Consider the following 57,671-nt stretch of genomic DNA (forward strand, 5'->3'; position numbering starts at 1 on the left):
TAATTGAATGTAAGTAACAGAGGCACAGATGACACACGCAGATCATTTAGATCAGGCCGCAGACTGGTTTGATCGCTTTGATGAACTGGACGAACAGGGCAAGGTTGAATTGTCGCTGTGGCTTGCTGTGCCTGAACATCAACAAGCTTTCACGCGCATTGCAGCGGCGATTGGCCAGCCTGAGGTGGCAGCGGCAGCAATACAGCTAGCCAGTCGACAGCGCCACGATAAAACAACCACCATTGTGCCTGACGTCGTCGAAATACGCCGTACAGCGCGCCCGTGGTTTGCCATTGCAGCCAGTATGGCGGTGGCGGCAGTACTGGTTATTTGGCTGGGGTTACAACACAACAATACCGTGCAAACAGAGTCGCCAGTGGCCGTTGCTCAGGCTCAGACACTGTCTGTCGAAACACACGCAGGCTCACCTGAATCGGCCGTGTTGCGAGATGGCTCGGTGGTCTATCTGAGCGGCAATACATCATTGCAGGTGAATCACACGCAGGCGTTGCGTGAAGTGAGTCTTACCCGGGGGCAGGCTTATTTCGATATTGCTCACGCTCCGGAGCGCCCCTTCGTCGTTAATGTCGATACCACCAGGGTGCAGGTCGTCGGTACCGCGTTCGATATCGATAAACTGGCGCATCAAACCGTGATCAGAGTGTACGAAGGTGTTGTTCGTGTGTTTGCTGACAAGTCGCTCACGCTGGTGAAAGGTGAGGGAGTAATCCTGGAAGATGGCAACTGGCACCGTACATTCAGAATCGACGACAGCCTGCTGCCTGAATGGCGTAGTGGCTGGCTGGATGTAGATAATCAGCCGCTTGGCATCGTAACCGAGCAATTGTCCCGCTATCTGAATAAGCCGGTGCACGTGGTAGGGAACGGTAACCAACGCATTAGCGGACGGTTTAATCTTAATGAAGCAGCGAAAAGCCTGCGATTGTTGGCGCAGACAGATGGGCTTTCACTGGAGGAAAAGGATGACGCCTACGTCATAACGGTGTCCGACTAGCAGGGCGGGTTGTGAAAGTGTTTAAGCCGTTAACGCTATCTCGCTTCTCGTTCACTGCCATCGCAGTGGCGACAGGTTTGTGCATTGCCTTACCCACCTGCGCAGCGGTTTCTTCATCGTCTCCTGTTCCTGTTTTTATTGCATCCCAACCGCTTAAAGACAGCTTGCGCGCGCTCTCTGAGCGGTTTGGTCAGTCTTTTGTCACTGACGCGGCTGTGGACATGAGCACTAACGCTCCGGCGGTAAATGGCCAGTTTACCTTGCCGCAAGCCTTAGAGGCACTGCTATACCCCGCTGGCTTGCAATACCGCATTACCGCCGATGGCATCGTGATTAGTCCGGCTGATGAACCGCTCCCCCAAGCGCCTATTGAAGAGGTGGCAGTTACCGGATTACGGGCTTCGCTGGATGTCTCCCGTCAGCGTAAGCGTGAGAATCACGTGATTTCCGATGTGATTGCAGCAAACGATATTGCCAGTTATCCAGACCGTAACCTGGCTGAATCGATGCAGCGTATTCCCGGCATGTCGATTACCCGTGAAGCCGGGGAAGGTCGTCAAATCATGCTGCGGGGGCTCAACCCGGATTTCACCCTGGTTACCCTGAACGGCATGATAGTGTTGGCGAACAACGATTCGCCCATGGATAGCAGACTTCAGAAGCAGCGGGACCGTTCTTTCGATCTGAATTTGTTTGCCACTGATTTGTTCAGTGAAATACAAGTGCTGAAAACCTACGATGCTGAATTACCCACAGGGGGAATGGCAGGCATTGTGGCGCTTAAAACCGCGCACCCTTTCGACCACCCCGGTTTACACTGGAACCTGTCTGCCCAAACCGGTGAGAACCAGTTTACCGACGCATTATCGAAGCGGGTATCTGCCATGGTGTCGAATACCCGTGGTCACTGGGGCGCATTGTTCTCTGTGGCCTACGGCACCCGTTCTTATCAGGAAATGGGCGCAAATACCTTTCGGTGGCGCAGTATTCCGCCTGATGGGGCGGATATCTCCGCCTTACCCACAGCGCTTGCCAATGCATGGCAAAATGGCGAGTTAACCATACCTCGGGGGAATCGCTACTCGGTATGGCAGAGTGACATGGACCGCGCCGGAGTGGGAGCCTCCATTGAATATAAAACCGACTTTGCCCACGTTACCCTGGATTGGTTGCACGGACGTTTGGCTGGTGAGCGTTACGAGTATCACTTGTATCCCCGGGGCTTTAATTCGACTCCGGTGATTGAAGGGGAAACCCGTATCGTTGATGCCGCTGTGAACGACCAGAACGAACTGATTTATGCGGCCTATGAACAGGCTCAGGTGGGAACGGAAAGTCGTTATCAACAAGTGGCCACCATTTACAATCAGTGGGTGATGAATGTTGAGCATCGTTGGGCACAGGCGCTAACCGGTAGCGGTGTGATTGGCCGGGAGCACGCCCGTTACGATATGCCCCGCAGCAACAAGGCCTACATGGAAGGGGAAACCGATATCACGGTGGATTATCGCCACGACGCTCGCTTTGCGGACATCACCTATCAGGACGATCTGACACAACCCACTTTCTGGCAAATGAAGGAACTGGACGCCGAAGCCTATTTCGCCGCCACGGATTTTTTCAATGCCCGCTATACATTAGCCTACAAGCCGACGGATAACACGACCTGGAAGACCGGCCTTGAGCTGGTTCATTTTCGCAATCAGACCGATTTCTATGATATTCAGGATCTCCTGTCTGCAGACTGGGCAAGCGGGCAACGAGACAGCACGGTGCCTGAAAGCTACAGCACCCCTCTCACTGCTCATCCAAAGCTGAACTGGCTGACACTCAATACCAACGCGATATTTGGTTATTTCGGATTGCCCTATGAGATAAGTGCACTGAAGGGCACCCATGCTGCCGCTGAAAGTGAGCATAGCACCGAACAAGACGACATCATCGAGCAGCGCCTGGCGCTGTATTCGTCATTCAGCACAGATTGGGGAAACTGGTTGCTGGATGCAGGCTTACGCATTGAAAGCGAGCAAACACGCATCAGTGATTCTGACAGCGAGTTCGCCCGCAACCGCACACTGCGTCACACCCATTGGCTACCTGCGGTGAATCTTCGTTATCGACTGGCCACAGACAACACATTGCGCCTGAGTTTGAGTAAAACGCTGGGCCGCCCGCAGTTAGATGATCTGGCCGCGACTGTACGCTATGACAGCGAAGAAAATACGCTTTATGGCTACAACGACAGCCTGAAACCGTACAGTGCTTACAACATCGATGTGGCCTGGGAGCGATATCTTTCCGACACCAACCGGTTTGCAGTGAGCGCCTTTACAAAGTATCTGGATGACTACATCGTTTATGTAAGTGATAACTTACTCATCAGTGAGCTTCCGGAATACGAGGGCTTGTTTTCGCTATCTGCAAGCGACAATGTGACACTGGTCACTGCACAGAATGCCCGGCAAACCTGGCTTTATGGTGTAGAGGCCAGTGCTCAGCTTGAGACGCCCTGGCCCTGGTCGCCCCAATACCATCTGGGTGTGGTGGGGAGTGTGAGTTATACCAAGGGCAATCTTACTTACCATAATGCCAATACCGGCGAAGCGCTGTCGGTGAAAAGCTTGCCGTTCCTATCCCCCTGGCTGGCGAACATTACTGCTTACTGGGAAAGCTACGATTTAAGTATTCGTCTTTCAGCCACCTATCGCGACGATTATCTCGCAAGGGTCGATAGCCAGACATTGCAGGATGAAGACGAAACCGGCTTCGAAGAAAGTGTGTATGTTGATGCCGTCGTTGCCTGGTATGTGGCGGATAACTGGGAATTGCGCCTGGAAGCCACAAATCTTACCAATCAACGGGAAATTCAGTATTCCGATTCCTCTCACCGCCCTTACAACACTACACTAAGCGGGCGGGATTACTACGTTGGCGTAACGTATCGTTTTTGAATCACTACTAAAATGTGTATCAGGGCTAGATAGGTAAGAACAAAACAGATATAAACAAAAAAAGGGCCGTGAAACCGGCCCTTTTGGGTTGTTCAGTGAGAACTTACATAACGTAAGTCACGCCCAGATATACAGTACGGCCACTTAGTGTGGTGTTGTACAGGCGGTCATCAGAGTCAGAGTACTGCTCTTCACGCTCATCGCTGAGGTTAATGCCTTCCAGGCTCACTTTCAGTTTCTCGTTAATGTTGTAGAACGCAGAGAAGTCATAGTAAGTGGTGCCGTGGAAACCCGCTTCATCCTGATCATCACTGGAAGTTTCTACCTGTGTCAGGTAGTCATCACGATGGGCTGCAGATACGCGGGCACCCCAGGTTTCTGTTTCGTAGTAAACCGTTAAGTTATAGGTGTTTTTCGACAGCCCATAGAACGGACGGGATATCTGTACGTTTTCGCCGTCTACCAGAACATTGTGTACCGACTCGCCATCAGCATAAGTGTAGTTGGCAATGGCGCCTAGCTTATCAAACGGTGCTGGCAGGAAGTCGAAATCGCGCTGGAACGCCACTTCCCAACCGCTGAAATCACTGTCTTCCAGGTTCTGTGGCTGTGACACGTTGTACAGAGTGCTGGCAGACTGCGCCACACCGTTTTCGTCTACCGCGCCTTCAATCAGGGCAGAAGGATAACCGGTTTCACCGTAAGGTGTAGGAATGGTGGTGGTGGCGATAAAGTTGTCGATATCTTTGCGGAAGTAAGACAGCGCTGCGTAACCAACATCATCAAAGTAGTACTCGACGCCAGTTTCCATGTTCAGGGTTTCGAATGGCTGGAGTGACGGGTTACCAGAGCTGATAGACAAGCCGCTTGAACCGGCAAGCGGGTCGGTGTTGATGCTCCCGCCAACGGCCAGGTTATTCAGCGTTGGGCGAGTAAGGTTTTTACCCGCACTGGCGCGCAATACCAGGTTGTCGGTGGCATACCACGCCAGGTTCATTGCTGGCAGGAAGCCGTCGTAGTCACTTTTAATAGTGACGTAATTGGTGTCGTTAACCAGGCCGGTAGACGCTATGTTTGTTTCGTAATAACGCACACCAAAGTTTGCACGCAGTTCGGTATCGCCTAACAGCATGTTCACATCGTAAAGCGCGTACGCTGCTTTGGTTTCTTCTTCCACCTTGTTTGGCGTACGGCTCATGGTGCCATTGCGGTCGATATTGAAGTCGGCAAGCACGGCGTTCACATCAGTACTCAGCCACGACTGACGCTCGTGCCCGTTGTTCACGTACACAGTGGCAGGGTCAACTATGTCAGACACTTCACCCGACTGCCATTCACTGCGCAGCAGGTTATTGGTCTGCAGGTAGTTGTCCATGTGTTTGAAATTCTTATACGACAACCCGAACTTCACGCTGCTGATATCATTCAGGAACAAATCGGCATCGATTTTAGCCACGTCGAAACTGTTCTCTACTTCGTTTTCAAGCAGGTCAATTTCATGGTAGCGGAATTCATCGATGTTAGTCGGATCGTAATCGTTGATATAGGTGTTCTGGCCATAGAAACGGTCTGGGCGGAAATCCAGTGTCATGTCGGCGAAGGACTCAAGATACACTTTAGCGCTGTTGTCTTCATATTCGCTTTTCATGTGACCAGCAAGTGCAGATAGCGATAAATCAGAGTTCACTGTCCAGTCTGCATTGAATACAAACTGGGTGATTTCTGTTTTCGCCGTTTGATCGCGACTTTCCGAGTGCAGTGCCGTATTTTGCCATTCTGAGTACACCACTTCATTGTTACTGTTGTATTCAATGTCGGTCAGTTCAGAACAGTAGTAGCGCGCGCCGTCATCGTAGTCCGGCCCGGTGCAGCCTAACGCCGTTGAGCTGGAACCACGGCTTTGCAGATGAAATTCAGAGCGCTTGTTATCCAGTTTGCCGTAAAGCGCATCTAAGCCGAACGAGAGGTCGCTGGTAGGACGGTATTGCAGGGCAACCGTTGCACCCAGACGGGTTTGGTCGCTGTTAAACAGCGAGTAGCGGCTACCACGGGAGAAGCGCAAATCACCACTGTTTACCGCGTCTTGATCTTCCGCTGATAACGCAGAAATATCAGATCCTTGAGCATCACGAGGACGCCAGCGATAGGTGTTATAGCCCTGTTCGCTGGTATCGCGGTTGCTGTATGCGATGGAGAACAGTGCACCGAACTTGTCCCAGGTATTCGAAACCAGAGCCGCGATGCGCGGACTGGTGTCCCCGGTATTTGAGTTTTGACCCGCTTGTGCACTGATAGCACCTTTAAAGCCGTCATAATCAAAAGGTTTGGCAGTATGCAGACCAACAGTACCGCCGATACCGCCTTCATCCATGTCTGCAGAGTATGATTTCTTCACGTCGATTTGGTTAAACAGTTCTGACGCAAAAATGTTGAAGTCGAAAGAACGTGAGTTGTTTGTGGTACCGCGGCTGTCCATGGGTGAAGAAGACGTGCCCAGCGCTTCCATGCCGTTTAGTTGTACTTGCGTAAAGTCAGCATTTAGACCACGTAATGAAATCTGACGGCCTTCGCCGGCTTCACGGGTAATGGTGACACCCGGTACACGCTGCAGGGATTCTGCCAGGTTCAGGCTGGGGAAGTCGGCAATGTCTTCGGCCAGAATGGTATCTTGTGTGCCCAGCGCATCTTTTTTCAGATCTTTTGCTTTAATGAGTGAGCTACGAAAGCCTGACACTTCAATTTTTTCAATGTCGTCGGCACTGGCTTGTTCTTGCGCCACGGCAGCAGAAGAAACGGAGCCTAATACGCTGATGACGGAAGCCGCCAATACGTGTTTTTTAAACGTGGTTGTCATAGTGTGTTCCTATTTTTTAATGTCGAGTGATGTGAATTATTGGGAAACCGGGTTATTCCGGCGCAGGGCGCCATGGGCAAAACTGACAACGTGGCCGTCACGTTTTGCCTGAGGGGAACCCGGATAAAAATCGGTGGAAATCATTTGCGCGCCACTGGTAAACGCCGCTATTTTTTGCGCTGTTTTTTCTTCATTGCTGGCACTAAAGTCAGCATCGGCACGGGTGCGAACCAGAAACCCCTCTGCCACACGCTGTTTAATTTCAGTGTGTTGCGTGATCGGGTCGTTGATGATCATGAAAGCGGCGCCATCATCGCTTGCTGGTAACGAGGCAAACATCACGCGACCTTTCAGTCCTGCATGGTTTTCCATGAAGCGCGCGTTTTGTTCAAAGTTGCCATCGAACACGAAGATAAATGTGCCGCGCAGGCTGTCAGCGTCGGGCCAGCCGCGTTCAAGCACAGCTTCGCGCAGAGAGCTGAAATCACCACGGATATCGTCAGGGGTGATAACGCGCTCTTTTAATACTGTGCGGATGACGTCATTCAATTGGTCATAAGTGGCGGCGGTGAACGGCGCAGGCGCAGGGCTATTTATAAAAGAAGGCTGGTTCTCTTTGGTGTTCATCAGTACCACGATAGGGAAGTGGTCAGCATGGGCCTCAGACCAGCGTTTTAACTTGTTCAGGCAAGCGGCAAAACCGGTGCAGTGAGATTGCACATCAACGTGAGGTATGTGCAGTACCTTAAAACCCGGTCGTGCCAGCTCGTGTTGAGCCTCATTACTTAGCCAGGTTTCGCCAAGGCGAGTGGCCAGTTCCGGTTTGTCATATTGATTGCCTGTGGGGTCATTCACCACGTCAATTTCTAACTGTCGGAGACCTGAATCCAGCTGTGCTTCAAGAGTGCCATGGCCGTAATTAATTTGTTTGGCAGCTCGCGGATTGTTTTTGGCCAAAAACTGATAAACCGACGCTGGTAAACCTTGCTTATAACTGTTGTGCGAGCCAATCCATTGATAGTCCGTCAGCGCATCTGCAAACGTGGGTTGCGTGGCCGCAATGGATAAAAGCAGGGTAGTTAAAAGTCGCATTGGTTTTCTCTCACAGGTCATGTGTGAGGAAGATGCGAAAAACAAAATTTCGGGGACAACAAAAACTTGCTAACCGATTAATATTCATAAAATTGTCACATTGCAGATGAAGTTTTTGTGACATTGGGTAATATTTGTCCCCGTTTTCTCAAAGTGTGCGTCTATGTGAATTGGGACGCAGTTTTTATGTGTTTTTAACTTTGGTTTATCAGCTTTCAGGACTAAAAATGGGAAGTGCATTGTTGATGAGATGGCTGGCTGGCACGGTTGCCATGTTGTTACTTTCTGGCTGCGACGTAGATGTGGCAAAAACGGAATCGCCGGAAATTAATTATCAGGAGAAAGAACAGGAAGTACAAATTGCCTTTCTTGCAGACATTCACTTGCATGATTTTTTCGCTGCAGCTAAAGATTTGGATGCATCTGAACTGCCACTGATAGCAGATACCCCGATCTCAGGTGACAGCTCGCAGGGAGCACAAACGCCGGTGTTGATGCGAAGCATGCAGGCACAGCTCAACAGTACCCGGCTGTTTAATGAAAACTACTTTGTTTTTCGCGCAGCACTGGATGAGATTGCTGCCAAAGGCATTAAGCTGGTGGCGTTACCCGGAGATTTTTCTGATGACGGCCAGCCCGCCAATGTGAAGGCGCTGGCTGACATTCTGGCTGAATACTCAGGCAAATACGGCATGCGCTTTTTTGCAATTACCGGCAACCACGACCCCGTGCGCCCCTTCTCCCGTGCCGGAGGAAAGAAAGACTTCCTGCATCGCAGCGGTAAAGAAGTGGCGGTGATGAGTCCTGATCACCCCGACTGCCTGAACAAATCGGCATGGCAATGCAGCAATGCACTGCGGGAATGGGGCTATGCTGACATCATGGAAACCCTGAAATCACAGGGCTTCAGCCCGTCATCGCAGGATGTGTTGTATGAAACACCCTTTGGGACAGCCGATGTCAGTAAGCGCGGCTGGCGCTGGTGCGACCCCGGCAACGGGAGTGAGGACAGCAATACGGGCGAGGCCAGCAACCCGACCGAAGAGAATGGGGAATCTTGTATTTTCATGCCGGATGCCAGCTATCTGGTTGAACCGGTAGAAGGCCTTTGGCTACTGGCTATCGACGCTAATGTATATACACCCAAAGGAAAGATTTCGTCGCTGGAATTTAATGGTTCAGGAAATGCGGGTTACAACGCGCTGGTGGACTACAAACCGGAACTTATTGACTGGATAGCGGGCGTAGTAAAGCGGGCGGAAGAGCAAAACAAGCGACTGATTGCGTTCAGCCATTTTCCTATGGCGGACTTCTACGATAATACACAAAAGCAACTGGCTGAGCTGTTCGGAGACTCCGGCATGCAACTAAAACGTATGCCGTCAGCACCGACAACGCAGATCCTGTCTGATCTCGGATTGCGGTTGCACATGGCAGGGCACATGCACCTGTACGACATTGCACAACCTGAAGACACCGGCGGGCTGGTGAATGTGCAGGTGCCGTCGCTGGCTGCCTATCAGCCCGGCTACAGCGTGGTTACCCTGAACAATGATGGCAGTGCTCAGGTTGATACCATCATTCAGCAGCAAGTCGACCAATTCGATACCTTGTTCCCTGTGTATGCTAAAGAGTGGCAATACCGCAAGCAGGCGGGGCTGATAAACTGGGATAAAACCATTCTGGATGCACCGGACTATCTGCGTTTTACCGACGCGCATTTAAAAGAAGTGGTGCGACAGCGCTATGTGGGTCGTGAATGGCCGCAGCCTCTGGCTACTTTCATTCAAAGTAAAACGGTTGGTGACGCACTGGAAACGCTGGTATGTGCCAATGTCAGTCGCGTTACAGATGATGGACTGCTTACAATGCCCGCCATCACACTGGCTAATGATTATTACCGTATCAGGAATGCCGGTCAGTTTGCTGACCTTGGTGGACGGGAAGTCGTGTACGAGCGTCTTAGTGATGCCACGTTACATTGCGAGTTGCCAGAAGCCGCCCCTGTGCAATCGCAACAGGTGAGGCGCTTTGTAAAACTGCTCAGCGACGTGACGGTATCACGGGATGTCACGTCAATTACGGTGAAGGGCGTTTAACAGGGCGCTTATGCGCCCTGTTGTCAGCCTGTTATCGTATTGATCGCTTCTGCCAGCTTCTGCATGTGGGCAACCGGCGTGAAAATTTGCGGTGTCACGCGGATATTGCTGCCGCTGGATAAGTCATTTCTGACAACGGTAAAAATACCGAAATCTTCTTCCAGGCGTTTTTGTAACACCTGATTTTCTTCGGGACTGGTTTTGCCTTTTAAACGAAAGCCACCCATACCTGATGCATTATCTGAGCTGGCTGCGCCAAGTATTTCAACTTCAGGGTTTTCCCTCAGCGGTAGCGTCCAGCTTTCCCACAAATACCGCAACCGCGCTTCTTTATTTTTGCCGCCAATTTTGTGGTGAAATGTCAGTGCATCCGGCACGCTTAAGAAACTGGCGAAGTCAGACGTTGCAAGATGTACGCGGTTAGCCACGTCATTGTCGCCCGGGTCTTCGCCCGGAAAGGGCATTACTGGAGCTAAGGTTTGTTCCCGCATATACAGAGCGCCTACACCCACCGGTGAACCAATCCATTTGTGCAAATTGAAAATTGCCCAGTCGACACCAAGTTCATCCGGCGTGAAGTCGAGTAATCCCCAGGACTGAGCGGTATCACAGATAACATAGATGCCATGCTCCCGCGCAAGTTTAGCAATACGCTTAACCGGCATAACAAGGCCATGCTGATTGCTCACATGAGTAAGCAGCATCAGCTTTATACGTGGGTTGCGCTCAAATGCTTTGCGATACACATCAACATAATCATCATCTGAACCGGAGGCCGGAAGTGATAACTCGTGACCTTTAACGTTTCTGCTGTCACTTAACCAGACCATCATGTCCTGGTAGGCGGGGTAATCGATATCTGCCCACAAGATTTCATCACCTGCCTTAAAATCATTGAACTGAGTGAGCAAATTCACAAATGATTCAGTGGCGTTGCGGGTCAGCATGATCTCATGAACTTTAACTTTTAAAGCGTCAGCAACAGACTTCCGCGCGGTAAGAAAATCGGCTTTATATTGCTTACGCACGTACCAGGACATGGCATGATTGACCTTCTTCGTGTGGTCAAAGAAGGCCTGCTGAACAGGATTGGCCATTTTGCCCCAGTAGCCCTGTTCCAGATTGATGATGTCGTTTTGCACATCAAACTGACTGCGTACGGCTTGCCAAAAGTTCTCATCCCTGGCCACGGTTGAAGCTGAACCAACCGGACTTTCAAATTGCTGAGCAGATAAAGATAAAGCGGTAGATGATGCGGCAAATGCCGCTGAATATTTCAAGAACTGTCTTCTGGATGACATGTGTTCCCCGAATCTTGTTATTTTTAGTAATGTTATAGTGTTGCAATGCCTACGCTATAACCCTGAAATGTAAAAGTCCCGGTTTTGAGACGGATGTGCTAAAAATTTAGCCGAAGGTATGGTTTGCCGAAAATATGGATTGGGGAAAAGGTGAGAGAGAAGGGGCTTGTCAGCCCCTTGCTGGTTCCGGCACGAACATCGGGTAGCCGGTGCTCTGAAGTTTAATATCAGCTAGGTGCCAAGTGCAAAGCTTGTTTTCCTTCTGCTGGCAATTAACACCATGAGTAGCCCCAGTAATGCGGTGCCTGCGCCAGCTAAGGCTACTGCTGGTAATCCAAGACCTGCACTTATAACGCCGCCACCTAAAGCTGCGCCAACCGCATTACCAAGATTGAACGCACCAATGTTCATTGCCGATGCCAGATTCGGCGCTTCGCTGGCTTCCTGAACCACCAATGATTGCAGCGGTGGAACCACAGCGAAGCTGGCGATGCCCCAAAGGAAAATCAGTGGCACAGCGATAACGGAAGAAGACATGGTAACGGTAAAGATCACCAGAAGCAGAATCACCGCGATTAATGACACGATTAGCGTGCCGTATAAAGTGCGATCGGCATAGCGCCCGCCAAGCACATTCCCCACCGCAAGCCCCACGCCGTAAAGCACCAGCATAGCTGTTACAAAGGTGGTTGAAGCATGGGTTTCTTGTTGCAGAATTGGCACGATGTAGGTAAATACCGTGAACATAGAACTGGCACCTACCACTGTTAACAGGAGCGCTGCCAATACAGAACCCTTGCTTAACACGGCTAATTCATTACGAATGTTCGCCTTCTCCTGATTCACCAACGGAGGCAAACTAAAGCGCAAGGCTATCATTGCCACTAAGCCGATTGCCGCAATGCCCAGAAACGCATTTCGCCAGCCCAGCGTTGTGCCTACAAAGCTTGCCAGCGGCACACCGCCAACGGTCGCGATAGTAAGCCCTGAAAACATTGCAGCAACCGCCCCGGCGCGTTGATTCGGCGGCACTAACTGAGTTGCTACCACAGCACCAACACCAAAGAATACGCCATGATTGAACGAGGTAATAATGCGGCTAATCATCAATGCGCTGTAACTGTCGGCCAGCGCGCTCATTAAATTACCCAGGGTAAAAATGCCCATGGACAAAACCAGCAGGCGACGGCGCGGCATATTGGCAAACAGTAAAGTCATGACCGGCGCACCCAACAGTACCCCAAAAGCATATGCACTAATGAGAATACCCGCTGTTGGAATAGAGACGCCTAAGTCATCTGCTATCACAGGCAACATTCCCATAGGGGAGAATTCCGTTACACCAATTCCAAAAGCACCAATGGCCAGTGCCATCAGTGGAAAGTTAATCTTCATGTTGAACTTAAGTTTATTTATGATACCAGGGAATATAACGACATAAAGAATCCCAGAGTAGTGGGGTGAGAAGCTAATCTGTTTTGCATTGGATTCACAAATGAAGCAAGTTAAAGCTGATAGAACGGCTGAAATGGAAACCTTTTTAACGGTGGCGACACTCGGCAGTTTGAGTGGGGCGGCCAGAGAACTGGGCCTGACACCATCGGCAGTGAGCCGGATGATGACCCGGATAGAAAAGCGTTTAGGTGTACGGCTGCTTGTCCGTTCTACCCGCAAACTTTACTTAACCAGTGAAGGGGAGTCTTATGCCCTGGCTGCAAGGCGGATCTTAAAGGATGTCGAAGAGACCGAGCGCGCCATTGCTGATCGCGCCAGCCCAAGCGGTTTAATTAAAGTGAGTACCGCAACGGCTTACAGTCGACTAACCATGATTCCCTTGTACAAAGAGTTTTTAGAGCGCTATCCCAACATCAAAATAGAAGTCGAGGTGAGCGATAAAATCAGCAATGTGGCCGACGGTCACATCGATGTCGCAATACGCTTTGGTCCTTTACCTGACAGCAATTTAACCGCCAGGCGCTTAGGTGAAACCGGCAGAACTGTGGTCGCATCACCCAATTATTTAGCACAGGCTGGCATTCCCGAAACCCCTGCCGATCTAAAACACTTTAACTGTCTGGATTTCAGTTTTCAGCGCATAGAGCCCGGCTGGCCTTTTCGTGAAAATGGTGAAGACTACATTCTGCCCATAGAAGGGAATATGACGTCGAACAATGGTGAAACGCTGGTTGAACTTACCATGGCTGATATTGGCATTACCCGGGTCGGCAACTTTCATATCGAACAGATGCTCGCATCGGGACAACTTGTTCCACTTCTAGAAGACTTCAATCCACAAGACAAAGAGGTCATCCATGCTGTGTTTATCGGCGGGCGACACATGCCCGCCAGAGTGAGGGTCTTTGTGGATTATCTGGTTGAGAAAATGGCTTCTAATTCCTAAGGATCATTTATCGCTTATATCACTCTGTCTGTGTTCACATGAACTGCAAATAAGGTTTTCTTTTGCAACGGACAGAGAGCGTTTTTGTTAGAATGGCAACCTCTATTGTCAGTGTGCGCTACGCAGGTTGCTACGCAGGTTGCTGATGGTTAACGCTATTTAAGTATTTAAGGTCTGTTGTGAAAAAAACCGGTATTTTCGTAGACGTGCAAAACGTCTATTACACCACCCGCAGTGCGTTTAAGCGCAATTTTGACTACAACCGTTTCTGGGCTGAGGTGACTCACGATAGGGAAGTGGTGACAGCCAATGCTTATGCCATCAATCGTAACGACGAAAAGCAGAAGCAGTTTCAGAATATTCTCAGAGCTATTGGCTTTGAGGTGAAGCTGAAACCCTTTATCCAACGCGCCGACGGCAGTGCCAAAGGCGATTGGGACGTGGGGTTGACGCTGGATATGGTAGAAGCAGCGGAACATTGCGACGTGCTTGTACTGGTGTCTGGCGACGGTGATTTTGATTTGCTGGTTCAGCGCGCCCGGGAAAAGCACCAGTGTGAAGTGGAAGTGTACGGTGTTGAGGCGCTGACTGCCGACAGCCTGAAACGTGCGGCTGACCGCTTTGTGCCGGTAATGGATAATCTGCTACTCTAAGTGCCTTTTTTTGTTCCCAGAATAACGACTACAAACCGGATTAGTTCATGCGCTTCAAACTCCCGTCATCAGCCAAAGCTGTGGCTTTATCATTACTCACTGTTCTCTCTTATTGTGTAACGTCTTTCAATTCGGTGGCAGAAACCGCAGCCTGGGCCCAACCTGAAAAGGAACTGATGGTACCGGTAGAAGGCGGCAAAATTTATGTGCGCTTAAATGGTCTTAAACATAAAAATGCGACGCCTGTGATATTTATTCACGGTGGTCCGGGTGGTACGCATAATGGCTTCGCCGGTATGACGGAACTGGCCAACGACCGTATGGTGATCATGTACGATCAACTCGACAGCGGTAAGTCAGAGCAGCCAAACGATCCGGCCAACTGGCGGGTAGAACGCTTCGTTGATTCTCTGGAAACTATCCGCAAAACGCTGGGGCTGAGCAAATGGCATGTTGTGGGCCATAGCTGGGGCTCGGCGCTGGCACTGGAATACTCAGCTAAATACCCGCAGCACACCGTGTCTACGGTTTTAGGAGGCACGTTTATTTCAACGCCACATTGGATCATGGATGCAAACCTGCTGGTAAAAGCCGCCCCGCAAGACGTACAAAAGACGCTGAAACAATGTGAATCGGCTGCGCCGCCAGAAGGTGATGTATGTCGCAAGGCTTACACCAAACTTTATTCTGTTTATTACACCCGTGGTATTGGCACTGAGGCAGCCAGAACCTATTACGAGAATGTGGGCGGCAACGGCTTTAATCCGCTTATCTACAACAAGATGTGGGGACCAAGTGAGTTTTCATCCACCGGCGTGTTAAAAAGCTACGATGCTACGCATTTACTGGCAGACATCGACCCGACGAAAACCCTGTTTATGATTGGTCAATATGACTCAGCCCGGATTGATACGGTGCAGGATTATCTGGCACTGACACCGGGAGCAGAACTGGCTGTGGTGCCAGGTGGTGCACACGGTTTCTATAACGACCGGCCACGCATTACGTTTGCATTGTTGAAAAGCTGGTTGGACAGGAAAGACCCCCAAGCTGCTAAGCCAGATTAATAATAGGGCCCTGGCAGAAATCAGGCCGGCGTATAAATTTCTACATCGCCTTTGCGCTGTTTTTCATTGCGCCCCGCTTTCTCCTGCCGCTTTGCTTTCTTCAGCGGCGGGCATAAATCATCGTTGTTGTAGTACACAATGCATTCCAGACATTGCACACATTCATTGTAGTTAATGTCACCTTTCGGCGTGATGGCTTTGATGTCGCATTTGTGATGACACAGGGTACAGGGGTTGCCACAAGCCTTGCGACGGGTAAGCCATTCACCGGCGTGGAAGTAACCGAGCACCGCTAAACCAGCGCCCAACGGGCAGACATAGCGGCAGTAGAATTTATTGATCCAAAGCCCGGCGACCAGCAGGGCAACCGCATACAGCACAAATGGCCAGGTGCGCACAAACTGCAATGTGATAGCGGTTTTGAACGGTTCCACTTCTGAGGCAATTTCAGCCACTCTCACTGAGGCGAAAGAGGTGATTACCAGGCCAATCAGAATGGCGTACTTAACCCACCAGAGTTTACTGTGAGCGTCGAAAGGCACTTTCTTCTGACGGATACGCAGCTTTTTCGCCACCCAGCCCACCATTTCCTGCAGTGCGCCAAACGGGCACAGCCAACCACAAAAAATACCGCGACCAACAATAAACAGACTAACGAATACATAGCTCCAGAGGATGAACAAAATGGGGTCCATCAGGTACATATTGATGTCGAAACCATTGATCACACTTTGCAGGACTGGATAAATATTGACGATAGAAAGCTGTCCCTGCCAAAGCCAGCCAATGAAAATCAGTGTGTAGGTCAGGAAGCTCCAGCGAACCCAGCGGAATAGCTTCTCGTTAGCGGACAAGCGATGCTGAAAGATAAAAATCAGCGTGACCAGAATCAGGCTCACCACCAGTACCGAAATATCAACGATGCGGTTTTCCCAAATCCGAACCCACGGCGCTTTCGGCGCTTCCTCTACCGCGGCTTCGGCAAAATCAAACAACGTTTCCGGCAGGCTGTAATCATCGTGCAGGTGCAATTGATTGCGGATAAGGTGGTTGCGGGCAATATCAATGTTCAGATTCAGTGACATGGTATCGCCGGGGTTGAATCCGGACTGGGTGTTTACCACGAATACCTGCACATCGTCGCTCTCAGGCATGCCTGCGGCCAATTGCTGGTCGGCATAACTGTAGAAGTTTAAATCCCGCATGGGGAAGGGCAAATCATTCTGCGTCAGCGAAATGCGATTCGCTACCGTACCGGGTTTGAAGTCGTCTTCCAGATAGCTGAAGAAACCTTCCGACATCACCAGGAATGCCTGTTCATTGGGTTTGAGAATACCCATTAAACGTTGATATTCGCTGTCACCCAACAAATTACGCCCGATAGTCGGGGCGTTCAGGTAAGCGTAATACACGTCGAAGTTATCGTAGGAGAGGTCAAAGGTATCGCCGGGGAATGTATCAAGCTCAATGTTGAAGCCGTCAGCCATGTTCTGCTGGCTGATACGCCATTGACGAACCAGACCTTCTTCCAGTAACTGCTGCCAGCTTTTTTCTTCATACATCTCTTTCGGTGTGGCCAGCGGGGAGCTGGCGAACCCGGACAATAACTGACGTGCGACTTTCAGCGAAGACAACAAAATGGTGTCATTGATGATGATCACCGACACCGTGGCCTTGGTTACGCCATCCACATGCACCGTAGAGGGGTCGTCGGAATTATTCTTTGCGGCGGAATCTACAATTACACGCTGTCCTACATTCAGGCCTTCATACTGGTTTATGAAATTGAGCATGGGTTCCGGGCCCAGTCCGTGCAGGAAAATGGGCTCGTGGTGATTAATTATCCGAATGCCTTTTACATTTCCGGCGGTGTCGATGCCAATTAGCAGGTTGATGCGGGTGCCGGAAAAGCCCGGCAGATTCACCAGGTCGTTACTGGCAAATACATAACCCAGCAACTCCTGTAACTGATAAACCGGTTGCACGGGGACACCGGTTTGCTTTTCGCCAATGAGCGTGGCTTTAGGAAAAATGGATTGAATAAGGGAATCATCGATACTGACTTCTTCAGCCAGAACAGCACATGCGCTAAAGCAGAGTGAAATAAAGAAGAAGGTTCTTAAAAAGGTAGTATGGATGAATCCTGTCATGAGGCGGGTCCTTAAAAAAAGAGCCAGCGTCAGGTCCATACCAGCTCTTTGAAGAAAAACTCGTAACAGGGTTGTGGGACCAAAGCCCTGCTACGATGCCCGCGTTACGAGCGAGGCAACTTGAAGGTCCAGACAGTGCCGCCCTGGTTGATGTCTTTTACGCGTTTGGCAACTTCACCACCCCAAAGAGGTACTGCGCCGCCCCAGCCAGACAGGATACTCAGGTACTGCTCACCGTCCATTTCCCATGTAACAGGAGAGCCGACGATGCCTGAACCTGTATTGAACCGGTAAACTTCTTCACCTGTTTTGGCATCGAAGCCCATCAGGTAGCCTTCAGGTGTACCGGTAAAGACCAGGTTACCCGCAGTGGCCAGAACACCGCCCCACAGAGGTGCGTTGTTTTTATATTCCCAAACGGTTTTACCGGTTTTAGGATCGATGGCTTTCAGTGAACCGATGTGATCTTCGTAAACAGATTTGATAGTGAAACCAGAACCCAGGTAAGCTGCACCTTTTTTATAGCTTACCGGCTCGTTCCAGATGTCCATGCCCCATTCGTTAGACGGAACGTAGAACAGACCGGTGTCCTGGCTATACGCCATAGGCATCCAGTTCTTACCACCCAGGAATGAAGGTACTGAGAATACCGTTTCACCTTTCTCACCGTTCTCGCTTTCAGCAGGGTTACCCGGGCGACCGCCCTCTTTATAAATTGGCGTACCATCATCATTCAGGCCTTCAGCCCATGTGATACCGCTTACGAACGGGAAGCCACGGAGGAATTCGCCGTTTTCACGGTTTAGTACATAGAAGAAACCATTACGGTCAGCCGTTGCGGCCGCTTTGACGGTTTTACCTTTTTCTTTGTAGTCAAACGCAATCAATTCGTTTACGCCGTCGAAATCCCAGCCGTCATGTGGTGTGGTCTGGAAGTGCCAAACGATTTTTCCTGTGTCAGGATCGATAGCCAGACGTGAAGAAGAGTAAAGGTTGTCGCCGGGACGTAAGTGAGAGTTCCATGGTGCAGGGTTACCTGTACCCATGAAAATCAGATCCTGGTCAGGGTCGTAGGTACCGCCAAGCCATGTTGCTGCACCACCGGTTTTCCACAGGTCGCCAGTCCAGGTTTTGTTTGCTTCACCACCGGTGATGCCGTTTTCTTCACCGTTCAGGTAACCCATGTGACCTTCAACAGTAGGACGGGTCCATACCAGTTCACCGGTTTTCGCATCGCGGGCTTCAACTTTACCTACGATACCGAATTCACCACCAGAGATACCTGTTACAACCATGCCTTTAACAATCATAGGCGCAGCAGTGAATGAGTAACCTGCTTTATAGTCACCCATTTTCTTACGCCATTTCACTTTACCGGTTTTCTGGTCAAGGGCGACCAGAATCGCATCCAGCGTACCGAAGATAACCAGGTCGTCATACAGTGCTGCACCACGGTTGATAACGTCACAGCAAGGCATGATGCCGTCTGGCAGACGGGCTTCGTATTGCCACAGCTCATCACCGGTTTTAACGTCAATGGCATAAATACGTGAATAAGAACCTGTTACGAACATCACGCCATCGTGTACCAGAGGCTGTGATTCCTGACCGCGCTGCTTCTCACCGCCTAGCGAGAAAGCCCACACAGGGTGCATTTTCTTAACGTTTTTTGTATTCAGTGTGTCCAGCGGGCTGAAGCGCTGTCCGCGCGGGCCCATGCCATAACTTAAAACATCGCCGGTGGTTTTAGCGTCGTTAAGTATGTCTTTATCGGTAACGCCTGCCGCCTGAACACCGCCTAAGGTGCTAAGAGACAAGGCCAGACCGACAGCAGAGCTAATCAGGTGACGTGAAACTGTTCGACTTTTCATCAGGTTTCTCCAGTAGTTCAACAGGTGCTTCGGTGGTCTTTCCACCTTTTTACACAAGCGGCTCGTCTGAAAAACAGTTGTATTAGTTGGGAACGTTCTTCTTACGGCCTTGCATTATTGTTAATCCGCCCTCCGGACCCTAAGCATAGAACATCTTCGGACGACGACATGGTCAGTATTAGCTAATGTTTTTTTAACAACCATTAAACCTTGGATTATCATTTTTACTCCCTTGGTAGTAGTACCCTGAAAAACGGGTCAAAAAGGGAGGGTGAGAAGCACAGGTAAATAACCTCAGGTCAATAGAATATGTGGTCTGCATAACAAATCATGATGATCGCGGAACAGTGTGTTTGGGGATGAATCAGTACTGAAAAAGACGGGGAATATCTAATATAAAAATGGGAAGCGTGTTGATGCCGGGACCACGCTCCCCGTTATCCCGGTTATTCTCCGGCGTATAACCCGGGTACCGTGTAGGTAATTTTGTAATCGTCAAAAATGGCCTTCATACGACCGTCTTCGATCATAGGGACGGTGATGTCTTCAATAGAATAAGCCAACTGCCGGTAATCCGTTTTCACCGCCATACCAATATCCCAGGCTTTAATGCTCATTGCTGCAAGACCGGTAGCATTGATAGTGAAAGTATCAGTGGCTGGCTGTGCCCACTCCAGCTGAGATTGCATGCCCGCGACTGCGGCGACTTCCCCTTTTTTGAACAGGTCTATGCCATCGAAGGTGGTTGTTGTGTGTACCATGTTCTTGCGCAAACGGCCGCCAATGGTCGAACCTAAAAAGGTGTCGGGAAGTGAGTCGATTTCCACGGCAATTTTCTCGTACTGGAAAATCGCCAGTGTGTCGATGCCATTAGTTTTTTCAGTGTTCTTCAGCAGCGCCCATTTTTCACGGTGATAAGGGCCAAACATCACCACCATTTCATTACGGGGCAGACCGTATCCGTCAATGCCGTAACTGAATTTGCGGTCGTAAGGAACGCGCAACATCAAATCCGCTTTCTGGCGGGTAATGATATGGCCCTTCCATACTGCCTGTCGTAAATCATCCTCCAGATTTTCATCGGCATTGATCCACATCCAGCGTGGTTCAACACCTAATCCTGCAGCGATGGCTTTTCCTACTTCAATGTCGACTCCGGCAGGAGATTCATCGTCCAGAAAAGAATAAGGGGGGAAATTATTGTATACCGCAATGGTGATATAGCCTGACTCAATAATATCGTCATAGCTTCGGGCCTGAACAGAAAAAGCGCTGCCTGCCATAAAGGCAGCCAGCGCAAGGCCCGTTATCCAGCAACGTAATAAGCGAGCCATAGCTGTTACTCGGGGGTGCCGCGAGTTTCGATGTAAGATTTGATTGCCCACATTGCTTCCTGACTAAGGATGCCTTCGAATGGCGGCATGTAAACACGGCCGTCGATAACTGCACCGTTACGGATACGCATCATGAACCAGTCGTCAGCTTCTTCCGGACTAAAAAATTCGTTTTCGTCATTCAGTTTACGCAGATCCGGAGTGATACCGCCAGAAATAACTTCCAGGCCGTGGCAACGGGCGCAGTTCTGGTTATAGGCAGAGTCACCAATTTTAATTGCCAGCTCGTTACCAGTGTATGGGTTCGTGGCTTTCCATTCCTCGCCCAGTTGAGGTAACGCGCTGGTGTCCACTGCCTGTGGTGTAACATCGCCATGAGCAAGGGCCTGCGCTGAAGATACAGCGATAACCGCTGCCAGCGTACTACGCAATATGGTTGAGAAATTTTTCATTTATACATCTCCAAAAGTTGTCAGATAGTGTCAATGCTGGTTAGAGTTGGCGGACAACTTGAGTAGGTTTTGTTGTGTTTGCGACATAACCAGACACGTTTTAAAAGGTAGGTGATATGCCGGATGCGTCCAATTGTACTAAGGTAGTAAACCTTTCATCCTTTGTGCTCATTCATAATGGACGGGTCATCAACTAGTATTTAGTTCACCTTCGCAAAAGGAGTTCCGGTATGTTCGCCCCACTAATAACGATAATGGCGACACCAGGCCTGGCAATACCGCTGAAAGTTGCATCACGTTGTGTGATGCGGTTGCTGGCTCTGCCATGTCTGTTAAGCCTGCTGATGCCCGTCACACAATCTTTTGCTGAAGACTTACCGGTAAATATAGCCTACGTAAAACAAACCGGACTGACGTCTTCTGCTTCACTAGCGCTGTTTAAAACCCCTGAGAACAATGGTGTTGCCGGCGCTTTGCTGGGGACGGAAGATTCCAATACCACCGGGCGCTTTCTTAAACATCACTATGCGTTGACGGTGCTGGAAGATGCCAGCGGGGAGGCTCTCACCGGCAAAGTGCAGGCGTGGCTGACAGCCAATAACGGGCCGCTGATCCTGGATGTGCCCGACAGTACCTTGCAGGCAATTCTGGCCCTGCCCGGTGCGGACGCCGGGCTGATGCTCAATGCAACAAACAAATCTGACAGCTGGCGGCTAAATCAATGCCGGTCCGGTTTACTGCACACTTCCCCGAGTTACGCCATGCTGGGCGATGCGCTGGGTCAGTTTCTGATGGCAAAACGCTGGCGGGAATGGTTTTTAGTTTCTGGCAGCGGTGAAGGCGATACAGCCATGGCGCAGGCTTTTGAACGGGCATCAAAGCGCTTTGGTACTAAAATTACCGGGCGTAAATCCTGGACCTTCGACACAGATTTACGCCGTACTTCCCAGCAGGAAGTGCCCGCCATGACGCAGGGAGAAGATTATGACGTGGTGCTGGTGGCAGATACACAAAACCTGTTTGGTTTTTATTTGCCCTATAACACCTGGTTGCCCCGTCCCGTAGCCGGTACCCACGGACTCAAAGCCGCTTCCTGGCATCGCAGTATTGAACAGTGGGGAGCTATCCAATTGCAAAACCGCTTTTTTGAGGCGAATCAGCGCCCTATGAATGACGATGACTTTAACGCCTGGCTTGCTGTCAGAGCCGTTGCCGAGGCGGTCACCCGAACAGAATCGAATAACTCTGCTACGCTTTATCAATACCTTATGAGCGATAACTTCGAGCTGGCAGCGTTCAAAGGACGCAAACTGACCTTCCGCCAGTGGAACGGACAATTGCGTCAGCCCATCCCGTTAGTGCAGCCGGAATCTCTGGTTTCCCAGTCTCCTCAGGAAGGTTTTCTTCATCCCGTGACGGATTTAGATACGCTGGGGTACGACAAGCCGGAAGTTCGTTGTTCCATGGTCAAGGAGTAAGTATGAAGTCGTTGGTTCTCCCCGCAATGATGCTGTTCGCCACCCCTGCTTTGGCGGGAGTTGCTTATGTGTCGAACGAAAAAGATGACACATTGACCCTCATTGATACCGGTTCACTGGAAGTAATTGAAACCATCGAAGTGGGTATGCGGCCAAGGGGGATTATTTTCAGCAATGACTACAAATATCTGTATATCTGCGCCAGCGATTCCGACGCAGTGCAGGTATTGGATGTGAGTACCAACAGGATCATCCATAACCTGCCTTCCGGCGAAGATCCCGAGCAGTTCGCGCTGCATCCTAATAACCATCATCTGTATATCGCCAATGAAGACGATGCCGTAGTCACCGTTGTTGATACGGAAAAACGGGATGTGATTGCACAAATTGACGTGGGTGTAGAGCCTGAAGGCATGGCCGCCAGTCCCGATGGTAAATGGGTTATTAATACCTCTGAAACCACTAATATGCTGCACTGGATTGACGCCTCAAATCAGCAACTGGTAGACAACACACTGGTCGATCAGCGTCCCCGCCACGTGGAGTTTACCAAAGACGGCAAAACTGTCTGGGCTTCTTCAGAAATTGGCGGAACCGTTTCCATTGTTGATGTGGACAGTAAAGCGATTACGCAGGTGATTAATTTCAAAATTCCGGGTGTACACAGGGATAAAATTCAGCCTGTGGGCGTGAAACTGACTGATAACGGTAAATATGCGTTTGTAGCACTGGGTCCGGCGAATCACGTAGCGGTGGTCGATGCGAAAACCTATGAAGTGCTGGATTATCTGCTGGTGGGACGTCGCGTATGGCAACTGGCCTTCGCCAACGATCAGTCTTTGCTGTTTACCACCAATGGTGTGAGTGGCGATGTATCAGTCATCGATACAGATAAATTAAAAGTAATCAAAACCCTGAAAGTGGGACGTTATCCCTGGGGCGTGGCGGTGAAGCCATGAGTTTAGCGTTATCTGTCGCTGGCTTGCAGTTCGGTTATCAGCAAAAGGCAGTACTGCACAATGTGAACCTGAACCTGGAACAGGGCCGTTTCTACGCGTTACTTGGGCCGAATGGCGCGGGTAAAAGTACGCTGTTTAACCTGCTTTGTCAGTTGCTGCAAAGTGCGGAAGGTGACATTTTTGTCGGCGGTTATGATACAGCCAAAGCCCCGCGCAAGGCGTTAGCGGCATTGGGTATCGTGTTTCAGCAAAGCACGCTGGACTTAGATTTAACCGTTTACCAGAACCTGAATTACCACGCTGGCTTGCACGGCATGTCTGCCTTTGCAACGAAAGACGCCATAGCGCGGGAACTGGCCAGATTTGATTTGACCGGGCGGCAGCATGAGAAAGTGCGCTCATTAAACGGTGGCCACCGCCGCAGAGTAGAAATTGCCCGCGCGTTGCTGCATGAACCCGCCATTTTATTGCTCGACGAGGCCAGTGTGGGGTTGGATATGCCCACCAGAGACAGCATAAACCGCCATATTCGCGACCTGTGCTCTGAGAAGGGCATTACGGTGTTGTCATCTACCCATCTGGTGGATGAAGTCTTGCCTGAAGATAATCTTATCCTGTTACATCAGGGGAGCATTTTACTGGATATGCCCTGTCAGACTGCACTCACTGAATATCAGGCCGGTGACGTAAAAGCCCTGTACCGGCAACTGACTACACAGGATGACGCAGCATGAAGTACTGGATGGCATTCAAAGGCATTGTGGTGCGGGAGATGTGGCGTTTCTGGCATCAGAAGGCGCGGCTGGTCAGTGCCCTTGTGAGGCCGTTATTGTGGCTGATTGTTTTTGCCGCCGGTTTCAGAGCTGCACTGGGTATCGCTATTATCCCGCCATATGACACCTACATTACTTATGACGTGTACATTATGCCGGGTCTGGCGGGCATTATTTTGTTGTTCAACGGCATGCAAAGCTCACTGTCCATGGTGTACGACCGTGAAATGGGAAGTATGAAAGTGCTGCTCACCAGCCCGCTTCCCCGCCCGTTTTTACTGATAAGTAAGCTCATTGCCGGCGCTATTATTTCGTTACTGCAGGCCTATGCCTTCTTTTTGCTGGCGTATCTGCTGGGTATCGAAGTACCGGTTATGGGCTACATATACGCAGCACCGGCATTGCTGGTTGGTGCATTAATGCTTGGCGCTTTGGGGCTTTTGCTGTCATCTTTCATCAAACAACTGGAGAACTTCGCCGGTGTAATGAATTTCGTGGTGTTTCCCATGTTTTTTCTTTCATCTGCGCTGTATCCGTTGTGGAAACTGAAAGAGTCGAACGAGTGGTTATACTGGATTTCGCAACATAATCCTTTTACCCATGCAGTAGAACTGATTCGCTTTGCGTTATATGAGAGCTGGAATCCCACCGCAGGTTGGGTCACCTTTGCAACTACCGTCGTATTCTGCGGGATTGCAATTTGGGGCTACGATCCTAAACGTGGAATGCAACAAAAGAAGAAGCCGGGTAAATAACCCGAGCATAGTGCTCGACAGGCCTGTGCGGAATTTACTACTATCAGTCATGAATTAACAAAAGGTTTACAATTATGGTAGAAATCCTGGTTGCAGATGATCATCCACTGTTTCGCTATGCCATTACCGACTTTGTCGAGCGGAATATAGCAGAAACAAAAACCATTACCTGTACAGACCTTGATGCTGCAATTGAAGTGGCTGAAGAGAATCCTGATATTGATTTGGTGCTGTTAGACCTGAACATGCCGGGTATGGACGGCCTGAACGGCATTGTACGGTTTCGTAATCAATTTCCCGAAATTCCCATTGTGATTGTCTCTGCGGAAGAAGATAAAAATGTGGTGCTGCAAGCATTTACATATGGGGCAGTGGGTTTTATCACCAAGTCATCCAGCTGTGAACAGATTGTCGCTGCGTTAGAGCAGGTGCTTTCCGGCCAGGTTTATCTGCCACCGGATATTATCCGTAAAAGTGGTACCGGCAAGCCGAAAGACGAGAACAGCGCGCAGCAAATTGACCCTAAATTAATTGCAGCACTGACTCGCAGACAACTGCTGGTGTTTGAGTGTATTGCGAAAGGCAAATCGAACAAGCAAATCGCCTATGAGCTGAATATTGCGGAAACCACCGTGAAAGCCCATGTGTCGGCCATCTTAAATAAGCTGAATGTACATAACCGGATTCAGGCTGCATTGTGTGCGGCGAGTATCGATTTCAATCACTATCTGATGCGTTGAAAAAACAGAATAGAATTTACCGGAAGTGGCTGGCCTGGTTCAGCCAGCAGGTGTGTTGTATAGCTGCCAGGCGATGGCACACAGTGCTACAGCTATAATACTGTCGAAAATACGCCAGCGAAGCGGGGATTTCAGCAGCTTTTTCAATGCCGGAGAAAACAGCACCAGACTGCCGAACCACAACACTGAACCGGTTGTTGCACCCAAAGCAAATACCAGTGGTTCAGGTTGCAGGGCGCCGATACTGCCCAGCAGGACAACAGTATCCAGATATACGTGGGGGTTGAGTAAGCTGATTGCCAGCGCGGCAAGGCTGGTTTTCCACCATGCTTTGGCAGCTTTTTCTGCATGAAGAGTCAGGCCCGATGACCCTTCGTAAGCCCGTTTGGCCGCACCAAAAGCAAGATAAAGCAGAAATGCGACACCTGCCCAGGTCAGCCAGGGAATGAGTCCCGGGATCCAGGTTTTGATTTCACTGGCGGTAAAAACGCCGAGAAAAATCAGTACGGCATCACAGAGTATGCAGGTCAGGGCAATTGCCAGTCGGTTAGCACCGGCCATGCTTTGACTGAGCACCCAGATATTTTGTGCACCAATAGCAATGATCAGGCTCATACCTAATCCCATTCCGGATAAAAATGATTGCACAACGGGCTCCCGCTCAGTAATTCAACAGTTGATGACAACACACAGGCGCTAGATTAATGGCATTTTTACTATTAATCTAATGACTATATCTATCTATACATTCCTGAAATTCATGATCGATTATCAGTTACTTGATGCGCTGTCCCATGTGATTGCGGAAAAAGGCTTTGAGAGAGCAGCGAAGAAAATGTTTCTGACCCAGTCAGCGGTCAGTAAACGCATTCATCAGTTAGAAGCACTGTTAGGACAGCCGGTACTGGTGCGGACACAGCCACCTTCTGCAACTGCACTGGGCAAAAGACTGCTGAATCATTTGCAGCAAGTCCGGCAACTTGAAGTGGCTCTGAACGTTCAGGGTATTGCCGGTCACGATGTGCAATCCGGTCCGTTAACAGTAAAGCTTGTGGCCAACGTGGATTCACTGGCCACCTGGTTACCGGCGGCACTGGCGATAACGGAAGAAGAAGCAGGATGTCAGTTTCAGTTTGAAATCATTACGGAAGATCAGTCCATTGCCCTGCAGCGCATGAAAGCAGGAGAGGTCATGGTTTGCATATGCTCATCAGCAGAAGCGGTAAACGGGGGCAAAGTGAGTTCACTGGGCGCACTCCGGTATAAAGTGATTGCGAGCCCTGCGTTTATTCGCCGGTACAACATTACCGGTCCTGAACAGCTCAGCGATGCCCCTTGCCTGGTGTTTAATGAACACGACAGGCTTCAGCACGATTTTTTACAGGAAGTAAACGGCACCACACCCTCACTGGTGCATCTCTGTCCGTCCTCTGAAGGGTTTAAGCAAGCTATGCTGGCGGGTATTGGATACGGCTTGTTACCCGTGCTGCAACTGAATAAAGAGCTGGAAAACGGAGAGTTAGTCGACCTGATGCCGGGTTATCATGTGGATACGCCTCTGTACTGGCATTACTGGCAAACAGAAAGTCCGCAACTTCAAACACTGCGGGAGTTTGCCTTGCGCGAATCTGCAAAGCGGTTGGCTTAGTTCACGTCATGGCGCCTGAAGTTATTCCCCGGCCTTCTTCGACATCAGGTTGCTCAATGCCAGTTTCATTTTATGGGGTTTCACCGGTTTATTAAGTAATGAGTAGCCTTTTGCCCGCACAGACTGGCGTAATTCATTGGTGTAATTCGCCGTAATCATAATGACCGGCGTGCCGGTTCCCAGTTCCCGCTCAACGATTTCAAGGGCGTCGAAACCGGTGTCGCCGTCATCAAGGTGGTAGTCAGCCACAATGATGTCGGGGTGTAAGTCTTTCAGCCAGCCTTCTTTACCCAAATCTTCCAGTGTCTGCACGCTGGTAACCTGAATTCCCCAGCCACCCAGCAACTCTTCCATACCGGCGCAAATGGCTTCATCGTTATCAATAATAAGCAGGTTTGCGCCTTCAAGATGACTGTTAAATCTGTCCTGTACGGCAGATTTACGGGGCAAGTCAGATGTTAATCGTTGTGTGCCGTAGGGTAGGGTTACGGTAAAGCAGGAGCCTTTGCCTTCAACGGACGTCACATGGATTTTATGGTTCATCACGGTGGAAAGTTTATCCACAATAGCCAGACCTAAGCCCAGTCCCTGGTCATGACGCCGTTTCTTCGCTTCGACGCGGTTAAATTCCCGGAAGATATCACTCAGTTTATCTTCGGGAATACCGATCCCTGTATCGCACACCTGAATTTCCAGGCCATGTGCCCGTCTGCGGGCACCTAAAAGGATTGCGCCTTCATTGGTATACCGGATGGCGTTGCTAAGCAGATTGCGAAGAATACGGGCGAGCAGGTAGCCATCCGAGTTCACTACACGTGAAGAGTTGCGGAAACGGAATTTCAGGCCTCTGGCTTCTGCCTGTTGACGGAATTCATTCTTAAGGTTACTCATGAGATCTTCAACAGCAAAGTCGTCCAGCACCGGCTCTATCAAACCGGCCTCAAGCTTGGAGATATCCACAAGTGCCGTGATCAGCGACTCCAGATTCTCCAGCGAATAGCTCAGTGAACTGGTCAGTTTCTGTGCTTCAGGTTGCAGCGTCTGCTCTGCCAGTGCACTGACAAATAAACGGGCTGAATTCATTGGCTGCAACAGGTCGTGGCTGGTTGCAGCGAGAAATTTACTTTTTGATTCGTTAGCGTGCTCTGCTTCCCGCTTGGCTTCCAGCAAGTGGATTTGCGCCAGTTGACGGTCTTCAATTTCTTTGCGCAACTGGGCATTTATCTCAGAAATCTTCTTGGTACGCTGGTTTACACGCTGTTCCATGTAATCGTAAGCGTGCTTAAGTGCCTTAGCGGTGCGCCGCTGCTCGGTAACGTCCTGCTCCAGTGCGAAGAAGCCGACTACGTTGCGTTCGTGGTCGAAATGAGGAATGTAGGTCTTGTTGGATATCCGGCTGTTGCCGTTATCCATTGTGGTTTCAACTTCAAAATTGACTGATTGCCCGAGCATTGCCCGTTCAATATATATTTGCAGGTTACTGAACGTTTGTCCACCCAGTACATTTCGCAGATGGTGGCTGATGATTTCTGAACGGGAGCGGTGATACCACTTTTCAAACTCCCGGTTCACGAATTCATAGCACATGTCTTTATTGACGTAAGAAATCAGTGCCGGCATAGCATCGGTAATCAGACGGATGCGTTGCTCACTTTCCTGCAGCGCGCGTTGATGATGACTGCGTTCAGTGATGTCGGTAAAGGTGTTCAGCATGCCGCCGGAAGGAATAAGATGGCTTTTAAACAACAGCACAATACCGCTTTCCAGCACCACTTCTGTTTCACCAAAGCCATCATCATTCAGGCATTCGTCCATGGGCAAGGCGGGTACTTCACGCAAAGCGCTGTTCGCCAGCAGCTGGTTGTACTTCACACCCCGTTTTACGTCGGCTTCTTTCAGGCCGGCGAACTCCAGGAATTGCTGATTCCAGGTTTCCAGCTCGTTGTTTTCGTTGATCAGGGCCACTGCTTCCGTCATGTTTTCCAGCGTCGACTTCAGCAACTGTGCCTGCTCTGCCATGGCCGTCTGATAACGCAACTCTTCTGTTTTTTTGATGTTGGTGATATCGGTGTATACCACCACCAGGCCGTTTTCAGCGGTCTTCCGCTCAGACATCTGGATCCATGTGCCATCTTTCAGTTTGAAAATGGTCTGGGTAATGGACTCAGGAAACGCACTGACTTTTCTTTGTACTTTACAGCTGTGATCAACCAGAGGCAGAGAAGCCGCGGTAATTTGCTGAAAGGTGGTAACGCCAATCTCAAAAACAATGCCAAAGCGGGTCCAGAATTCACGGCAGCGGTTGTTCACCAGTACCATTTTGCGGTCGGCATCAAACAGAACAAAGGATTCGGAGATACTTTCTATGGCATCTGTAAGACGCTGGCGGTCCTGATCAGAAGAAATCCGGCTTAATTCAGCGTCATGGCGGGCCTGGTCTAACTGCTGGTTCGATTCTTCCAGACGGTGCAGCGTTTGCTGTAACTTAAATGTCCGTTCTTTGACTTTGTCAGCAAGCAGAGCAGCATCTTCGAAAGACTGATAGGCATCGCTGTGGTTGCCCCATCCCATTTCAACACGGCGCATCAGCACCGCGTTTATTTTTGTCAGCTTTTCATTTTCGTAACGCAGGCGCTCCAGCTCGTCTGAAGCGACGTCGTTATTGACTGCCGGATAAGGGCTATGTGAGGGTAAGGTCTGGGTTGGCCTGGTCACGTGGATATCCTATAGCAACACCGGTAAAGGTATGGTTCAGATGTAACCCGTTGATTTGTTCACCGTAAGTGCTAAAGCCAATGACATTGTGTTCCATGTACAGTTCAGACATATCTTCTTCAAGTTGATACTCGTCGATTTCCGCCCGGCGGTGAATACAGTCAAAACCGATGAGTAACTGAATTTCACCGACTGATTCTTCCAGCAAATTGAAAATCATTGATGTATGCGACAGCAAGCCCGGCGATGTCATCTGGGTAAGCACAACACCGGCATCGATGGCGCAGAAGAAGGTAAGGCTTAAATCATCATTTACCTGTTGAATGCTGCGGATATACAGATGATCACCAATCTGAACTGCCAGCGGATACATGGCAAAGGTGCGGGAATTCAAATCTTCCAGCTTCAGATTGTTAATACGGCAGTATTCCAGCGCAGCGGGTTCGGCATTAAATTCCTGCACTACTCGTAAATCCGGCGAAACCTGAGTCACAACCAGCTTTTCCTGCATAGGAGCAAGGTGATGCTGACTGAACACTTCAAAATTGCAGGCCGTATTCACCAGCATAAACACCGCAGCGTCGCTGTAAAACTTGCCGTTGTAAAACACCTGAGTATCAACAAAATGTTGATCGTCACCGGCGGAACCACCTACCAGCGGGATTTCATGCAGGCTCTCGCTCAATGCATTAATCACCAGTTCCTCACGCACAGATAAACCGTCGAGCAGCGACAGTGCAAAACATTGCTTATCAATGGGTGAAGACGTGACAGCCTTTTTTCGCAGGTTATTCAGCATACCGTCAACCAGCGTATCCGCATCGCTTTTGGTAAACGCAGCAAGATTTTCAATCAGCACAGATTCCACAGCAAACAGGGACTGACTCAGCCCGAATGCACTGATGCTGTGTTTTTTGTAGCCCAGCGGGGTAATTTCACCTGCAGAAGTACAGCCGATCACCGTAATGTCCGGAAAATAACGGGATAACTCCCGCGCTAATAATTCCAGCGGATAGCGGGTGCAGCAGTAAAAAACTACACAGGTTGGCTCACAGGGAGCAAGTGCACGGTAAATCTCCGCGGCAGCTCTCACCGGGTCTTGTTGTTCACTCCCGGCGCGGGCTACACCGCTGACGATGTCCTGCGCGACAGCCAGTTGTGCTTGTTGACGACTCATGTGTCCTCCAGAGGTATGGAGGAATAATATCTGTTTCACAATTGCTTAACAACAATGATGTGTTGGTTTACATGGTTTTGCGTTCATCAGCATTCCCGTACAACAGTCCCGGCCAGGCACGATACAAAGGCTCACAAACATCGCTGACGGCTTTGTCATGTAAACACCTGGGGCGGGGCAAAGTGATAAATTCCTGATGTTTCAATGTCATAGGATTCGCGTCTAAAATCAGTACGCGATCGGCAATAGCAACGGCCTCCTTCAAATCGTGGGTAACATAAATAATGCTGAAAGGCGAAGTTGCCTTCAGCGATAGCACGCACTGGCGCAAACTCTCTGCAGCCGGTGCGTCAAGAGACGAAAAGGGTTCATCCATCAAAAGGACACCGGGTTTGAACATCATCGCCCGTGCCAGCGCCAGTCTTTTGCTCATTCCGCCGGAAAGCTGTGACGGATACTTTTCAGCCTGTGACTCAAGGCCGGTGAGTGTAAGTAAAGACAAGGCTTCGCCGGTGGGATCAGGGTGGTCCGGCGGCGCAACCAGAGTGACGTTTTCCAGCACGGTGAGCCAGGGCATCAGACGGGCTTCCTGAAACATGAGTCCGGGCGGACGTTGATCATCAAAAGTGATGTCGCCGCTAAAGTCCTTATCAATACCTGCAATAATGTTTAACAGGGTGCTTTTCCCCGCTCCGGATGGCCCCACCAGGGCAACAATTTCATTTTCGCCGGTATGAATAGTCAGGTCTGAAATCAGTGTTGTTGCTGCAAATGCCTTGTGGCGGATATGAATGTTCATGATTTGCGCCACCCCGACAGCCGGTTTTCCAGCGGGCGCAGGACAAGGGCTTCAATCCCGTACACCACAGTAACGAAGGCAAGGGTGTAGGCCAGAATGGCTGTGATATCGAATAGCTGAAAATAGCTGGATAACTGAAAGCCGACGCCATCACTGCAGCCAATCAGTTCAACCACCAGCACAATTTTCCACACCAGCGCCAGTCCGCCCCGTGCTGCGGCAATCAGATATGGCGTAATTTGAGGCAGATATACTTTTCTGAAAGTGCGCAGCCGCCCTAGACGGTAAACCCGGGCAACATCCATGAGTTTCGGGTTGATGGCCCGGGCGCCTTCCCGCAGCGTGACGGCAACATTGGGGGCTTTATTGAGGATGACTGCAATAATGGCGGCTGATTCGTTCAGACCAAACCAGATAAAACACAGAATAATAGTAACCAGGGCAGGCACGTTCAGCATCAGCGTGAGCAGGCTGTCAGTCCATGCGTCTACTTTCCGGTTGTGGCCCATCGCCAGACCCAGTGCAGTGCCAAGTATCATTGCAGCAGAGAAAGCGATGGCGACTCTGATCAGTGTCTGTGAGAGATGCAGAGGCATGGTTCCCTGCCACTCTTCCGCCAGTCTTATAAATACCTCTGAGGGAGCCGGAAGCAAAGCGGGAGTAAAAACGGCAACGGCGAGTTGCCAGATGATAAGCAAAAGCGCAACGGATGTGAGCCGTTTGAAAAACGGCAGTTGATACCAGCGTATGGTGTCTTCAGGAAGACAATGCACGTCAGTGTCGCTGCCAGAGAATGTCTGCTGGCAATGTGTCGAGGGGACCGGTGACATCATTCTCTTCCTGATTGCGGGAAAGCATTTCGAACACCGCATTCAGCGATGCCTGTGTGTCCGGTGACGTTGTTGTCATCGCACCGGTGCGGAATCCTTCCATCAGCCAGGGCTGCGCCGGAGCCGGATATTTTGTGAAGGCCGGCAGTGTCGCCCACAGACTGTCATCGGTTTGCATGCGTTGCCTGATCTCTGCCGACATGGCGAGAAAGTCATTAATTGCCTTGCTGTGCTGTGAGGCCCATGCTGCAGAAAATACCCAGCCCAGTAACGGTACAGGTGCTTTTATACCACTGTTGTTCAGCAGGGTTTGCATGGTGAGCAGAGTATGCATGCCCTGCGCGTTAAGTTGCGCTGCGAAATGCCAGAAGTTAATCACGCCGTCCAGTTCACCTTGCTGAACCAGCGCGTTTAACATGGGGGGCGCTGCAAATTTTACCTGAATATCTTTACCCAGCTCGAGGCCGGCGGCCTGCTGAATGTATGCCTTGTACAACACCCAGTTCTTGTTGGTTTTGCCACCCGCAATGCCTAAGGTTTTCCCTTTTAAGTCTTTCAGGGTTTGAATATTACGATCGTTACGCACCACCAGTTGCCCGCCGTTAGTTGACCAGGGCGCGAAACGGTAGTCGCGGGAGAGGGCTTTTTGACGGGCGACCCATAGCCAGTCATTGAGGATAACGTCGACTTTGCCACCCTGAAGGGCAACCAGTAATGCCTGAGTGGATGCCAGAGGAACAGCCTCTACCTGAATATCATAATTGTTCTGCAAACCGGTGTTGCTGATGGCCTGCATTTCCCAGTTCACCGTTCCGTATTGCAGTACCCCCACGCGCACCGTCTCTTTGGCCACAGTGAGGCCGGAAAACAGCAGAAAGCAGGCGGTGATAAGGATTCTGAACAGTGACGTCATAGAATAGGTTACGTGTCGTAAATGCTTGGAATACCTTACAAAGCGTAGACCAGATTTTGAAAAAGGTACCCGCCAGAGCGACGGGTACCGGACTTACGCCTTTTCAGGCAACGCTTTTAGAAAAAGCCCAGCGGGTTAACGTCGTAGCTAACCAGTAAGTTCTTAGTCTGTTGGTAGTGATCCAGCATCATTTTATGATTCTCACGACCTACACCAGATTTTTTGTAGCCACCGAATGCAGCATGTGCAGGATAGTGGTGGTAACAATTGGTCCAGACCCGGCCAGCTTCAATACCACGACCCATGCGATATGCACGGTTCATGTCACGGGTCCACAAACCGGCACCCAGACCAAACTCAGTATCATTGGCAATGGCCAGAGCTTCGGCTTCATCTTTAAAGGTTGTTACACCAACCACAGGGCCGAAGATTTCTTCCTGGAACACACGCATTTTATTATGACCTTTCAACAACGTAGGCTCGATATAGAAGCCTTTGTTGAAGCCTTCAATGCTGGCAGGGCCGCCACCGATAAGCACTTCTGCGCCTTCTTTCTTACCAATTTCCAGGTAACCCAGGATCTTGTCGTACTGCTCAGCAGATGCCTGTGCACCCACCTGAGTTTCAGTATCCAGCGGGTTGCCACGCTTGATTTGTTGGGTACGGGCGATAACCAGAGAGATAAAGTCATCGTACATATCTTCCTGGATAAGGGCACGTGAAGGACAGGTACATACTTCACCCTGGTTGAAGAAGGCGAGGACCATACCTTCCACACACTTGCTCAGGAATTCGTCTTCGTGCTTCATAACATCGCTGAAATAGATGTTAGGCGACTTTCCACCCAGTTCTACGGTTGAAGGAATGATGTTCTCCGCCGCACACTTCAGGATGTGAGAACCAACCGGGGTGGATCCGGTGAAAGCAATTTTTGCGATCCGCTTACTGGTTGCCAGTGCCTGACCCGCTTCAGCACCGTAACCGTTTACCACGTTCAGTACACCGGGAGGTAGAAGGTCACCGATTACTTCCATCAGTACCAGAATTGAAGCAGGTGTCTGCTCAGCAGGTTTCAGAACGATACAGTTACCTGCAGCCAGTGCCGGTGCAATTTTCCATGCTGCCATCAGCAACGGGAAGTTCCACGGAATGATTTGTCCTACAACGCCCAGAGGTTCATGGAAGTGATAAGCCACAGTATTGTTGTCGATTTCACCGATTGAACCTTCCTGTGCACGAACACAGCCGGCAAAATAACGGAAGTGATCAGCAGAAAGAGGAATATCGGCATTCAGGGTTTCACGTACAGCCTTGCCGTTATCCCAGGTTTCAGCTACTGCCAGCTTTTCCAGATTCGCTTCGATACGGTCTGCAATTTTCAGGAGCAGGTTAGATCGCTCAGTCGTTGAGGTTGAACCCCAGGCAGCTTTTGCTTTATGAGCGGCGTCAAGCGCCAGTTCAATATCTTCAGCGGTAGAACGCGGGATAGAACAGAATACTTCGTTGTTAACCGGTGAAACGTTATCGAAATACTGGCCTTTTAAAGGCGCGACCCAGTCGCCGCCGATGTAGTTGCCATACTGTTCTTTAAACGTTACAACCGAGTCTTGTTGTCCAGGTGCTGCGTAAATCATAGTTATTACTCCGGTTTTCAATTTTAAAAGCGTTGCCAGATACCGGGATTCAGCCTGCAGACAGAAAATACCCTGTCGCGGCTCCGGTCCCGGTGACCGGAAATACGTGTCCTTTGTTTCTCTGGCATTGAAACTAAGGGCTTAGAAATTCACGATACCGCCGATTGCGATAGTGTCGGCTTCTTCATCACCTAAGATGCCGGTAAATTCGCTGGTGGCGTATTCAACGGCAAATGTCACGTTGCTGTTGTAGTTGTAGAACCACGCAACTTGCATCCCCTCATGTCCAATATAGTCGGCATTTTCGATTTCGTTTTCGCCGTAAGACACAACAAAGCGGTGCGCGTCCATTTTGTAAGAGCCCTGAACGAGGTAACCCGAACTGTCCAGCTCATTCATATTCATGTCGTACATGGTCACAGGGCCAAGGCCAAGCGCTGCTTCGGTTGGGCCAAGCAGGATGCCGATGCCTTCCCCTGTGTAACCTGATGCGTGCAGAGTAAAGTCACCCAGACCTACTTTGACGCCGTAAGAAGTACCTGTAGAGTCGATGTCACCCATGGTGTCTGACTCTGAAGTTTGATTCAGGAAGCCCACCCAGGCTGTCACGTTACCGCCGTCAAAGTCTGTGCTGTACGTTGCCTGAGCTTCAATGCGCGGAGCTGATTCCTGACGGTCGTCAGCGGCATTAACCGGTGAAGGATCGATTGCAGCGATGGCGACTTGCAGGCCACCTGCGAAAGTGGGTGAGGTATAACGAATTTGAGAAGCAGGCATCGGATAGGTATAACCGCTGCCGATGTTGCCGAAAGACACGCCCTGTCCGTCAATCAGGCCCAGTGTGTCATTCACGTTGCCGTAACCAAGCAGGATTTCGTCGAGGAAGATGTTGTTACGGTTAAACAATGTAAAATCTTTACCCAGCAACACTTCACCCCAGTCTGAACCTAAAGTGGCGTAGAACTGGCGCACATCGATACCGGTAGAGGTAACACCTGTGTTACTGTCGTTGATTGTGACCCAGAAAGATGAGCGGCCACCGATTTTAAGACCGTTAACTTCTTTGCTGAAGTTCATGCCCAGCCAGTTTGGCAGAAAGCCCATTTTGACCCGTGACTGATCACGTGAAGTACCGGCAGCATCGCTTTCAGAGCTGCTGTTCACGTAAAATGTGTTGAAAGACGCGTCTACTGATACCGTGGCGACTTCTTTGTCGTCGTAGATGGTTACGGCTGCATTGGCGGTTGAGCAAACCAGTGCGGATACGGCTAAGGCAAGAGGCTTGAGGCTTACGTTCTTGTTGTTCATGTGTTTCACCTATCTTCTGATTGTTTAGTTTTCGTATAGGCGGAGCAACAATTCACATCGATCCCGGGTTACTCATGCCCATTGTCCGCTGATTCGTTGCCAGCGAACTTTTTTGATGTTTCGAGTATTGTTGTCAGGGGCAAAATTGGAAACTCGTCGATAGGGTGGAATCCGTTACACTTTAGTCCGCCAGTGAAATGCATCCGAAGGAGTAGTTCCAAAGTAGTAGTTATGTCAGTGGCTTCCGGGGGGACTGCAAAGTAGCAGGACAAAATGCCATAAAGTGCCCGTGAGACGGGCTTCTCCGGCTGAATTTTTCCACCTACTATGAGACTGATTCATAGTGTCAGAACACCATGTATGAGAGAGTTATGACCGCAAGATATTCCTTCACATCACGGCTTACCGTGCTTGCTCAGGCCGTACTGTTTGCCGCAACGGTCTCACCGGCAATCGCTGCAGAGAGCGAGTCTTCCATTGAACGCATTACCACCACGGCAACCCGCACAGAGACCTCAGCCTTCAGACAGCCTTTTTCCGTCAGTGCGGTGGATGAGAACGCTCTGACACTTCTTTCTGCCACCCATATTGAAGAAGCCCTGAACCAGATTGCCGGTGCGCAATTACAACGGGGTAACGGACAGGAATATCTGCCGGCATTACGTTCACCGGTATTTTCAGGCGCTGGCGCCTGTGGCGGGTTGCTTACCGCTGAAGACGGTATTCCGTTAAGAGCCGCTGGCTTTTGTAACATTAACGAGCTGTTTGAAGCTCACAGCGAAATGGCGCAGCGCATCGAAGTACTAAAAGGGCCCGGTTCTGTATTGTACGGCTCTAACGCCGTACATGGCGTGATTAACGTGATCACGCCTGATACTACCCGTGGCGGTGGTATGACGGGTGTTGATTACGGCTCTTACGGATACAGCCGTTATAAATTACGTTCCGGCTATGATGCCGGAAACACCGGGGCAGGCATCAACGCCAGTGTGACCCGTGATACGGGATACCGGGTTGATGAAGGCGTCGATCAGGAAAAAGTAAACTTACGACATCGCTATGACGGTAAGGCTTTTTCGGTCAATTCCGGTCTCACCTATACTAATCTGGAGCAGGACACCGCCGGCTACATCAGCGGTACAGACAGTTATAAAGACAAGGCGCTGGCACAGGGGAATGAAAACCCCGAAGCTTACCGCAATGCGCGGTCGTTAAGACTGTGGTCGAAAGTGTCTTTGTCGCTGGACAATGGTGACGATATCATTGTGACCCCGTTTGTGAGAGACCAGGACATGGACTTTCTCATGCACTTTTTGCCCGGTCAGCCGGTTGAACAAAATAGCCAGCGCGGCGCCGGTATACAGTCCCTCTGGCGGCACAGCATTTCTGACAATACAACCCTTCGCACCGGTATTGACGGTGAATTCACCGAAGGTAATTTACTGCAATATCAGGACGGCGCTACAACTGGCTCCGCGTTTCTGATAGAAACCATCCCGTCGGGTAAGCACTACGATTACAGCGTTGATGCTACAGTAGTTGCACCTTTCGCTATGGTGAACTGGGAATATGGCCGGTGGGCATGGTCGGCCGGTGCCCGTTACGAGCACATGCGCTACGATTATACCAACAACATGAACAGCGGCAGGGTGCGTGAAGACGGCACAGCATGCGGGATGGGCGGCTGTCGTTATACCCGCCCGGAAAGCCGTGAAGACACGTTCAGCAATTTCTCACCGAAACTCGGTGCAGCCTATTCGATAGATGATAATACGCTGGTTTATGCCAACATTTCACGTGGTTACCGTGCCCCCCAGGCGACTGAATTGTATCGCCTTCAGCGCGCTCAAACCGTTGCAGAGTTAAAGCCTGAAGTGGCCGACAATATTGAGCTTGGCCTGAAAGGAAAGGGCGGGTCGCTGCGCTACAATATTGCCGTATATCACATGGATAAAGACAACTTTATCTATCGCGACAGTGATTACTATTACGTTAACAATGGTAAAAGCCGTCACGTGGGCGCAGAGGCAGAACTGGAATGGCAAATGAACCCCGGGTGGGCGCTGATTGTGGCCGGAACCGTAGCAAAGCACACTTATCGCCATTCAGAACTTTCCGGTGATATTGATATTCGCGGCAATGATATGGATACCGCTCCCCGCCACGTCGCGAATACCCAATTGCGGTACACACCCACAGAAGCCATTACGGCGGAACTGGCATGGCAACACATGGGTAGTTACTACACTGACCCCGAAAACGCACATAAATATGACGGCCACGATGTGGTGGATTTACGGACAAGCTGGGACATTAATCCGGCACTGACGGTTTACGGCCGCATTAATAACCTGTTTGATGAAGCGTATGCAGAGCGGGCAGACTATACGTCGTTCAGCGGCGACCGTTATTTTCCCGGTCGTCCGAGAAACTATATGGTTAGTCTCGTTTATCGTTGGGAATAATCTTTCCAGCCGTATGTAGGGTGGTATCTGGCAATCTTGGTGCATCTGGCGCTTCTGGCCGGGGAGGGCGTTGATTCGAAGTACGTTTGGGGCGCGGATGGGGGGAGCGTTGATTTCTCAGAACCGTCAGCCGCAGGGAAGCGGCTGCCGAGGCCCCATGGATGGGTTTACGCCGTGTTCTGAAAATCAACGCTCCCCTCAGCCAGAAGCGCCATAAGTTTCCGCAGCACAGCCACCTGCAGTTTTTCGAGCTATTGGATGACACCGTCCTCAAGACATTCAATAGCTGGAAAAATTGCTTTAAGGAAACATTATGAAAAAGATCGTCGTTGTAGGCGGTGGTGCAGGAGGCCTGGAGCTGGTTACCCGGTTGAGTAAAAAGCTGGGCCGTAAAGGGTTGGCTGAGGTGATTCTGGTCGATCGCAGTAAAACTCACGTGTGGAAGCCATTACTTCACGAAGTCGCTGCGGGCGTTATCGATAAAAACTCAGACGGTGTTGATTACCGTATGCATGCGGTGCGCAACAAGTATCAATTCCAGCTTGGTAATATGCAACGTCTCGACAAAGAGAACAAACGCATTGTGTTAGACCCTCTCTATGACGAAGACGGGCATCAAATTCTGCCGGAGCGTACCATCGAATACGATTACCTCGTACTTTCCATGGGCAGTGTATGTAACGATTTTGGCACGCCGGGTGTGGCAGACCACTGTTATTTCCTCGACTCCCTGTCGCAGGCCGAGCGCTTTCACAAGGCACTGCTCAATCAATTGCTCAGAGTGAATCAATCCTGTACTGACCAGGAAGTTATTCATGTGGCCATTGTTGGTGGCGGTGCCACAGGCACAGAGCTGGCGGCACAACTTCACCACGTAGCCAATCTTGCCCGTGCTTACGGCATGCCGGAGATGTCTGCTGAACGTTTAAAAGTGTCTATTTTAGAAGCCGGCCCCCGTATTTTACCTGCGTTGCCCGAGCGTATCGCCGGGTCAGCGAAAAAAGCGCTGACAGACTTAGGTATCGACGTACTGGAAGGTGCCATGGTGTCTGAAGCCACAGAAAATGGCTTTAAAACTAAAGACGGTAAAGAAATCGATGCCGATTTGCTGGTGTGGTCAGCAGGGGTAAAAGCGCCGGATTTCCTTGTAGAGATGGATATTTTCGAAACTAACCGTGCCAACCAGATTCTGGTCAATGAACATCTGCAAAGCACCGTCGACAACGATATTTTTGTAATTGGCGACTGCTGTGGCTTTAAACAGAAAGATGGTTCCTGGGTGCCGCCACGTGCCCAGTCAGCCCATCAGATGGCCAGTGTGGCGGCGGCCAATATCATAAATATCTTTAAAGGCGCGCCCCTTAAAAACTATGAATATCGTGACTATGGTTCGCTGGTACACCTCAGTAAATACAGTACTGTGGGCAGTTTGATGGGCGCACTGGTTAACTCCAGTATGTTCATTGAAGGACGTCTGGCAAGGTTGGTGTATATCTCTTTGTACAACATGCACCAGTATTCAGTGCACGGGTGGTTTAAAGGCACAATGACCTTACTGGGCCGCAAAGTGAGTAACTTTGTGGGGCCGAAGTTGAAGCTGCATTGATAGTGAGATATGCCGGGTGAACCACCCGGCATTTTTTTATTATGTTTGAAGTCAGAGCATCCACCTCAAACAGGGATGTGCTAATATTGCGCCGTTCAAACCGGATAGAGCAGAAGTATTGAGTAAGCGCGTTATTTTTCATATTGGTCCTCCGAAAACAGGAAGTTCGGCGATCCAACATTTTCTTCATTCCCGTCGCGATACCCTTTCCCGTCTCGGGGTGGATTATCCGAAACACGACATAGACGGGAATGGTATCAGTTCAGGGAATGCCAGAGTTGTCTGTAGGGTTGATGAGCACGGGAAACTGGCGCTCGATGCGCAAAAACTGAAAGCTGTTATCAATAAATTTCACGCTTCGCCTGAGCATCAAATATTACTGTTCAGTTCAGAGTCCTTTTTCAGAATTGCCACAGACATTGTCGATGCGCTTCCCGATGTTGAGATCCTTTGCTTTATTCGTAATCCCATCGAGTATCAGCTCTCAATTTATAATCAGTCGGTGAAAAGACACGGCAATACGAAGCCCTTTAGCGCCGGCAGGAGATTGAATCTCGGGCAGTGGCAGCGATTGCAGAGTCTTCAGAAGCGGGTCAGTCCGTCCTGTTTTCACTGTTTCGCATTTAAGTTGCCTGAAGACAACGGAAGCATCATTCAGGACTTACTCGGTGTGCTGGATATTGATATGCCGGCAGACACAGGCCGGGGCGCGATTAACACTTCATACTCATATCCGGCACTGGAATTAAAACGCTGGTTAAATCAGTTTCCAATCTCTGCTGTTCAGGCTGAACTGGATGCTTATTTGCAGTCAGTCAGTGATGGCAAATCACGTTACCGTCTCATTGATGACAACCTGCTGGCAGACTATAAAAGCCAGTTGTCTTCGACTGCCTCCGGTTTCAGTTCGCTGCTTAGCGAACATGAGTGGGAATGGTTAGCCGGGGCGCATGAAAAAATTGAAGCTTTACCAGTGCGGGATCAGCAGGAGAACGGTTCTGTTGTCAGTGATATGCTGCAACAACTGAAGCAGGACAAGCCCGGTCTTTTCCGGTCTCTTGCATCTGTTATTTCTTCGGCGGAATCTGTTGAAGGAGACGCGCAGCTTAGAGCGCAGTTTCGCCTTAAAGGTATTCATTATGTGCTGGGAAAAGGAAAGATGCTTGCAGCCGGTACGGTTAAGCGCCTGAAAGACGCACTGTCGGGACGCAGTGCACTGGCTGGAATCAAACCGGTTAAAGGGAAGCTGGCCTGCGTGAAACGGGCAGAGATTATCAGACAAGGCCCGGGATCCAACCCGGGTATTGTCAAAGGCGGGATACGCTCTGCGCAGGAAGTACCTCAATTCGCCGCCCAGTTCCGTTGTTCCAATGCCCGCTCTGAGGATCCTGTTCCTCAAAACGTGACTGACGGGGAGTTTTTAGCTGCTCAGCCTGAAACACACGCGGTTAAGAAGGGAGAGTTCTTCTACGGCGGTCCGGTTTTCAGTAACTTCGGGCATTTTCTGGCAGAGTCGGTTCATCGTCTGGCACCGCTACAGCAGATAAGACAAAGTTACGGCGACATGCCGGTTATCTTCCTGCCGCAAAGGTTCAGACAAAAATCATTTATTAAAAAAGCGGTGTTGCCTCCCCGTTTTTACGAAGTTCTCGAATATCTTGGAGTAAGTAAAAAAAATATCGTCTTACCCGGTAAAAATATTCGTACGGAATCACTGTGGGTCTCACCCCAGCAGAGTTTTTTCCGCGCAAGGAACCCAGTTTCAGCGGAATATTTGTCTTTTTTAACTGCACGTGAAAAAGCATCGGGGGTGGTGGCGGATCCTTCTCTTCCAAAGCGTTTATACGTCAGCCGTGAATCGTTCCTCATGAGAGGGGCATTCGCCGGAGAAGGTTATCTTGCTGCGTTCATGGCGCGGCAGGGATTCACCATTTTTAAGCCTGAGAGCGCTGATATCGTGACTCAGCTGAAATACTACAAAAGCGCAGAAGAAATCGTATTTGCTGAAGGGGCAGCTTTGCATGTGCTCGAGCTGATGGGCGAAATCAATGCAAAAATTACTGTTCTGCAACGGCGTAATCAGACTGATGTGCTGTTCCGGCCATTATTAACTGCACGCTGTCAGGATGTCGCCTTTTTTGGTGAACTGGTTGAATTGCAGTCTTTGTATGTGCCGCCAAAGCAAAACAGTGCCGCACACGGCAGTGCGTTGTCATTTCTGGATGCAGATGCGCTGTCAGATTTTCTTGCGGAACGCCTTAAATGCAAAGCCCTTGATGTGCCTGCTTTAAGGCAGGCCACTGCAGAGGATGTGGTGCGTTACTACGGGCAGTATGCCTCTGCGCTGGCCACAAAGCCTGTGACTAAACAATATCTCAACCGCTTTGAGCAGAAGGTTAACGTGATGATAGGTGAGGGTAAGCTGGACCTTCCCGCTAACTGGAAAAACTGAGCTTGTAAACACTGCCAGTGACACTGGACAGGGATGCCCGGCGGTTTTTCGCCGGACATCTGAATCAACACATACAGGCAATCCCTGCGTTGATTAGGGATTGCCTTTCATGTCGTCATAAAAAGCGCTGATATCTTTCGCCAGCTTTTCCATGTCCGGCTTGTGCAGATACATCATATGGCCCGCTTCGTAGTTGTGTTTGATAACGCGACTGTTATCAATACCGTAACGGCCAAAGGTGTAATCGCCGTCAAACAGTGGTGTAGCGTAGTCATAGTAGCCACTGGCCAGCATCACTTTCATAGACGGATTAACCCGCATTCCCTCAGCCAGATCTGCAGAGGTATTGACTGTATGAGGTTCTCTGCCTGAATCGCGGTAGTAAACCCAGTTGCGGCCTACATCACGGTTGCTGACCAGGTAGTCTCTGTCCCAGGTCACTTTTAAATCATTCATCAGATAGTGTCTGAGTGCCGCATTGTAGGCACCGGAAACACCAGTGCTTGAGGCGTCATACTTGGGCGTGATGTCCAGATCGTCAATTTCATCAATGGTGTAGCGGGAGTCACTGCGGCCCAGTGCGATGCCCTGGTCTGCCAGTAACAATTTGCGCTGACGGGTTGCATCCACACGCAGGTTACCCCGCTTGATCAGCGTCTCATTCAATCCGGTAAAATAGGCAAGTTTTGCTGCGATTTTATCGAATTCTGCAGCAGGCAGGGCTGAGCCTTTAAACAGAGCCGGCAGGTATTCGTCAGTGGCAAACGCTTTTGCATCTTCCACCAGTTTTTCCAGTGAAATACTGTTCTTGTCTATTTTCCCGTGATACCAGGCGGTCGCTGCCATTGTTGGCAGGTAGGTCACAAATGAAATCATGTTGTCGGCCTCCGGGGTGCTGCCGGCGTAATCCAGTGCCTGGCTGATAAGAATAAGGCCGTTGATGCGCAGGGGACTTTTTCTGTCGTTAAGATACGGCAGCATGGCGGCGGCACGGGTGGTACCGTAACTCTCACCGGCGATAAACTTAGGTGAATTCCAGCGGTTGTTTTTCGCTATCCACTGCTTTACCACTGCACTGACGCTTTCAGCATCGGCAGCAATGCTCCAGAAATCTTTAGCCGTGCCTTCTCCGGCAAGCTGGCTGAAGCCTGTGCCGATGGGATCAATAAACACTAAATCGGTTTTATCCAGCGGGCTTAACGGGTTGTGAAGAATTTTGTAAGGCGCATTGCCTGCATCCTGCGCATCGCTGGGTACTTCCACATATTTAGGGCCGAAAATACCCATGTGCAGCCATACCGAAGATGAGCCCGGACCACCGTTAAAAACAAAGGTAACCGGCCGGTTTTCATCTGATTCTGCCACATAGGACGTTGTCACTGCATCGCCGGTCACGTCACCCTCTTTGTTAGTCAGGTGCATATTACTCACCGTCGCAGTGTATGAGACAGTTTTGCCGTTAAACTTACCTTTATGTTTGGTGACAAAGGACGTCAGTTCAGGGACTTTCGTCTTCGTGTTCTCAGCAGGTTTGTCTGCGGCGAAGACAGGAGAACACAGGCTTGCAGCCAGCATTCCGGCGAGGAAAAGTATTTTCATTGTTATATTCCGGTTGTTGAACCCGTGCCATACCGGCACAAAACAATAAGATAATCACAGCCGGAAACGGGCGTACAGGGGGAATCTTTATCTTTACCTGTGGGTGCGGCTAATTACAGTTGTGCAGCAGGGCAGGGGATCAAAAGTCCACTTTTTTGCGCATCTGTTTACGCTCACTTTGTTGTTTCTTAGAGGTTTCACGGCGCTGTTTAACGCCTTTACCGATGCGTGTCGGCCTGCGTTTTTTCTGCACTTTTGTCGCCTGAGCAATCCACTCAATCAGACGTGCCTGTGCGTCCTGCCGGTTTTGCTCCTGAGTGCGGAAGTTTTGCGCCTTAATCACAAACACGCCGTCAGACGTCAGCCGGGTGTCGGCCACCGACAACAAACGGGACTTTATATTGTCCGGCAGCGAGGAGGCATTCACATCAAAACGTAAATGAATAGCACTGCTCACCTTATTGACGTTCTGTCCCCCCGAACCCTGCGCGCGGATAGCCGTCATCTCCAATTCGGCTTCATCAATACGCAGGGACGGTGTGATTTCCAGCATTGCCATCAGTTCACCGTGAGACACAGACCATCTGAACGGCCCGGAAACACGTCCAGCAGGGTTTTATTCAGCTTATCGTAGTCTGCAGCCATTTTATCCGCCTGCGCTTGGGTGAGTACGCTACCGTGACGGGCAATTCTGGCATCTTCAACACTGGTGTAATAAATAATATCCATGTCTGTGTTGCCGTCTTTCCAGGCGGTATACATGTTGTCGATATTCTTGCGTGAATCGTCAATGAAAATCACGGCATCGAAATGTCTGCCGGTTTTATCCAGGATCCAGTGCAGCATTTTTCCTTTGTCCATGCCGGTGGTCATCATTACGCCCTGACTGTAAGTCAGCTCCCGGTCCATCTGGTGGCGGTATTCCGGCATGACGCCGTTTTCCAGCGTCAGAGCAGACTGACCAAGTTCGATGCCGTTACTTTTGAGTTCCCGTTCGGTCGCTGAGCGGTAGCGGGGATCCCGCGATGTCAGTGCCATCACCGTATTGCCCGCAAGCTGCCAGCTGGCCACAATTTCGGGTACCAGCGGGTCGGTGACTGTCATCGGGTTGAGTTCATATAACATGCCGATGGTATCTTCAAACAAACACGATACTTTCTGCGCCGGTGTGGGTTTTACATCCAGCTTTCCCCGTTGCCACTGATACCAGATATCGCCACCCAGGTCGGAGGCGCTGGTCAGCAGGGTATTATCAATATCCGACACAATCAGTACATTCGCCGCACCGTAGCGGGCATTCAGAGTTTCTACAGCCAGGTTAACTTCAGCGAAATCTGCTGTTTCCGTAATGGTCGCAGAGCCGGATACCGGGGGCGGTGGAGTGGCACTGCAGGCTGATAAGGTTGCCGCCACGATCAGTGGCATTAATGATGAGTAAATCCGTTGCTTCAACATGAAAAATAACAATTTAAAATGGCAAAGCCCATTACTTTATCAGGTTGTCTTCAGGAGTGAAAAGCCCCGGTAAAACAAATTTACCGGGGCTGTCTGTGTATTGCTTAGTGACAGGTGAGGTCAGAACACCCAACTGGCGAAAGCTGAGAACGTACGGGGCTGTCCGACGCCAACGAATTCTGTGGATTCCACATCGTCATAAATGCCTTCAAGCACTTCATCGGCTTCGCCATAGGTCCCGAAGGTTTCAAACTCTTTGTCGAACACGTTGTCTACGCGGAGGCCCAGTTCCAGCGACTCTGACAACTGCCAGGAAGCTGATACATCAACCAGCGTGTATCCTCCAAGCCTACGGTTTTCGTTAGCTTCATCGCCGCGGAAGTATTGTCCGCCGGTGTAGTTAACGGTAGCGCTCAGGGTAAGGTTTTCCATTGCCTGCCAGTCTGCATCAAATCCTGTCTGGAAAGCTGGCTGGCCCGGGATACGGTCACCGGCCTGAACCTGACGATTGCCGCCCAGCGGGTTCTGCGGACTGAAAGAAGTAAACTCAGACTCGAAAGTGGCTTTCAGGTAGCTCGCGCTGGCGCCCAGAGAAAGCGTGTCAAAGTGATAGCGGCCTGCAACTTCGGCACCCTGACGACGGGTATTGTCCACATTCACAAAGTAACCCACGGAAGGGCGGTCACCGGCTTGCTGGAAAATAATATCGTCTTCAGAGTCGCTGTGGTAAACCGCACCGGCCAGTTCCAGGTTATCTTCAGCCCATGCCAGGCGCAGCTCCAGAGTATCTGTGACAACCTGTTCCAGTGGTGGATCGGCCACAAAGCCGTTAGGCAGTTTACAGGGATCGTCTTCGTCCGCGCAGGACAGTTCTGCCGGGCTTGGCGTACGTGATGACTGACTGTAGCTGGCTGTTAGTGTGAGGGCATCCCGGTGGTACTGCACGCCAACGGAAGGATTAAACCGGTTAAACGTATGGTCGCCGTTCAGTGAGCCTTCGCCGGTTTCAACTTGATCCATCATCTTTATTTCAGAGCGGTTGAAGCGGCCAGAAACCCACACTTGCCATTCATCAGTCAGGGTAATGGTATCGCTTAACAGCAAATGATAGTGGGTGACATCAGTTCTCAGGAAAACCTCAGAACCGGCATCATAAACACCGATACCTGTTACGCCACGGGTATCTTCAGCGGTGTCGTTGGCCAGAATGGCAAACTCAGTGCGGCTGTTAAAATCAATGTTTGCTCTGTCTAAACCACCACCAAATACCCAGTTGTGAATGTTATCGCCGGCTTTGGTGCCACTCAGCTCAAAACTGGCACCGTAACTGCGATTTTGAGTGAGAGATGTATTGGCTGTGCCGTCCAGTTCATCAGGGTCTATATCGCTGATGTCTTCCAGAGGCACTTCCGGCAGATAACCAACGAACTGGACCGGCGTATCACCTTCTTCATCGTCATCGTCGTCATCGTCATCGACGGCGGCCTCTTCTGCCTCGTCATCATCATCGTCGTCTTCGTCACCTTCCTCGCAGAGCGTCTCGCCGAATTCGGTTTCACACTCTTCATAATCACTGTCATCACCGTTGTAGGTTTCAATTTCGTTTTCACGGTAATAAACGTTAACGGCAAGCTCAACGGAATCGCTGAGGTCCCATTCGTGATTCAGACTGACAAAGGTCAGGTTAGTCATTGTCTGGTCAGGGCGGGTGTAAATGGCGTCGCGGCCCTCAAAAGGAATGAGGTCTACCGGGATCGCTCCGTTACCAATCAGATCGTTGTCGGCAAGAGACAATGTTAATTGCGTACGGCTGTCTTTGGTCTGACGGCTCAGCGTACCAAATAATTGCTTTACTTCGCTGGGGGAGAAATCCCGCCAGCCATCTTCTTCATAAAAACTGGCATTGACGTAATAGCCCCACTCACCATTATTGCCGCCACTTTCAACGGTAGCGCCTTTCTGGCCGAAATTACCGCCCTGTACGGTGAGTTTGTTGTCTGTAAAGCTGAAGCCGGTTTTACTTCGCAGGGACAATGCGCCCCCCAGTGTGTTCTGGCCGAACAGCGGATTAGCACCGCTCACAATACTCACGCTGTCCAGCGCAGTCATGGGGACCAGATCCCAGTTTACCGTATCACCAAAAGGCTCATTAAAGCGGGTACCATTCAGATACACCGACAGACCCTGAGGTAGTCCCAGTAAAGGCGAAGCGGTAAAACCACGGTATTGCACATCGGGCTGAAAAGGGTTGTTCGTCACATCATTAATCGACACTGAAAGCAATTCGCTGTCCAGTAACCTTGCCAGTGACCCACCGTTGGCAAGATTAATATCTTTTGACCCCAGGGTGGCATTCACCTGTGAGTTATCGTCGTTGTAAGCAGATAACGGGGTCTGCCCTGTTACCTCAATTAATTCCTGCTCGTCCCAGTGTACCGTTGCGTGTGCTGTCAGTGGCAAAACTGAGCTTACGGTCAGTGCGATAAAGCTTCTTCTAAATGTTTTTTCAGTCATGGTGAGCATCCGGTTTTTTGTGCTTTCTCACAGGTTAGAGTAGACGCTGTTTACAGAAAATTAACTTATAGTGGTAACCGGAATGGTACTTTGGTAGCGAATACCCGACTAAAAATCAGGGTTATTCACCGGCGTTATGTTTTGCCGAAACGCGATGAGTATCCGATTATTGCGCTGAAGTGTAGTTTGAATTTTTGAAAATCATCGTATGTTTATAGTGTGGGCCGGTAATTTTTTGACTCACATCAATGGAGAACACGATGCGTTTTTGGGCTGTTGCACTATGGTTGCTTACTCTGCTACCCGTTTTGGGTGATAGCAGTGATGTTGCTATGGGCGCAAAATCAGCCGCAGTCATGTCAGCCAGTGACGGGCAGGTGCCTGAAGTTACTAAGAATACCGTCGCCGATGCCGAATCAGACAGTGGTAACGGTATTTTAAGTGCTGTTCGTAACGCCATCGTCATACAGCCGTTCAGCGAATATGCAGATATCCGGTTGATCCCTTTGCGGGGCCTCATTCAGGCCTACAGTATCAGAGGGCCACCGGTATTTTCCTGATGTTTATGTTCCCGCTATTGCGGGCCATCCATGATCAAATAAACAAAGGAAATTATCATGCACGTATTACCCTTATTCAAAACCGAAAATGTCGATAAACTCGCCTGGCCAGCAGCGCAAAACCGATTGACCCTGCAATCGCCTGCGAGTGCTGTTTTTACTGATTTCAAAGAGCACGTTCCGCTGGTAATCGATTACGATGCTAAAGCGACGGAACTGGAGCATCTGATGAAACAGTCCCATGTGAAAATGAAAATTGTGCTGGATAAGAACGACCAGTTCGCGGGTATCGTGACACTGGCTGACCTTACCGAGCAGCGTATCATGCAGAAAGTTGCCCTGGGCACGTCCCGCAGCGATCTTATCGCGGCGGACTTTATGCAGCCAAAGTCAGCCTTGCAGTCATTCGATTACGAACAGATCCAGCAGGCGACAGTGGAAGATATTATCGAAACACTGAAAGACAACGGCCAGCAGCATTGTCTGGTGATTGACCGCAAGGAACACGTGATTCGTGGCATTATAAGTGTGAGTGATATTGCCAGAGAGTTACGTCTTCCCCTTGATATACAAGCACAACCGTCATTCTCGGCGCTTTCCAGCGTCATTGCAGCCTGACACGGACCGGATAAACCGGCTGGCACAGATTACTGTGCCACCGGTTTTCTGGTATAATTCCGCCGTTTTCATCACCCTCAGTAAAAATTATGAAGTTTGTTCACGGTGAGTTCGATATAGCATTATCAGGCAATATCATGCTGACTCAGGCATACGGGCCCTGGAATGCTGAATGCGTGGTGGCATTTGGTGAAGCTTACCGGATTGAACGTCAGCTGTTAAAAGCAGACACATGGTCTGATATTGTGATACTGCGTGGCGAAAGCCTGCTTATTCCCGATGCTGAGCGTGTACTTGGTGTGCGGATAGCTGCGGTTGTGCCCTTAGGTTTGAAAAAAGTGGCTATCGTAACAGCTGAATCCTCAGTGAGCGTTACCGCGCGCATGCAGCTCACCAGAATGTATGACAGCCTTGACGTTGAGTACGATTTTTTCACAACGTATTCTGAAGCAAAGGCCTGGCTCGAAGACGCGGGCTTTTCAACGTCTGCGCAATCAGAACAGGTATTCTGTGCTCATCTTCCCGCTTCTGTGCTGTAATCCTCTCTATTTTCTTTTAAAAGCCCCCTTTACAGTAAAAATTCATAAACTGGAACGTTTCTCGCAGGTCACTGTTTAATATCAGTGAAAAATGAGGAGTGTCGGGTATGCATGCAATGGGAACGTCACCGGCAGTAGTGATGAAAGCCTATGTAATGGCTTATGAATCTATGGGCATGACACGTCTGGAAGCCGCGAATTTACTGGGTATTTCAGAAGTGGCTCTGGATCAGAGTTTGTATGTGGGGTTTGAGGAAACGTCGCAGGAGTGTGAAGTTCAGGTCGCTTTAATACGCCTGTACCATTTACTGTTTGCGTTGTCAGATGGCGACAGCCGGTTGATTTCTGAGTGGCTGAACCGCTTCAACTTTCATTTGAATGCCGTACCGGTAACGGTGTGTCACAACCTGGCAGGGATTTTATATCTCACAGATTATCTTGAGGATATGCGTGCAGGGGATGCTATGCCCTTCGTGGATATCAAAGGGCATATTCATGCGGCTAACGATACAGAGGAAGAACAGTATCATCGTTAGCCTGAAGGTTGGCTAGGCGCCGGCTTCGTATTCTTCCATATCTTTACGCTTATCCACCTTATGCTGGTCTTCAGACCGGCCTTCACGCCAGTAACTGCTGATATATAGCTGGTCGTGGGGGATACGTCTTTCTTTAGCCAGTAACTGCCGCAGTGCCCGCATATCTGAGAACTCACAGGCTACCCAGGCTGCCGGTGTACCCGGAAGCCAGCTTAGTGCTGCCACTTCATCTGCAAGACTGTTTGCACCGGTTACCCAAATTACGTTTACGCCGGCAGGTTTCTCCAGAGGTTGGATATCATCTGCGGTGGTAACCTTGATGACGGCATAACCCTGTGTTTGCGGCTCCAGTTTTTCCAGGTAGGTAGAAATGGCCGGAAGGGATGTCATATCGCCGGCGAATAATACCCAGTCGAAGCTGTCTGCCAGACCTTTGGAGCTGCCCGGTCCGCCTACACAAATTTGATCACCGGGTGCTGCACTTTTTGCCCAGTGTGAAGCCGGGCCGCTTGCCACGCCTTCACCATGCAGCGCCATGTCGATATCCATAGTGCCGTTGCTGCGATCCAGTTGACGGATGGTATACGTGCGAAGCTGCGCATCTTGTAAGGACGCCGGTGGCACTGACAAGGGATTACCATCAAAATCAAAAAGTAACTTAACGTATGCTGTTGTATCGATATCGGGATAAGCTTTCAGGGCATCGCCGGTCACGGTGATACGGCGCATGTGAGGAGTAATTGCAATGTTGTCTTTTACTGTGAGACAGGCGGGTTGTCTTGGCTGTCTTTTTTCCATACTTATTTTCTCTTCTATTAATTCACCACCATTTTAAATGAGAACAATTCTTAAAGACAACGCATTGTTACGAATGGTGGGTATCTGTATAACCGATAAAATAGAATGAAAAAAAAGCCGGAACACAAAGGTTCCGGCAAAAGACATTTAGGAATACACATGGAAACAAAACAATGAAAGCACTCTGTTGTTTTGTGATTTTAAATATAGGACTGACTGCTGCTTTATTCGACATGAAAAACTATATCTGCGTAGTATTCCCGATACCAAAAAAAGCTCCCGCCAAATGGCGGGAGAAAATCAGAGGTTTTGGTTAGGCCGGGAAAGGCCTGGAGGGGAGATTAACTGTCAACAGACAGTTCACTTTTAACGTCAACAACGTCATCAGTGTTCTTTGCAATGGCTATGATCAAATCGCGCTCTGTGAGCGATTCAACCTTGCCGGTAAGGGTTACAATCCCTCGTAAAGCATGGACATCAATGTCGTCGCCTGACAGTCCGGATTCCAGCAAAAGTTGTGTGCGTATCAACGACACCATTTGCGCATCCCTGACTCCATGGAGCAAGGTGACAAGGTCACCCTCCAGTAATGCAGGCTTTACAACATCCAACTTGTTTTCAACTGATACTACGCCATCCAGTGACGCCGCAACTTCCTGTGCGAGTTCCCTGTTAACTTCACTGTTAACTTTGCCGGTTAAAATAACCTGTCCCTTGCTCACATCCGTGCGAATATCCATCGTATCGAATTGACCACTAAACAAGAGTGCCGCTTCTACCTTGCCTGCAATTGCATCATCCGTCGCAGATTGCGTTGGCGAGGCTGAAATCCCTTCAGCAAGAAGTGACGTTGAGAACACAGTCATGACTGTCATTGTCAAAGCGGGAATTATCCGTTTCATACTCTGTTCTCCTGTTCGTTGTCTGTTGCAAACAATAATGCCAGTGGCGTGCCAGATTATACTTTTGTACTAAATATGATGTTATTGCACTGGTTTTTAAGGTTTTTTTATGGTGTTTAATCCGGTGTGATAAAAAGGAGGAGAATCCGTGTGGGAAAATTTTACCTGCCAGTGTGTCTATATTTTCATACACAAACTTAGATAACTGACTATGGTTAGAGGGGGAAACAAGTTATTACTTTATCCCTTTCCTGTCATTCAGTAAGCTGTGTTAAACAGTTTGCTGCCACGGAACCGGTTGGTGAAAAAATACGGAATAATACTGACACTTGCTTTAGTCATCCTTGCCGGTGTTGTCTTCTTTTTAAAACCTGATAAACCGGCTAATAGCACTGCCCTGCTTCCACAAACAAAAGTGATAAACACGCCTGCGGAAGAGCCGCAACCTCCGGTCACTGCTGAACAAGATGAAAGTACTGAAAAGCCGGAGCCTGTATTTGATAGTTTTCCTTCCTGTACGCGGTTGAGTCCCGACGACTACACGCTGATTGAAAAGAAAATAGAAGCCTTTTATGCAGAAAACCTCAGTTCAGAGAGTGAGCAATCACGCCTGACTGCACTCATGATGACCAGCTCTGAGGGTGAGGTTGCGATGAATGCCTGGCAATCATTTTTGTCTGAATATCCCCGTAATACAGATGCACTTCGGGAAACATTGCGACTTTGCAGTATGAACGGTTCCCACTCAGTATGTAACCGTACGCTTGTGCGTCAGGCACAAGAGGGTGGCCGTGATGATGGTGAAACCTGGCTGAACCTTGTGTTATTTCATATAAAGCAGAATGATCATGAGGCTGTACTGGCATCCCTTGAAAATATGGTGCAGGCCAAAAGCTATTCTAATCATTATGCACGGTTCGTCTCCCTGGCGCTGGATTCCGTGATAGCTGAGCAGGTGGCATCTCTTGAAGGTGCAGTGATTTATGCGATGGGTAAATGGGCCGCCGGTACGTACAAATATAATCTGCTCAAAACATGGTGCGGGAGCAGGGCTGACGAGCCAGCTGTTGCCAGTGCATGCATTGCGGCTGCAAAAGATATGGTGTCAAGAGCGCCACTAGAGTTAGAAAAATTAATTGGTCATGATATAGAGCTCGATATTTATACGAAGCAGGGCAACATGGCGATGGTTGATGCTGTCAGAGAAGAAATGGAAGCTGATGCAACACCGGAGAATCCGCGTCTTGCGGATGCTCTGGATTTGATGATGCATGACCATGCACTGTTTTATACCTGGCTTAATGCATTGCAGCAATCCAGTGAAGAAGACGCTATTTCAGCCCTGATAAAAGAGGCCGCTGATAAATCTGCTGACCCCTCCTATCAACCTTGTCGCACAGAGTCAGGCCCGCCTTCTGCTTCAGAGTAAAATCATCAACAGTGCGCCGAAAATCATGAACAGATTTTCAGACAAGGATACAAAGCCTAAGGGCACGTTGCTGTCACCGCCAACACAAGCGCATTTCAATTCACGCTTGTCCACGTAAACGGCTTTATAAACTGAAACCGCGCCTACCGACCCCATGAAAAGTGAAATGGGGGCAATCAGCCACACTGGCAACATCGCAATCATGCCTATGCCGGCGAAAGCTTCCAGAAAGGGGTAGAGGTAGGCGTAGCGTAAGTGCTTCATCGCCAGTAAATCATAGGTGATAAACGAGTTAGTAAAGCTGAAGAGGTCCCGTAACTTCTGTACCGCCAGTAAGGTCATGGAAAAGGCAATAAACAGCATAAGTGTACGAACACTGAAAAAGTGTGTCATCAGCAGGCTCTGTACGGCGAAAGCCAGTAATAATGCAACAGCAAAAATCACCAGAACCGGTGTGTAGGTTGTACCGGATTGCGGCGTGTCGCCTTTGCCGAAGTATGCCTGCAAATCATCATAGCCGCCAATACGCTGACCATCGATGAAGGTTTGCGGCGTGGTTTTTACATCATGCTTCTGCTTAAATTTATCGGTTTCTTCCCGCGAGGTCAGTTTGTGGTCTTCAATATGAAACCCTTCCCGCTCAAGTAAATCTTTTGAGCGCAGGCCGAAAGGACAAATATGCTTGTCCGTAACCATGCGATAGAGCTGTGCAACTTTTGCCATGTATCCTCCCTTGTTCAATGAGCAGTTTTCAAAAGGCGATCCGGTCGGGATTCAGTACTGCTACGCAGCATCACCGTATTTTGATCCGTAAAGATGCGTGACAGGTCTTGTCAGTCCGGGATTAAACCAGTGAGCAAGTCTTCGGGTATCAACGAGTGATGTATGCAAATGAGGTATGTGTGCCGGAAACTTATATGTTGAGGATAAATTGATGACAAAAAATCACGGTAGCCAGATTAAAGACGACGAACAGTACGAAGCGCTTAGGGATAAAGGCTTCAGCAAAGAAAAGGCTGCAAGAATTTCTAATGCACAGGCCAATGACAGCCTGCATCCGTCTGAGAAAGGTGGCACAAGCAAAAAATATGAAGACCGGACGAAGAAAGACCTGTACGGGCAGGCTAAAAAAATTGGAATCAGTGGCCGCTCCCGGATGAGTAAAGCAGAACTTATAGACGCTCTGCGCAAACATTAGTCCAGAAGCACTTGCTCTCCTGTCTCAGCGGACTCAAATATGGCGTTGATGATCTTCACATCACGCAATGCATCCCCGGCCGTAACCAATGCGGGGCCGGTGCCCAGAATTGCCCTGGCATCATTGTCCATTTGCAGTGTTTGTTGCATGGCACTTATCGGAGGTAAGGTTTCACCATTACTGGCCGTACCCGTAACGCCTGAGTAACTTTGCATAGGTTTGAGCTGATACCAGCCCTCCTTGCAGTTTGCTTTGAAATAATTGAAGCCCCGCACAACACTGGCACCACAGTCAGCTTGGGTACCATCGGCAAATTCCATGGTGAAAATGGTGGTTTCGTCCACTTCTTTGAATATGTCAGGATGAGACTTTTCGTGATACCCGCTCACCGCTACAGGTTCTTTGCCGCTGATGAATCGGGTGCCATTAATGGCATACACCCCCATATCGTATAGCGCACCACCACCCATAGCTTTCTGCATTCGCCAGTTGCTTGCTTCACGGCCGGAACCTGCGTAGCCCGCATAACTTTCAAAACCGGTGAAAGCACCAAAGGGCTGTCGTAAATGATACTCCGCAAAATGACGGGTATTCGGTTCATGCTGCATGCGATACCCGATAGAAAGCATCACTTTGTTGCGGCTGCAGGCATCAATCACAGCCTGACATTCGGCCTCATCCATAGCAAAAGGCTTTTCACACCACACATGCTTGCCAGTGTTGGCAGCCATAACGGAGAAATCTTTATGCGTACCCGTGGGGGTGACCACATAAATCACGTCGATGTCATCGTTATTGGCAATGTCATTCATTGTCCCGTAGGTATACGTATTCTTATCAGGGATACCATACTTTGACTGCCACTCTGGTATCTTCTCCGGACTGCCGGTAATAATACCCCGTAGTTCACAGTGGCGGGTGGCCTGCAGCGCCGGGGCAAGCAGACGGGTGCTGTAGTTACCCAATCCCAGCAGGGCAACACCCACTTTGTCTTTCGAAGGGCGGGGTAAAGCAAGCGCAGAGGAAACCGGCACTGCTGATGCGATGAGCAAACCGGAACTGGCGAGCTTGACGAACTGGCGACGGTGGAGTGTAGACATGATTGCCCTGTTGTTTGATTTTTGCCCGTTTTTAGCCTAGCTATTATTAAGTGCTTTTTCAATGTCCTGAAACTGACATATAAAAATGGTTAATTTTATAAATCAAGAAATTAGACCACTCTGCCGATAAAGATCACGTAAATTTATATTTACTGCTAATCACGGGATTAAAGACACGTGCGGCAGTCATAAACTCATTAACGACTGGAAATAAATTTTATGTTTAATCGTCACCTCGTCAAAGAAAACGAAGCGCTTCGGGAAGAACTGAACATGCTTAAACAGGTTCGTGAAAGTCTTCGTGATGAGATGATTTTCGTGAGATTGGATCACGCGGGTCGCATTGAAAAAGTGAACCGCCTGTTCGAGGAAGAGTTAGGCTACCGCGGGTCAGAAGTGGAAGGTAAACATTTTCTCGATTTTGTTCCGTCTATTGCGAAAGGTACAGATTATTACAAAAAACTGCATCAGGCGATGGAAAGTAATCATCATTACAGCGGGGCCATTGAGTATACCCGAAAAAATGGTGAGGAAGCCTGGCTTCGCGGCGTGATGCAGCCCATTTTAGATAATAACGGCAGAGTGCATCACTTCTCCGTTAACCTGAACGATCTCACCAGAACGATTACCATGTCAAAAGAGCATGAAGACTTAGTCGAGGCATTACATAAATCCACGGCGGTAATCGAATTTGACTTAACCGGTCACATCTTAGAGGCGAATGCCGCTTTCCTCGGGGCGGTGAAATACAGCCTTAAAGACATTAAAGGTAAGCATCACCGTATGTTTTGTACTGATGAAGAAGCGAATTCAGAAGGTTACAAACAGTTTTGGGCTAAGCTGGCCCGCGGTGAGTTCGTGGCCGGACGTTTTCATCGTGTAGATGCTCATGGCAATACATTGTGGCTGGAAGCAACGTATAACCCCATTC

The 57,671-nt window shown here is 49.8% G+C and carries 46 protein-coding genes (1 of these 46 only partly in view); 22 read left to right on the top strand and 24 right to left on the bottom strand.

What is annotated here, in order from left to right:
* The first annotated feature begins 28 nt into the window (after positions 1–28).
* Together ACXAH4_RS01605 and ACXAH4_RS01610 are read left to right on the top strand one after the other, a co-directional pair.
* Complete coding sequence (locus ACXAH4_RS01605; protein WP_474880416.1) at positions 29–1,015, top strand: FecR family protein; 987 nt, start codon at positions 29–31, stop codon at positions 1,013–1,015.
* Between the two features lie 11 nt (positions 1,016–1,026).
* The gene (locus ACXAH4_RS01610) at positions 1,027–3,966 is read left to right on the top strand and encodes a TonB-dependent receptor (RefSeq protein WP_474880418.1); all 2,940 of its coding nucleotides are present in this window, start codon (positions 1,027–1,029) and stop codon (positions 3,964–3,966) included.
* Positions 3,967–4,069: 103 nt separating this feature from the next.
* On the opposite strand, the gene ACXAH4_RS01615 is transcribed toward ACXAH4_RS01610, so the two are convergent.
* Together ACXAH4_RS01615 and ACXAH4_RS01620 are read right to left on the bottom strand one after the other, a co-directional pair.
* A complete protein-coding gene (locus ACXAH4_RS01615; protein ID WP_474880419.1) occupies positions 4,070–6,820 on the bottom strand; it encodes a TonB-dependent receptor in 2,751 nt (916 codons plus the stop codon).
* 36 nt (positions 6,821–6,856) lie between these two features.
* Positions 6,857–7,912, bottom strand: coding sequence for a Ca2+-dependent phosphoinositide-specific phospholipase C (locus ACXAH4_RS01620; RefSeq protein WP_474880421.1), 1,056 nt, complete (start codon positions 7,910–7,912; stop codon positions 6,857–6,859).
* Positions 7,913–8,139: 227 nt separating this feature from the next.
* On the opposite strand from ACXAH4_RS01620, the gene ACXAH4_RS01625 reads away from it, so the two are divergent.
* Positions 8,140–10,011, top strand: coding sequence for a metallophosphoesterase family protein (locus ACXAH4_RS01625; RefSeq protein WP_474880422.1), 1,872 nt, complete (start codon positions 8,140–8,142; stop codon positions 10,009–10,011).
* 23 nt (positions 10,012–10,034) lie between these two features.
* On the opposite strand, the gene ACXAH4_RS01630 is transcribed toward ACXAH4_RS01625, so the two are convergent.
* The gene (locus tag ACXAH4_RS01630) at positions 10,035–11,291 is read right to left on the bottom strand and encodes an aminotransferase class V-fold PLP-dependent enzyme (RefSeq protein ID WP_474880425.1); all 1,257 of its coding nucleotides are present in this window, start codon (positions 11,289–11,291) and stop codon (positions 10,035–10,037) included.
* 252 nt (positions 11,292–11,543) lie between these two features.
* The gene (locus tag ACXAH4_RS01635) at positions 11,544–12,707 is read right to left on the bottom strand and encodes an MFS transporter (RefSeq protein WP_474880427.1); all 1,164 of its coding nucleotides are present in this window, start codon (positions 12,705–12,707) and stop codon (positions 11,544–11,546) included.
* A gap of 100 nt (positions 12,708–12,807) precedes the next feature.
* On the opposite strand from ACXAH4_RS01635, the gene ACXAH4_RS01640 reads away from it, so the two are divergent.
* The 3 genes from ACXAH4_RS01640 (at position 12,808) to ACXAH4_RS01650 (ending at position 15,433) form a co-directional block, all read left to right on the top strand.
* Positions 12,808–13,713, top strand: a complete 906-nt coding sequence (locus ACXAH4_RS01640) for a LysR family transcriptional regulator (RefSeq protein WP_474880429.1) — start codon at positions 12,808–12,810, stop codon at positions 13,711–13,713.
* A gap of 179 nt (positions 13,714–13,892) precedes the next feature.
* The gene (locus ACXAH4_RS01645; protein WP_474841820.1) at positions 13,893–14,366 is read left to right on the top strand and encodes a LabA-like NYN domain-containing protein; all 474 of its coding nucleotides are present in this window, start codon (positions 13,893–13,895) and stop codon (positions 14,364–14,366) included.
* A gap of 47 nt (positions 14,367–14,413) precedes the next feature.
* Complete coding sequence (locus ACXAH4_RS01650; protein ID WP_474880431.1) at positions 14,414–15,433, top strand: proline iminopeptidase-family hydrolase; 1,020 nt, start codon at positions 14,414–14,416, stop codon at positions 15,431–15,433.
* 20 nt (positions 15,434–15,453) lie between these two features.
* On the opposite strand, the gene ACXAH4_RS01655 is transcribed toward ACXAH4_RS01650, so the two are convergent.
* The 4 genes from ACXAH4_RS01655 to pedF form a co-directional block, all read right to left on the bottom strand.
* Complete coding sequence (locus tag ACXAH4_RS01655) at positions 15,454–17,583, bottom strand: 4Fe-4S binding protein (RefSeq protein WP_474880433.1); 2,130 nt, start codon at positions 17,581–17,583, stop codon at positions 15,454–15,456.
* 104 nt (positions 17,584–17,687) lie between these two features.
* Positions 17,688–19,454 (bottom strand): methanol/ethanol family PQQ-dependent dehydrogenase, encoded by a 1,767-nt coding sequence (locus tag ACXAH4_RS01660; protein ID WP_474880435.1) that lies wholly within the window; start codon positions 19,452–19,454, stop codon positions 17,688–17,690.
* A 446-nt stretch (positions 19,455–19,900) separates the two neighbouring features.
* Positions 19,901–20,788, bottom strand: coding sequence for a substrate-binding periplasmic protein (locus ACXAH4_RS01665; RefSeq protein WP_474848418.1), 888 nt, complete (start codon positions 20,786–20,788; stop codon positions 19,901–19,903).
* Positions 20,789–20,793: 5 nt separating this feature from the next.
* Positions 20,794–21,240 (bottom strand): cytochrome c-550 PedF, encoded by a 447-nt coding sequence (gene pedF / locus ACXAH4_RS01670; protein ID WP_303572225.1) that lies wholly within the window; start codon positions 21,238–21,240, stop codon positions 20,794–20,796.
* 230 nt (positions 21,241–21,470) lie between these two features.
* Between pedF and ACXAH4_RS01675 the strand changes: the two genes are divergently transcribed.
* The 5 genes from ACXAH4_RS01675 to ACXAH4_RS01695 all read left to right on the top strand — a co-directional run bounded on the left by ACXAH4_RS01675 (position 21,471) and on the right by ACXAH4_RS01695 (position 25,945).
* Entirely contained in the window at positions 21,471–22,718 is a 1,248-nt protein-coding gene (locus ACXAH4_RS01675) for an ABC transporter substrate-binding protein (protein WP_474880436.1), read from the top strand.
* A 2-nt stretch (positions 22,719–22,720) separates the two neighbouring features.
* Positions 22,721–23,677: a YVTN family beta-propeller repeat protein gene (locus tag ACXAH4_RS01680; RefSeq protein ID WP_474841808.1), complete on the top strand. Its 957-nt coding sequence runs from the start codon at positions 22,721–22,723 to the stop codon at positions 23,675–23,677.
* Positions 23,674–24,411 carry an ATP-binding cassette domain-containing protein gene (locus ACXAH4_RS01685; protein WP_474880438.1) on the top strand — a complete coding sequence of 246 codons (738 nt, stop codon included), beginning with the start codon at positions 23,674–23,676 and terminating at the stop codon, positions 24,409–24,411. The genes ACXAH4_RS01680 and ACXAH4_RS01685 overlap by 4 nt, the downstream gene beginning before the upstream one ends.
* Positions 24,408–25,205 (top strand): ABC transporter permease, encoded by a 798-nt coding sequence (locus ACXAH4_RS01690; RefSeq protein ID WP_474841804.1) that lies wholly within the window; start codon positions 24,408–24,410, stop codon positions 25,203–25,205. The genes ACXAH4_RS01685 and ACXAH4_RS01690 overlap by 4 nt, the downstream gene beginning before the upstream one ends.
* Positions 25,206–25,279: 74 nt before the next feature.
* On the top strand, positions 25,280–25,945 hold the full coding sequence (locus ACXAH4_RS01695; RefSeq protein WP_119502941.1) for a response regulator: 666 nt from the start codon (positions 25,280–25,282) through the stop codon (positions 25,943–25,945).
* A 39-nt stretch (positions 25,946–25,984) separates the two neighbouring features.
* Here the strand turns inward: ACXAH4_RS01695 and ACXAH4_RS01700 are convergent, their stop codons facing one another.
* Entirely contained in the window at positions 25,985–26,593 is a 609-nt protein-coding gene (locus ACXAH4_RS01700) for a LysE/ArgO family amino acid transporter (RefSeq protein WP_232373426.1), read from the bottom strand.
* Between the two features lie 112 nt (positions 26,594–26,705).
* Here ACXAH4_RS01700 and ACXAH4_RS01705 point away from each other — a divergent pair, with 112 nt between their 5' ends.
* On the top strand, positions 26,706–27,593 hold the full coding sequence (locus ACXAH4_RS01705) for a LysR family transcriptional regulator ArgP (protein WP_474841801.1): 888 nt from the start codon (positions 26,706–26,708) through the stop codon (positions 27,591–27,593).
* Between the two features lie 21 nt (positions 27,594–27,614).
* Here the strand turns inward: ACXAH4_RS01705 and ACXAH4_RS01710 are convergent, their stop codons facing one another.
* From ACXAH4_RS01710 to ACXAH4_RS01740, 7 genes are all read right to left on the bottom strand, one after another.
* The gene (locus tag ACXAH4_RS01710; protein WP_474880440.1) at positions 27,615–30,308 is read right to left on the bottom strand and encodes a hybrid sensor histidine kinase/response regulator; all 2,694 of its coding nucleotides are present in this window, start codon (positions 30,306–30,308) and stop codon (positions 27,615–27,617) included.
* The gene (nosP, locus tag ACXAH4_RS01715) at positions 30,274–31,485 is read right to left on the bottom strand and encodes a nitric oxide-sensing protein NosP (protein ID WP_474841797.1); all 1,212 of its coding nucleotides are present in this window, start codon (positions 31,483–31,485) and stop codon (positions 30,274–30,276) included. The genes ACXAH4_RS01710 and nosP overlap by 35 nt, the downstream gene beginning before the upstream one ends.
* Before the next feature lie 67 nt (positions 31,486–31,552).
* Positions 31,553–32,284, bottom strand: a complete 732-nt coding sequence (locus ACXAH4_RS01720) for an ABC transporter ATP-binding protein (protein ID WP_474848410.1) — start codon at positions 32,282–32,284, stop codon at positions 31,553–31,555.
* Entirely contained in the window at positions 32,281–33,117 is an 837-nt protein-coding gene (locus tag ACXAH4_RS01725) for an ABC transporter permease (RefSeq protein WP_474880442.1), read from the bottom strand. The genes ACXAH4_RS01720 and ACXAH4_RS01725 overlap by 4 nt, the downstream gene beginning before the upstream one ends.
* Positions 33,059–34,027 (bottom strand): ABC transporter substrate-binding protein, encoded by a 969-nt coding sequence (locus tag ACXAH4_RS01730; protein WP_474880443.1) that lies wholly within the window; start codon positions 34,025–34,027, stop codon positions 33,059–33,061. Before ACXAH4_RS01730 ends, ACXAH4_RS01725 begins: the two co-directional genes overlap by 59 nt.
* Before the next feature lie 116 nt (positions 34,028–34,143).
* Positions 34,144–35,661: an acetaldehyde dehydrogenase ExaC gene (gene exaC / locus ACXAH4_RS01735; RefSeq protein WP_474841789.1), complete on the bottom strand. Its 1,518-nt coding sequence runs from the start codon at positions 35,659–35,661 to the stop codon at positions 34,144–34,146.
* 141 nt (positions 35,662–35,802) lie between these two features.
* Entirely contained in the window at positions 35,803–36,969 is a 1,167-nt protein-coding gene (locus ACXAH4_RS01740; protein WP_474880445.1) for a porin, read from the bottom strand.
* Between the two features lie 371 nt (positions 36,970–37,340).
* On the opposite strand from ACXAH4_RS01740, the gene ACXAH4_RS01745 reads away from it, so the two are divergent.
* The 3 genes from ACXAH4_RS01745 to ACXAH4_RS01755 all read left to right on the top strand — a co-directional run bounded on the left by ACXAH4_RS01745 (position 37,341) and on the right by ACXAH4_RS01755 (position 43,492).
* A complete protein-coding gene (locus ACXAH4_RS01745; protein ID WP_474880447.1) occupies positions 37,341–39,434 on the top strand; it encodes a TonB-dependent receptor in 2,094 nt (697 codons plus the stop codon).
* 313 nt (positions 39,435–39,747) lie between these two features.
* Positions 39,748–41,040, top strand: coding sequence for an NAD(P)/FAD-dependent oxidoreductase (locus tag ACXAH4_RS01750; protein WP_474841785.1), 1,293 nt, complete (start codon positions 39,748–39,750; stop codon positions 41,038–41,040).
* A gap of 118 nt (positions 41,041–41,158) precedes the next feature.
* Positions 41,159–43,492 carry a glycosyltransferase family 61 protein gene (locus ACXAH4_RS01755; RefSeq protein ID WP_474880449.1) on the top strand — a complete coding sequence of 778 codons (2,334 nt, stop codon included), beginning with the start codon at positions 41,159–41,161 and terminating at the stop codon, positions 43,490–43,492.
* A 93-nt stretch (positions 43,493–43,585) separates the two neighbouring features.
* On the opposite strand, the gene ACXAH4_RS01760 is transcribed toward ACXAH4_RS01755, so the two are convergent.
* From ACXAH4_RS01760 to ACXAH4_RS01775, 4 genes are all read right to left on the bottom strand, one after another.
* Positions 43,586–45,091: a S10 family peptidase gene (locus tag ACXAH4_RS01760; RefSeq protein WP_474880452.1), complete on the bottom strand. Its 1,506-nt coding sequence runs from the start codon at positions 45,089–45,091 to the stop codon at positions 43,586–43,588.
* A 139-nt stretch (positions 45,092–45,230) separates the two neighbouring features.
* The gene (gene arfB / locus ACXAH4_RS01765) at positions 45,231–45,644 is read right to left on the bottom strand and encodes an alternative ribosome rescue aminoacyl-tRNA hydrolase ArfB (RefSeq protein ID WP_474842383.1); all 414 of its coding nucleotides are present in this window, start codon (positions 45,642–45,644) and stop codon (positions 45,231–45,233) included.
* 5 nt (positions 45,645–45,649) lie between these two features.
* Positions 45,650–46,516 (bottom strand): DUF2608 domain-containing protein, encoded by an 867-nt coding sequence (locus ACXAH4_RS01770; RefSeq protein ID WP_474880454.1) that lies wholly within the window; start codon positions 46,514–46,516, stop codon positions 45,650–45,652.
* 150 nt (positions 46,517–46,666) lie between these two features.
* Positions 46,667–49,060 carry a TonB-dependent receptor gene (locus ACXAH4_RS01775; protein ID WP_474880456.1) on the bottom strand — a complete coding sequence of 798 codons (2,394 nt, stop codon included), beginning with the start codon at positions 49,058–49,060 and terminating at the stop codon, positions 46,667–46,669.
* A 260-nt stretch (positions 49,061–49,320) separates the two neighbouring features.
* Between ACXAH4_RS01775 and ACXAH4_RS01780 the strand changes: the two genes are divergently transcribed.
* The 4 genes from ACXAH4_RS01780 (at position 49,321) to ACXAH4_RS01795 (ending at position 51,313) form a co-directional block, all read left to right on the top strand.
* A complete protein-coding gene (locus ACXAH4_RS01780) occupies positions 49,321–49,620 on the top strand; it encodes a hypothetical protein (protein ID WP_474841775.1) in 300 nt (99 codons plus the stop codon).
* Between the two features lie 57 nt (positions 49,621–49,677).
* Positions 49,678–50,238 (top strand): CBS domain-containing protein, encoded by a 561-nt coding sequence (locus tag ACXAH4_RS01785; protein WP_119502926.1) that lies wholly within the window; start codon positions 49,678–49,680, stop codon positions 50,236–50,238.
* A gap of 89 nt (positions 50,239–50,327) precedes the next feature.
* Positions 50,328–50,777, top strand: coding sequence for a hypothetical protein (locus ACXAH4_RS01790; RefSeq protein WP_474841772.1), 450 nt, complete (start codon positions 50,328–50,330; stop codon positions 50,775–50,777).
* Between the two features lie 107 nt (positions 50,778–50,884).
* Positions 50,885–51,313, top strand: coding sequence for a hypothetical protein (locus tag ACXAH4_RS01795; RefSeq protein WP_119502924.1), 429 nt, complete (start codon positions 50,885–50,887; stop codon positions 51,311–51,313).
* A gap of 12 nt (positions 51,314–51,325) precedes the next feature.
* On the opposite strand, the gene ACXAH4_RS01800 is transcribed toward ACXAH4_RS01795, so the two are convergent.
* The gene (locus ACXAH4_RS01800) at positions 51,326–52,111 is read right to left on the bottom strand and encodes a siderophore-interacting protein (RefSeq protein ID WP_474841769.1); all 786 of its coding nucleotides are present in this window, start codon (positions 52,109–52,111) and stop codon (positions 51,326–51,328) included.
* 341 nt (positions 52,112–52,452) lie between these two features.
* Positions 52,453–53,013 (bottom strand): BON domain-containing protein, encoded by a 561-nt coding sequence (locus tag ACXAH4_RS01805; RefSeq protein ID WP_303572199.1) that lies wholly within the window; start codon positions 53,011–53,013, stop codon positions 52,453–52,455.
* 301 nt (positions 53,014–53,314) lie between these two features.
* On the opposite strand from ACXAH4_RS01805, the gene ACXAH4_RS01810 reads away from it, so the two are divergent.
* The gene (locus ACXAH4_RS01810; RefSeq protein ID WP_474880458.1) at positions 53,315–54,442 is read left to right on the top strand and encodes a hypothetical protein; all 1,128 of its coding nucleotides are present in this window, start codon (positions 53,315–53,317) and stop codon (positions 54,440–54,442) included.
* Here the strand turns inward: ACXAH4_RS01810 and ACXAH4_RS01815 are convergent.
* The gene (locus ACXAH4_RS01815) at positions 54,434–55,165 is read right to left on the bottom strand and encodes a MauE/DoxX family redox-associated membrane protein (protein ID WP_474841765.1); all 732 of its coding nucleotides are present in this window, start codon (positions 55,163–55,165) and stop codon (positions 54,434–54,436) included. The genes ACXAH4_RS01810 and ACXAH4_RS01815 overlap by 9 nt on opposite strands.
* Positions 55,166–55,376: 211 nt before the next feature.
* On the opposite strand from ACXAH4_RS01815, the gene ACXAH4_RS01820 reads away from it, so the two are divergent.
* Positions 55,377–55,640 (top strand): DUF7218 family protein, encoded by a 264-nt coding sequence (locus ACXAH4_RS01820; protein ID WP_119502918.1) that lies wholly within the window; start codon positions 55,377–55,379, stop codon positions 55,638–55,640.
* Here ACXAH4_RS01820 and ACXAH4_RS01825 read toward each other — a convergent pair.
* Positions 55,637–56,740 (bottom strand): Gfo/Idh/MocA family protein, encoded by a 1,104-nt coding sequence (locus tag ACXAH4_RS01825; protein WP_474841761.1) that lies wholly within the window; start codon positions 56,738–56,740, stop codon positions 55,637–55,639. The genes ACXAH4_RS01820 and ACXAH4_RS01825 overlap by 4 nt on opposite strands.
* 219 nt (positions 56,741–56,959) lie before the next feature.
* Here ACXAH4_RS01825 and ACXAH4_RS01830 point away from each other — a divergent pair, with 219 nt between their 5' ends.
* Positions 56,960–57,671, top strand: the 5' portion of a protein-coding gene (locus ACXAH4_RS01830) for a methyl-accepting chemotaxis protein (RefSeq protein ID WP_474880460.1). Its footprint extends 605 nt past the window's final position; only the first 712 of its 1,317 coding nucleotides appear in the window; the start codon lies at positions 56,960–56,962; its stop codon lies off the right edge, out of view.

The sequence above is a fragment of the Alteromonas sp. ABV2_168 genome (assembly GCF_056161165.1).

Coding starts and splice junctions, on each gene's coding strand:
- ACXAH4_RS01730 (WP_474880443.1), bottom strand. CDS start 34,027: ATGACGTCACTGTTCAGAATCCTTATCACCGCCTGCTTTCTGCTGTTT.
- ACXAH4_RS01625 (WP_474880422.1), top strand. CDS start 8,140: ATGGGAAGTGCATTGTTGATGAGATGGCTGGCTGGCACGGTTGCCATG.
- ACXAH4_RS01760 (WP_474880452.1), bottom strand. CDS start 45,091: ATGAAAATACTTTTCCTCGCCGGAATGCTGGCTGCAAGCCTGTGTTCT.
- ACXAH4_RS01685 (WP_474880438.1), top strand. CDS start 23,674: ATGAGTTTAGCGTTATCTGTCGCTGGCTTGCAGTTCGGTTATCAGCAA.
- ACXAH4_RS01695 (WP_119502941.1), top strand. CDS start 25,280: ATGGTAGAAATCCTGGTTGCAGATGATCATCCACTGTTTCGCTATGCC.
- ACXAH4_RS01725 (WP_474880442.1), bottom strand. CDS start 33,117: ATGATGTCACCGGTCCCCTCGACACATTGCCAGCAGACATTCTCTGGC.
- ACXAH4_RS01665 (WP_474848418.1), bottom strand. CDS start 20,788: ATGGCTCGCTTATTACGTTGCTGGATAACGGGCCTTGCGCTGGCTGCC.
- ACXAH4_RS01655 (WP_474880433.1), bottom strand. CDS start 17,583: ATGACAGGATTCATCCATACTACCTTTTTAAGAACCTTCTTCTTTATT.
- exaC (WP_474841789.1), bottom strand. CDS start 35,661: ATGATTTACGCAGCACCTGGACAACAAGACTCGGTTGTAACGTTTAAA.
- ACXAH4_RS01740 (WP_474880445.1), bottom strand. CDS start 36,969: ATGAACAACAAGAACGTAAGCCTCAAGCCTCTTGCCTTAGCCGTATCC.
- ACXAH4_RS01815 (WP_474841765.1), bottom strand. CDS start 55,165: ATGGCAAAAGTTGCACAGCTCTATCGCATGGTTACGGACAAGCATATT.
- ACXAH4_RS01635 (WP_474880427.1), bottom strand. CDS start 12,707: ATGAAGATTAACTTTCCACTGATGGCACTGGCCATTGGTGCTTTTGGA.
- ACXAH4_RS01640 (WP_474880429.1), top strand. CDS start 12,808: ATGAAGCAAGTTAAAGCTGATAGAACGGCTGAAATGGAAACCTTTTTA.
- ACXAH4_RS01820 (WP_119502918.1), top strand. CDS start 55,377: ATGACAAAAAATCACGGTAGCCAGATTAAAGACGACGAACAGTACGAA.
- pedF (WP_303572225.1), bottom strand. CDS start 21,240: ATGAAAAATTTCTCAACCATATTGCGTAGTACGCTGGCAGCGGTTATC.
- arfB (WP_474842383.1), bottom strand. CDS start 45,644: ATGCTGGAAATCACACCGTCCCTGCGTATTGATGAAGCCGAATTGGAG.
- ACXAH4_RS01620 (WP_474880421.1), bottom strand. CDS start 7,912: ATGCGACTTTTAACTACCCTGCTTTTATCCATTGCGGCCACGCAACCC.
- ACXAH4_RS01660 (WP_474880435.1), bottom strand. CDS start 19,454: ATGAAAAGTCGAACAGTTTCACGTCACCTGATTAGCTCTGCTGTCGGT.
- ACXAH4_RS01780 (WP_474841775.1), top strand. CDS start 49,321: ATGCGTTTTTGGGCTGTTGCACTATGGTTGCTTACTCTGCTACCCGTT.
- ACXAH4_RS01785 (WP_119502926.1), top strand. CDS start 49,678: ATGCACGTATTACCCTTATTCAAAACCGAAAATGTCGATAAACTCGCC.
- ACXAH4_RS01770 (WP_474880454.1), bottom strand. CDS start 46,516: ATGCCACTGATCGTGGCGGCAACCTTATCAGCCTGCAGTGCCACTCCA.
- ACXAH4_RS01745 (WP_474880447.1), top strand. CDS start 37,341: ATGACCGCAAGATATTCCTTCACATCACGGCTTACCGTGCTTGCTCAG.
- ACXAH4_RS01805 (WP_303572199.1), bottom strand. CDS start 53,013: ATGAAACGGATAATTCCCGCTTTGACAATGACAGTCATGACTGTGTTC.
- ACXAH4_RS01675 (WP_474880436.1), top strand. CDS start 21,471: ATGTTCGCCCCACTAATAACGATAATGGCGACACCAGGCCTGGCAATA.
- ACXAH4_RS01800 (WP_474841769.1), bottom strand. CDS start 52,111: ATGGAAAAAAGACAGCCAAGACAACCCGCCTGTCTCACAGTAAAAGAC.
- ACXAH4_RS01750 (WP_474841785.1), top strand. CDS start 39,748: ATGAAAAAGATCGTCGTTGTAGGCGGTGGTGCAGGAGGCCTGGAGCTG.
- ACXAH4_RS01690 (WP_474841804.1), top strand. CDS start 24,408: ATGAAGTACTGGATGGCATTCAAAGGCATTGTGGTGCGGGAGATGTGG.
- nosP (WP_474841797.1), bottom strand. CDS start 31,485: ATGAGTCGTCAACAAGCACAACTGGCTGTCGCGCAGGACATCGTCAGC.
- ACXAH4_RS01825 (WP_474841761.1), bottom strand. CDS start 56,740: ATGTCTACACTCCACCGTCGCCAGTTCGTCAAGCTCGCCAGTTCCGGT.
- ACXAH4_RS01775 (WP_474880456.1), bottom strand. CDS start 49,060: ATGACTGAAAAAACATTTAGAAGAAGCTTTATCGCACTGACCGTAAGC.
- ACXAH4_RS01605 (WP_474880416.1), top strand. CDS start 29: ATGACACACGCAGATCATTTAGATCAGGCCGCAGACTGGTTTGATCGC.
- ACXAH4_RS01795 (WP_119502924.1), top strand. CDS start 50,885: ATGCATGCAATGGGAACGTCACCGGCAGTAGTGATGAAAGCCTATGTA.
- ACXAH4_RS01720 (WP_474848410.1), bottom strand. CDS start 32,284: ATGAACATTCATATCCGCCACAAGGCATTTGCAGCAACAACACTGATT.
- ACXAH4_RS01680 (WP_474841808.1), top strand. CDS start 22,721: ATGAAGTCGTTGGTTCTCCCCGCAATGATGCTGTTCGCCACCCCTGCT.
- ACXAH4_RS01705 (WP_474841801.1), top strand. CDS start 26,706: ATGATCGATTATCAGTTACTTGATGCGCTGTCCCATGTGATTGCGGAA.
- ACXAH4_RS01650 (WP_474880431.1), top strand. CDS start 14,414: ATGCGCTTCAAACTCCCGTCATCAGCCAAAGCTGTGGCTTTATCATTA.
- ACXAH4_RS01790 (WP_474841772.1), top strand. CDS start 50,328: ATGAAGTTTGTTCACGGTGAGTTCGATATAGCATTATCAGGCAATATC.
- ACXAH4_RS01615 (WP_474880419.1), bottom strand. CDS start 6,820: ATGACAACCACGTTTAAAAAACACGTATTGGCGGCTTCCGTCATCAGC.